The organism is Paractinoplanes bogorensis (genome assembly GCF_018829635.1).
GTDB lineage: Bacteria > Actinomycetota > Actinomycetes > Mycobacteriales > Micromonosporaceae > Actinoplanes > Actinoplanes bogorensis.
Map to the genome: position 1 here is coordinate 1 of NZ_JAHKKG010000022.1, position 56,120 is coordinate 56,120.

Genomic DNA, 56,120 nt, shown 5'->3' on the forward strand with positions numbered 1-56,120 from the left:
GCCGGGAGAGAGCCACACTCCGCTATATGAGTGGGCAGCGGGGGCCTGAGTTCCCTACCGATCACCTCGACCAAGCCTGGCCGGGCCGCGGTCGTACATCAAACTCTCTACAAGTAGCGGGGACCGCGCCGTGCCCCGCTGGCCGCTGGCGCGTCCAGAACGCGGGGCGCGTCACGGCGACCTGCGTAAGTGGTTGCGCCCGAAAGACTTATCCACAGCCCTGATTCGCGCGGCCCTGAGTTTCGCTAGGGTCAGCCGCGTCCCTGGGTGGGCGGGGGAGGCGGCGGCTGCTCCAGCGATCTTGAACTTCGGCCGGGCGGTTCCGGGTGACTCCGGCGCTGGCCGCGGTGACCAGCAGCAGGGCGGCGATCTCGACGGAGCCCAGGTGCTGGTCCAGCACGATCAGGCCGGCGATCGCGGCCGCGGCCGGGTTCAGGCTGACCAGGATGCCGAAGACGCGTGTCGGGATCCGGCGTAAGGCGTTGAGCTCCAGCACGTACGGGAAAATGGTCTGCAGAAGCGCCACGCACGACGCGCCGATCAGCAGGGCGGGACGCTCGACGATCGCGCTCGCACCGCCGGCTCCGAAGGGCAGGGCGACCAGGGCGGCGACGGTGAGCGAGACCGGTAGGCCGCCGGCGCCCGGCACCAGGCCGCCGACCCGCGCGGTCAGCACGATGTAGCCGGCGCCGCACGCCCCGGCCAGCGCGGCCAGCAGCAGCCCGCCGAGCGGCAATGCCGGGCCGGGATGCCAGCAGAGCAGCGCCACCCCGGCCGCGGCCATCAGCGCCCAGGTCAGGTCGAGCAGGCGCCGGGTCTGCACCAGCGCCACGGTCAGCGGGCCCAGGAACGAGATCGTGACCACCACGCCGAGCGGCACGGTGCGCATGGCCAGGGCGGAGAACAGGTTGAGGCCCGCGACCGCGACGCCCAGCATCGTCGCCGCGCGCCACGCGGGGCGCGGCCACGCCCGCAGCCGGGGGCGGACCGCTACGGCCAGCACGAGCGCGGAGATCGCCACGCGCAGCAGGACCACGCCGGTCGCGCCGAGATCGTCGAACAGGGTGCGCCCGACCGCCGATCCGAACTGGATCGACACCACCGACGCGACCACCAGCAGGGGCGCGCGGGACATGTCGTGGACGCTATCGGGAAGATCGGGGGCGTCAACCCGGGTCCGCCGTTCGGGTGACGGCGTGCGCGGATTCCCGAGGGGCTAGCCTCGTGACTGTGGCGACTGCACTAGTCATCGAGAACGACCCGACCGACGACCTGCGCCGGCTCGGCGAGTGGCTGACCGAGGCGGGCCTCGAGCTCACCGTCCGGCGGCCGCACGCCGGTGACGAGCTACCCGAGGCCCTCGACGACTACCTCGCGCTCATCGTGCTGGGCGGCGACCAGAGCGCCTATCCCGGCCCCGGCGGCGAGCCCGGCGCGCCCTGGTTCCCGGCGCTCGAGGGGCTGCTTCGCAAGGCGGTCCGCCACCGCGTGCCGACGCTGGGCGTGTGCCTCGGCGGTCAGCTGCTCGCGAGCGCCCACGGCGGGCTGGTCGAGCGCAGCACCAGCGGTCCCGAGATCGGTCCCGGCCTGGTCGCCAAGCGCGACGCCGCCGACAACGACCCGCTGTTCAAGTGGGTTCCGCTGATGCCCGACGTCATCCAGTGGCACCGCGACGAGATCACCGAGCTGCCGCTCCAGGCCGTGCTGATGGCCGCGTCGAGCCGCTACCCGCATCAGGCCTTCCGGCTCGGCGACCGGGCCTGGGGCCTGCAGTTCCACATCGAGTGCGACGCCGCGATGATCGAGCAGTGGGCGGCGAGCGACCAGGCCGGCATCGACGAGCTCGGCTACGACACCGAGGCGGTCGTGCTCGCCACCGCCGAGCTGCTGCCCGACGTCGAAGAGGTGTGGCAGCCGTTCGCGGCCCGGTTCGCCGCGCTGGCCCTCGGCACCCTGCCCGACGCCGACATACCCAACCCCGGCACCGCCCGGACCCTCCCGCTGCTGGGGCAGTGATCGTGACCAGGCCCAGCCGGCTGGCCCGGTACGGCTTCGCCGACAACGGCACCAAGGCGGCCGACCTGCTCGGCCCGGCCGGGCTGCGGCTGTGGGACCCGGAATCGCAGGCGCCGACCGGCAGCGACGCCGCCGAACTGCTCAGCTCGCTGTCTCGCGCCGCCGACCCCAACCTGGCCCTGCGCCAGCTGCACCGGCTGGTCGACGCGGCCGGGCGGGCGGCCGCGCGCGGCAACGGCGGCCGGGTCCTCGGCCCGGGCGGCGAGATCGAGATCAACGAGGGGACCGAGGCGCTGATCGGCGCGCTGGGTCAGGATCCGGGGCTGCGCCGGCGGCTGCTGGCCGTGCTGGGTGCGTCATCGGCGCTCGGCGACCACCTGGTGGCCAACCCGGCGGACTGGCGGGTGCTGGCCACCGGCAAGACCGGCCTGCCGCCCAACGCCGAGGGCCATCTCGAGGTCGAGAGCGACGAGCCGAGCGTGCCCGCGCTGCGCCGGGCCTACCGCGTCTCGCTGCTGCGCATCGCCGCCGCCGACCTGACCGGCGGGCGGGGACTGGAACCGACCATGGCCGCGTTGTCGCGTCTGGCCGACGAGACACTTGCGGCGGCGTACGCGATCGCCGTGGCCGGTCTGCCCGCGGGCACCGCCGAGCCGAGCCTGGCCGTGGTCGCGATGGGCAAGTGCGGCGGCAACGAGCTGAACTACGTGTCCGACGTGGACGTCATCTTCGTCGCCGACTCCGACGACGACCTCAACTCCGGTACGACCGTGGCCGCCCGCCTGATCGAGATCTGCGGCATGGTCGCCTGGCCGGTCGACGCCGCGCTGCGCCCCGAGGGCAGCCGGGGCCCGCTCGTCCGCACCCTGGCCAGCCACCAGGCCTACTACCGCCGGTGGGCCCGCACGTGGGAGTTCCAGGCGTTGCTCAAGGCCCGCCCGGCCGCCGGTGACCTGGCCCTGGGCCGGCGCTGGATCGACGACCTGGCCCCGCTGGTGTGGCACGCGGCCGAGCGGCCCGAGGCGGTCGCCGACGTCCGCGACATGCGCCGCAAGATCATCGACAACGTGCCCCCGGGCCTGGTCGACCGCGAGATCAAGCGGGGGCCGGGCGGGCTGCGCGACATCGAGTTCGCCGTGCAGCTGCTGCAGCTCGTGCACGGCCGCATCGACGAGACGTTGCGCCCGCCGGGCACCATCCCGGCGCTGCGGGCCCTGGTCAGCGGCGGTTACGTGGGCCGGGACGACGGCGAGACCCTGCTGCGCGGCTACCGGTTCCTGCGAGGCGTCGAGCACCGCCTGCAACTGCAACAGCTCCGCCGTACGCACACCGTGCCCGACGACCCCGGCGGCCTGCGCTGGCTGGCCGCCGCTCTCGGCTACACGGCCCTGCCCGGCCGCGACGCCGTCGAGGCGTTCCGGTCCGACTGGGTCGGTCACGCCGCCCAGGTCCGCCGCCTGCACGTCAAGCTGCTCTATCAACCGCTGCTGGAGGCGGTGGCCCGGGTGCCGGCCGAGGCGTTGCGGATGACTCCCGAGTCGGCCGGCCGGCGACTCGAGGTGCTCGGGTTCGCCGACCAGGCCGCGGCCCTGCGCCACCTGCAGGCGCTGACCGGCGGCGTGACCCGGACGTCGGCCATCCAGCGCACGCTGCTGCCGATGCTGCTGCAGGAGTTCGCCGACGCCCCCGAACCCGACCGGGGCCTGCTCAACTACCGCCACGTGTCCGACAAGCTGGGCAGCACGCCGTGGTATCTGCGCCTGCTGCGCGACGGCGGCCCGGTCGCCCGGCGGCTGGCCCGGGTGCTCAGCCTCTCGCGCTACGCCACCGACCTGCTCACCCGCGACCCCGAGGCGCTGCGCCTGCTGGCCGAGGACGCGGAGCTGCTGCCGCGCCCCCGGGCGTCCCTGCTCGACGGTTTCCTGGCCGCGGCCGGCCGGCACGCCGACGATCCGGCCCAGGCCATCGCGGCCGTCCGGGCCCGCCGCCGCCGCGAACTGTTCCGGCTGGCCTGCGCCGACATCCTCAGCCAGGCGGGCGAACTGGCCCCGGCCGAGCCGCTCGACGTCAACGCGATCGGCATCGCCCTGTCCGACGTCACCGACGCCACCCTGAACGCCGCGCTCTCCGTGGCCCGCCGGGCCCACCCCGGCCCCGAGGGGATGCGGTTCGCGATCATCGGGATGGGCCGTCTCGGCGGCTACGAGATGAGCTACCCGTCCGACGCCGACGTGCTGTTCGTCTACGAGCCCGCGCCCGGTGCCCCCGAGAACGAGTCGAGCGCGGCCGCCCACATGATCGCCGAGGAGCTGCGGCGCCTGCTCACGGCGCCCGCCCCCGACCCGGCCCTGGGCATCGACGCCGACCTGCGACCCGAGGGCCGGCAGGGTCCGCTGGTCCGCAGCCTCAACGCCTACCAGCAGTACTACGCCCGCTGGTCCCGCGTCTGGGAGGCGCAGGCCCTGCTCCGGGCTCGTTTCGTGGCCGGCGACGCGGCACTCGGCCGGCAGTTCGAAGAGCTGGCCGACAAGATGCGCTATCCCGAGGGCGGCCTGACCCGCGAGCAGGTCGTCGAGATCCGCCGCATCAAGGCCCGGGTCGAGGTGGAACGGCTGCCCCGCAACGCCGACCCGTACACCCACACCAAGCTGGGCCGGGGCGGGCTGTCCGACGTCGAATGGGCCATCCAGCTGTTGCAACTGCGGCACGCGTACGCCGTACCGGACCTGCGCAAGACCCGCACGCTGGAGGCGCTGGACGCCGCCGCCGAAGCCAAACTCGTCGACCGGGTCGACGCGGCGGCGATGACGGCCGGATGGACCCTGGCCGCCCAGGTGCGCAACGCCCTGACCCTGGTGCGGGGCCGCCCGACCGACCAGTTGCCCCGCCACGGCGTCGAGCTGGCCGGCACGGTCCTGCTGCTGGGCGGCGGCGACCCGGGCGAGTTCGTCGACCGCTACCTGCGCCTGACCCGCCGCTCCCGGGCCGCGATGGAACGTGTGCTGGAGTCCTGAGGGCGCCGACTTGTTGACGGGCCTCCGTCACAAAAGAAGAAGTCAGCCCTGACTACGGATCTTGTCGGCCGCCGCGAGCAGCACGTCGACCGGAATCTCGACGAGGCGCTCGCCGTCGGGCACCTCGACTCCGGCGGCCTCTCCGGTGGTGGAATAGCCCTGAACGATCACCGTCTCGCGATCGGTGCTGTAGACGGTGGGACACGAGCCAGCACCACATTGGCTGGCGAGGACCGTCGGTTCTTCGGTCATGGCGACAGTTTCCTCATGGGTCGTCATGACATATACGGTACGGACGGGCACAAGGCTGTTACAACGGGTCAGGCCGCGCCGGGCAGCAGCCGGATGTAACGCTTCTGGTATTTGTCCAGGATCGGGCCGATCTCGGAGACCGCGGCCGACTCGATCGCCCGGAAGACACGCTGATACTGGCGGACGATGCGCCGGCCGCCGCGCGAGTTCATGCTGCCGTTCATCAGGTCGACGATGACGTATCGATCGTCCATGAGCTCGAAGCCGTGCAGGGGCGGGAACGGCCACAGAGCATTTTCCGGTACGAGCCGGATGGTGACATTGGGCTGCTGCGCGACCTCGCGGAGCCGGTTGATCTGCCCCAGCATGTCGGTCGGCCCGCACACCTGATGGGCCAGAACCGTCTCGCTCATGATGATGTCGAAACGGCGGTTCGGGTCGTCCAGGGCCTGGCTGCGCTGGATCCGGACGGCGACGGCCTCCGAGACGGCCAGCGCCGAGTCGGCGATCTTGTCGTCATCGAGTTCGGTGCGGAACGCGGACAGGATGGCGCGAGCGTATTCGCTGGTCTGCAGCAGGCCCACGACCACGGCCGGCTGGAAGATGCGCATCTCGCGGATGGGGGCCTCGAGACGCCGGACGAAATTCTGCTGACTCGAGAGGTTCGGCGCCATCGGCTGCCAGTCGGTGCCCACCTCGTCGGAGCGCTCGGCCAGCCCCACGAGACGATCCACCTCGTCCGGTGACAGGTCCAGGGCCTCGGCGATCAGACGCACGTCCTGCGGATCGGCCGGGGATGCTCCGGTCTCCAGGCGGGAGATCTTGGCCTGGCTCATGTTGACCAGTTCGCCGAGCGCGTGGCCGGAGAGCTTGCGTCGCTTCCGCCACCGGGCCAGGACGGCACCCACCGGCTCGTCGGCGTCCTCGTCAGGGAGGGGCAAGTCGTTCATCACTCACCCCCTCCTGTCCTCGTCATGCCTGGCCGGCCGCCCTCACCGCCTCGGCGAGAAGGTCGGCGGGAATTTCCACCAGTTGCTCGCCCGGAGGGAGGTCCAGCCCGGCGTTCTCGCCGGTCACGGTGTAGCCCTGGACGACATATGTATTGCGATCGGTGCGGTAGACGGTCGGGCAACTTCCCGATCCACAGAGCGTGGCAACGAAAGTCAGTTGCGGCGCCGCATCCTTAACGACCGTTAAAGGCTGATTTGTCACAGGCGCACAATACTACGCCGGTCAAGGCCCTATGCACGAGACTTGCATAATGCCCATGTAACCACGCGGTGGAGTGTATGGGTACCCGCGCCCAACCGTCCCGGAAAAGCGAGAGAAGAATATTCACGTCGCGGGATCACGCTTGCATCCTCGTGCATAGACGTGGATATTCAGAGTGAGGGTCACAGAGAGGTAACGCGGTCGGCTCGTTGAGTAACCGAGCCGACCCCGCTGTCTCTCCGGACGACGGGGTCAGGCCCTCTTCGAGCCTTAGTTCCGTCGGACGGGAGGCCCTCGATGACCGTCAACGTGCTCGCCGGGATCGTCGCTCTGCTGGTGCTCGTCATCGTCCTCAGCGAGGTCGTGTCGGCCGTCCTTCCCCTGATCATCGTGCTGACCTGCGTGCCCGAGCGGGACCGGGAGGCGCTCGCCCGGGTGCTCGCGGCCCTCGACTCGTCGCGACGGCTGCGGGCCTGGCCGGCTCTGCGGCTGGCCGTGGCGATGCGGCGGCAGGAACGCCGAGTCGCGCGTGCCGCCCGCGATCCGCGGCGCAACCCGTACGCCCACCTCAACGAGCATTTCGCCAACATGCCGGGGGATGCGCCGCTCAACCCCTCCTACGAGCGGGCCGAGCCGGTCAGCCCACCCGCTGAGTGATCAGGGTTCGGGCCGCCGTGCTCGGGGTGCCGCCGTCCCGGGCGGCCATGGCGAAAATCCGGCCCAGGGTGTCACCGATGCCGTCCAGGCGGGCTGCGACCTGGGCCGGGGTCTCGTGGCGGAGTTCGACGGCGGTGGCCGCGATGACGCCGCCCGCGCTGACCACGTAGTCGGGCGCCCACAGGATGCCGCGGGCGTGCAGCAGGTCGGCGGTCGACGGGGTGTCCAGCTGGTTGTTGGCCGGGCCGGCGACCGCGGAGCAGCGCAGTGCCGCCACCGAGGCCGGGGTCAGCACGCCGCCCAGCGCGGACGGAACCACGACGTCGACGGCTGCGGTCAGGGCCTCGTCGGGGGTGGCCCAGGTGGCGCCCACTTCGTCGGCGAGCGCCCGCCGAGCCGGGTCGACGTCGGCGACGACCAGTTTCGCGCCGGCCTCGGACAGGAGCCGCGCGACGCGTCCGCCGACCCGGCCCAGGCCGAGCACCGCGAACGACCGGCCGTCGAGCGCGGGTGAGCCGAACCGGGCGGCGCACACGGCCCGGAGTGCGGCGACCGTGCCGACGGCGGTGCCGGGGGAGGAGTCACCGCTGCCGCCCGCCGAGGTCGGACGGCAGAAGACATTTCCCGTACGGGAACCGATCGTCACCATGTCGTCGGGGCCGGTGCCGACGTCGGGGCCGGTCGCGTAGATCCCGCCCAGATCCTCGATGACCGTGCCCACGTCGTGGAGGGCAGCCTGCCGCATCGCGTCGTCGGGCGGTGAGCTCAGCGCGACCACGGTCTTTCCGCCCCCGTTGGGCAGTCCGGCCAGCGCGCACTTGTCGGTCATCGCGGCCGAGAGGCGCAGCGCGTCGGCCAGCCCGTCCGCCCAGTCGGGATACACGGCCAGGCGGCAGCCGCCGAGCGCCTGGCCCAGAGCCGTCGAGTGCACGGCGACGATGATCGGCAACCCGGACTCGGGACCGCGTCGAATGATGATCCGTTCATGCGAGAACATAGGCCGACGCTAAACGGATGTCCGGCTCCTGCAGGCGTACGGCGAAGGAAGTTCGGTGTTACCCCGGAAAGGCAGGACCGTGGACGACATTGATTCGGCGATCGTGCGGGAACTGCAGTCGAACGCCCGGCAGACCAACCGCGACCTGGCCCGTGCGGTCGGGATCGCGCCGTCGACGTGCCTGGAACGGGTGCGGCTGCTGCGCGACCGCGGGGTGATCACCGGCTACCACGCCGAGATCAGCCTGCCCGCGCTCAACCGGCATGTGCAGGCGTTCCTGCACCTCCAGGTACGTCCGATGAGTCGCGAGGTCATCGAGAACCTCAAGACGTACATCTCCGGGCTGCCTGAGGTGTTGTCGGTCTTCGTGGTGGCGGGCGGTGACGACCTGATGGTGCACGTAGCCGTCCCGAGCGTCGACGGGCTGCACTCGTTCCTGATGGACAAGTTCACCCAGCGGCGCGAGATCGTCGGCTTCCGCAGCTCGGTGATCTATCAGCACAACCGCAATCGGGTGCTGGGCGAGATCTCCTGAGCGGGGAGCGGGGTGGCCCGGAAGACGCCGTCCGGGTCGTAGCGACGCTTGGCCGCCAGCAGACGGTCGCGGTTCGGGCCGTACGCGTGCGCGATCTGCTCGGTCTCGTCGTCGGCCAGCAGGTTGACGTAGCCGCCGGGCAACGCTTCCGGGCGGAGCGCCTCGGACAGGTCGCGGGCCCAGCGGCGGTGGCGGCCGGCGGCCGGGTCGCCGGGCTCCCACATCGCGATGTTCTCGATCATCAGGTGCGGCTCGCGCAGGCCGAACGCGGTGGCGTCCACCGGCGTCCGGGTGGGAACGCCGTGCAGCGAATGCACCGAGATCGACGACAGCGGCGAGGTCATGGCGTCACCGGCGGCGACGATGGCGGCCACCGCGGACGGTGTGAGGCCGGGCAGATTGCGCGGGCGGATCTCGACGTGCCGGCCGAACGGGAACATGGCGTCGATGCCGGCCATCATCTGCGGCTGGGTGGCCGGTCCGACCTGGACCATGAGGGGGTCACCGGCCGCGGCGACCCCGGCCAGGGCGCGTTCGCCGGCGTCCGGGTCGCCGCACCACGTCGGGGCCGCGAACACCGCCGGGTTGCCGTCCGGCCCGGCGAAGACACCGCACTGGATCGTCAGCTCGTCCGGGGCGGCCGGCATCTGCTCGCCCAGCGCGGTCAGCACCGTCGTGGCCTGCGCCCAGGGGAACAGGATCATGCCGCCGAGCAGCGAGGGCACCCGGTGCAGGCGTACGCGCAAGGAAGTGACCACGCCGAAGTTGCCGCCCCCGCCGCGCAGAGCCCACAGCAGCTCGGGGTCGTCTTCCGTGTTGATGACCGTGCCGTCGGCCCGCACCAGTTCGGCCCCGAGCACGTTGTCGGCGGCGAGCCCGAAGCGCCCGGACAGCGGGCCGTAGCCACCGGCGAGGCTCAGGCCGGCCAGACCGACCGCGCCCGCCGTGCCGGTCGCGACGACGAAGCCGTGCCCGTGGGCCGCGCGGGCCACGTCGGCCGAGGTCGCGCCGCCGCCCACGTCGGCCACGCCGGCCTCCGCGTCGACGGTCACGTCGCGCATGCCGGAGAGATCGAGCGTGACGCCGCCGTCGGCGAGGGCCGCCCCGGTCCAGCCGTGACCACCACCGCGTACGGAAAGGGGCTGTCCGGTTTTGACGCCGGCCTGCACGTCGGCCGTCCCGGCACAGGGCACCACCGCGGCGGGCCGATGGTCGACGGCACCGTTCCAGAGCGCACAACAGGAGTCGTAGACCGGTCCGGACGTCAGCACGTTGCCTCCCGAGATCAGCTTCCGCTGGTCACCGTATATCGGCCGGGACGCGGAATCCGGACGACGATCCAGTCGCCTTGCCGACTCAGGGACGCGCCATTGTCGACGGTCAGCCAGCGGTTCCAGTGGATGCGTACGGGGACATCTCCGGCCGTCCCGGCGTCGAAGGTCAGCGCGGCGGCGTCCTGGGTGACGAGCGTGCCGGGCGCGGTGACGATCGGGCGGGGATCGGTGACCGCGTAGAGCCGCCAGTGGGCGTCGCTCCAGACCTCGGTCAGGTAGGGCAGGCCGGTCGCGACGAGTTCCGCCTCGGGGCGGCCGGACCAGGTCAGCTCGGCGTCGGGCACGGCCACGAACTGGACCGCGAGCTCGTCGAGCCAGGCCCGGTAGCTGTCGGCGGTCAGGGCGACACCGGTGCCACGAGCGCCGGGGATGTGCTCGAAGAAGAGCGGGTTGCGGTCGATGTCGGCCTGGCGCAGCCATCCGCGGGCGAGCGGCACGTCGCCCATGTGCGCGGCCTCCCAGTAGGCGCGGGTGGCCGGGATCTCGACCCGGCCGGTCAGCCGTTCCTGCGCGAGCCGATCGCGGAGCGGCCGGAAGTAGGCGGGATCGGCGGTCGGGTTCCCGATGTCGCGGACGTCGGCGGTCACCACCGCGGGTTGCCACCAGCCGGCCGCGGCCACCAGCAGGACGACGCCCCAGGTGGGCGTGCGCGTGCTCCGGGGGAAGGTGGCGTAGGCGGCCAGCAGCGGAAGCGTGAACATGACGGCCAGGCGGGTCGCGTTGAGGCCGACCGGGGTGTGGACCAGGGCTGCGGCCAGCACGCCGGCGGCCGAGAGCAGCGCTCCGATGCGGACCGGGCGGCGGGGGACCAGGGCCGCTACGAGCAGGCCGGCCACCACGGCCCGTACGGTGTCGGTCCGGCTGATGTTCATCCAGCCGCCGTCGCCGAAGAGCAGCGCGCTGAGGGCCAGGGGGATCGTCGCGGGGAGGGCGAGGAGCAGGCCCGTTCTCTTGGTGTTCAGCAGAAGTGCTGTGCCGGCCAGGCCCAGGAACAGCGCGACGACGGGGCTGGTGGCGGCGGCCAGCAGTGCGAGCAGCGGGGTGAGCCAGGTGCGTCGCGAGGTCGTGAGGGCGACCAGGGCGGCGAGACCCAGGCACACACCCAGCCCGTACGTGACCCGGCCGCTGATCAGATTGCCGGCTATGCACGCCGTGCCGATGACCGAACCCAGGACCGGGCGCGGGGCGTCGGTGCGGCGCAACAGCACGGCGAACAGGACCGCGGACGCCAGCAGGGCCAGGGCCCCGGTCACGCGGACACCGAGCAGGGCCATCACGGGCTGTGAGGTCAGGCTGTAGCCGAGCTGGTCGACACCGGCATACCAGCGGAGGTCGATCGGGGTGTAGCCGTGCGCGGCGAAGAACCCGGCCCGCGCCTCCTGAGCCGCCAGGTCGGAGCCCATCGGCGGGAGCACCAGGTAGATCACGCCGAGGACCGCCGCGAGCACGGCGGTGACCCACTCCAGCCGGTGCCGAGCCCACACGCGGACAGACCCTACCCGTACGCACGGTAGTGTGCCCCTCATGCCCCGCCCCGCCGTCGTCCGCTATGCGGGCCTGGCGGGCAGCGTGTCGCTCGCCCTGGCCGCGTGGCTGGGCGGCGCGACGAACCCGTGGCAGCCGACGATCACCCCGCGCACGATCTTCGCCGGCGAGAACGGCGTCCTGCTTCCCGTCGCCTGGCTCGCGGGCACGGCTCTGCTGATCGCCGCGTGGATCGTGGGCCTCCGGGTCGAGAAGACCGCGCGCTGGGCCTACGTGACGGCGGCGTTGTGGATGCTGCCGTTGCTGGCGTTCCTGCCGTTGGGAAGCTACGACGCTTACTCGTACGCGTGTCAGGGATGGCAGCAGAGTGCCGGGCTGGACCCGTACGGGGGAGGGGTCGATCTTCTCGGTTGTCCCTGGGCCGATGCGGTGGCGCCGACCTGGCGGGATGCGCCGGCGCCCTACGGTCCGTTGTTCCTGGTGCTGGCCGGTGTCGCGGCCAAGACGGGCACGCTGACCGGGACGCTCGCCGGGCTGCGGATCATCGCGCTGCTCGGAGTGGCGCTGATTGCTGTGTCGTTGCCGGTGCTCGCGCGGCGTGGTGGTGTTCCGGTGTCGCGCGTGGTCTGGCTGGTGCTTGCCTGTCCGCTGGTGCCGATCCATTTGATCTCGGGCGCGCACAACGACGCACTGATGGTCGGGCTGATGGTGGCGGGGCTGGCCGTGGCGGTGGTCGGGAAGCGGCGGGCTGCTCTGCTGACGGGGGTGCTGCTCGGGCTCGCGGTGGCGGTGAAGGCTACTGCTGTGGTGGTGGTGCCGTTCGCGCTGCTGCTTCTGCTCGACCGGCGGCGCCGGGCTGCGGGGCCGGCGATTGTCGGCGGTGATCGAGCCGTGGACCGGGCGGCGGCTGCTCGGCAAACGGAAAAAGCCGACGAAAGGTACTTTGGGCTGCGTGCGGGCTGGCGGCCGGCTGCGGTTCTGGTGGGTGGGATGGTTCTGGCCACCGCGGCGATCTCGCTGGTCAGTGGGCGTGGGCTGGGGTGGGTGACGGCGCTCAGCGGCAGCGGCGTCTCGGTGCAATGGACCTCGTTGCCGACGGCGATCGGCATGACCCTCGAGCTGGTGGGCGCGTCGGGGGCGGTAGCCGTCACCCGCATCGTCGGGATTGTTGTGCTGGCGGTTCTGCTCGTCCGGCTGTGGTGGAGGGCGCACGAGAGGGATGCGCTGCTCTACGCGGGCTACGCGCTGGCGGCGACTGTGTTGCTGGCTCCGGTGTTCCATCCCTGGTACGCGTTCTGGCCGCTCGCCGTCCTCGCGGCCACGATGAGAACGAAGCTGAACTGGCTGGTCGTCCCGTGTGCGGTTGCGGCTGCCCTCTGTCTGCCCGACGGGTACAACCTGGCCCTGGCCGTGAAAGCACAGGGCGCGGTCGCGATGACGGTCTTTCTAGCCTGGATGTTGGTACATGAAGCGAAAAGTTGGACTGCTGAGCGTCGCGGCGCTGGTCACGCTCCTGATCGTCTATCTCGCCGAGACACGTAACGGCTACTTCGACTCCAAGGTCTACTACGGCGCGATCCAGTACTGGTACCGGGGCGATGGCGGCATGGTCTACGACTGGCTGCGGCCCGGCACCCCGTACGGCTTCACCTATCCACCCTTCGCGGGACTGGTCATGGCGCCCATGGCGTTGCTCCCGTTCGGGGCCGTCGTGGTCATCGCGGTGGTCGCCACGGTGCTCACCACGGCACTGCTCACGTGGTGGTTCACGAAGGATCTGATTCGGCGGAAGCAGTGGACCGTCTGGTTCGCGTACGGGATCGCGGTCTGCCTGGCCCTGTCTTTCGAGCCGATCCGCGAGACCATCACGTTCGGTCAAGTCAACACGCTGTTGCTGACGCTCGTGGCGGGTGATCTGCTTTTCGGGCTGAGCCGGAACAAGAAGTGGGGCGGGGTCGGCATCGGGCTGGCCACCGCGATCAAGCTCACGCCGGGCATCTTCATCGTCTATCTGCTCGTGACCCGTCGCTGGCGGGCCGCCGCGACCGCCGCCGCCACGGCCGCGGGCGCCACACTGCTCGCCGCCGCGATCTTTCCGAACGAGTCGCGCGAGTTCTGGACGTCGGCATTGTGGGACACCAACCGGGTCGGCGTACTGTCCTATTTGTCCAACCAGTCCGAGCGGGGCTTCCTGGCCCGGCTGCCGATCCCGCAGATCGAATCGAAGGTCTGGATCGTCCTCGTGCTGGCCACTCTCGCGTTCTGGGCGTGGCGCGTGGCCAAGGCGCCCGACGACATCATGGGTGGACTCGCGCTGACCGGCATCGTGGGCTGCCTGATCAGTCCGGTGACGTGGATCCATCACTGCGTCTGGCTGCTGCCGGCGATCGTCCGGTGCGTCGAGACCAACCGCCGAGCACTGGGTATCAGCGCCTATCTGGTGATGACCAGCCGCGTCACGTGGCTGTGGGAGAAACGCCCCCGGCCCCCGCTCGAGCTCATCGGCAGCAACCTCTATGTCTGGTTCAGCCTGGCCCTGCTGATCTGGACACCCATCGGCACCCGTCGTTCAACCGAAGTCCATGAAGAGGACAAGATCCTCACGTAGTCAGAGCGCATGCGTAAACGCTCGGCAATCGCCCTGCTCGGCCTGGCCGCGACATTCGTCGCCGCACCCGCGCAGGCCCATCAGCGGGACACAGAATTCAAGCGGCTTTCCACGTTCCCGGCATATCTGAACTCGTCGATCGACGACACGGCCGCCGCCGAGATCTCCACGGTCACCGAGGACGGCCGTACGGTCGTCTACTCCGACAGCCCGGGCAAGCGCCTCGGCTTCGTCGACATCACCAACCCGGGCCAGCCGAAGCCGGCCGGCACCCTCGCGCTCGACGGCGAGCCCACCTCGGTCGCGCACCTCGGCCGTCTGCTGCTGGCCGGCGTCAACACCAGCGCCAGCAAGGTCGACCCGTCCGGCAAGCTGGTCGTGATCGACGACCGCAGCCGCAAGATCGTCCGCACGATCGACCTGGGCGGCCAGCCCGACTCGGTCGCGGTGGCGCCGAGCGGCCGCTACATCGCGGTGGCGATCGAGAACGAGCGGGACGAGGACGTCAACGACGGCGCGATCCCGCAGCTGCCCGCGGGTTACCTGTCGGTGATCGACACCAAGACCTGGAAGGCCTCCAAGGTCGAGCTCACCGGCCTGGCCGCGGTCGCCCCGACCGACCCGGAGCCCGAGTACGTCAGCGTCAACTCCCGCGACGAGGCGATCGTCTCGCTGCAGGAGAACAACCACTTCGCGATCGTGTCGCTGGCGTCGAAGAAGGTCGTCAAGAGCTTCTCGGCCGGCGAGGTCACGGTGTCCGGCGTGGACACCAAGGACGACGACAACATCACGCTCGACGGCACCATCACCGCGCGGCGCGAGCCGGACGGCGTCACCTGGATCAACGACTACATGTTCGCCTCGGCCAACGAGGGCGACTGGGTCGGCGGCACCCGCGGCTGGACCATCTTCTCGCGGGACGGCCAGGTCATCTGGGACGCGGGCAACTCGCTCGAGCACATCGCGGTCGAGCACGGCCAGTACCCGGACAAGCGCTCGGACGCCAAGGGCATCGAGGTCGAGAACGTCGCGTTCGCCAAGATCGGCCGGACGCCGTACGTGTTCGTCAACTCGGAGCGCGGCAACTTCACCGCCGTCTACGACGTGTCGAACCCCTGGAAGCCGAAGTTCGAGCAGCTGATGCCGACCGTGAACTCGCCCGAGGGCGTCGTCGCGGTGCCGTCGCGGGGTCTCGTGGTGGTCTCCAGCGAGGAGGAGAACCCGGACGCCAACATCCGCGGCGCGATCCAGATCTTCGGCGTGGGTTCCCCGAACAAGGGGAACGAGATCGTCTCGGACAACCTGATCCCGTTCGGCACGCTGTCGGCGCTGTCCGCGGTTCCGGGCACGCGCAACCAGCTCGTGTCGGTGACCGACTCGGCCTACACGCCGACCCGGATCCTGACGATCGACACCCAGTCGCGTCCGGCCAAGATCTACAAGCAGCTGACCGTCACCAAGGACGGCAAGCCGGTCGGTTACGACGCCGAGGGCATCGTCGCGCGCAAGGCCGGTGGCTACTGGCTGGCCAGCGAGGGTTCGGCCACGACGCCCAACCTTCTGGTGCGGCTGGACGACAAGGGCCGGACGCAGCAGGAGATCCCGCTGCCGGCCGACATCGCGGCGGCCGTCACCACCAACGGTTTCGAGGGCGTCTCCGAGGTCGGGAACAGCCTGTGGGTCGCCGTCCAGCGCCCGCTCAAGACCGACCCGGTTTCCCAAACCAGGATCGGCCGGTACGACCTCAAGACCGGTACGTGGTCGTGGCTGCTCTACCCGCTCGACACCGCCCCGATCGGCTGGACCGGCCTGTCCGAGATCGTCGCGGTCGACGGCAACACCTTCGCCGTGATCGAGCGGGACAACCAGCGCGGCCCGCAGGCGTCGATCAAGAAGATCTACAAGTTCGACGTCCCGGCCACCTGGACCGGCACCCCGACCGTCAAGAAGAAGCTCGTCAAGGACCTGCTGCCGCTGCTCAAGGCCGACCACGGCTGGGTGCAGGACAAGGTCGAGGGCCTGGCCATCGCCGGTGACGGCCAGACGTACGCCGTGACCGACAACGACGCGCTCGACGACGCCACCGGCGAGACCGTCTTCCTGCGCCTGGGACGGCTCTTCTAGATGAGTGACGCGGCGGTGGCCATCGTGGTCCCCGCTGCTGATCGGTAAGACGAATCGAAGCCCGCGTCGCCCAGTGCGGCGCGGGCTTCGAACGTGAGGCGCTCGACGTCCGGCACCGAGAGATCCCGCGATCCCCGTACGGCGTCCGACGCACCCAGAAGCACGGCCGCCCGCTCGAAGTCGCCCTCACGAACCGCCAGATCGGCCAGCCCAACCAGGGTCAGCGCGATGACCGGGGAATCCTTCGACTCGACGGCCGTCCGCACCGCGTCGGAGTGTTTCGCCCGGGCGGCGTCGAACTCGCCGGCCGCGGCCAGAATCAGCCCCTGGGTGTGCATCGCCATCGCGTAGAACTGCGGGACCGCGGCCGGGTGATTCATGGTGGCCAGGGCCATCTCCATGCTGCGGGCGGCCTCGTCGAGGTCACCGTCCATCCGGGCGAACATCGCTGTCCCGTACGCCACCGAGGCCAGCACCTCGGGCAACGCGACCTCGTCGGCGCCCTGCTGGGCCTGCTTGAGCGTGGCCCGGGCCTCGTCGAACTCGCCGGACAGCCACAGCTGGTGGGCGAGCTTCACGTCCATCTGCGGCAGGTCTTCGCGGATGCCGACCTCGCGGACCAGCGCGATCGCCTCGCGCTGCCAGGTCACGGCCTGCCGGAAGTCGCCCCGAGCGGCCGCCATGTCGCCCAGCGAGCTCAGCGCGAACCCGATGCCCCACCGTTCGCCGATCGCCCGGAACCCGTCCAGCGCCTCACGCATCTCGGCCTCGGCCACCTCGGCGCTCTGCCCGAAGTTGAGCCGCAGCTGGGCCACGAACAGCTTCGCGACCGAGCGCAACCACGGCTCCGGATCGTCGAACAGCGGCTCCACCATGGCGAACCCGGCCATCGGGTCGTTCTCGTCGTCGAACATCGCCGAGAGCGGGGGGATGAGCCGCAGCGCCGGATGGTTCGGGGTGATGCCGGCGGTGAGCTCCCGGGCCGTACGGAAATAGGCCTCCACCCGGCTGACCGGCAGCCCGCCTTCGAGACCGTTGATCGCCGCGTACGCGTTGGTCAGCGCGATGTCTTCGACCTCGGCGTCGCCCGGCATCTCGGCGACGGCGGCGGCCAGCGGCGCGCCCTCGGACCGGTGCCCGCTCAGCCACCAGTACCAGCCGAGCCGGGCCACCAGCGCCGACGCGGTCGCCCGGTCGCCGGCCAGGATCGCCGCGCGTACCGAGCTCTGCAGGTTGTCGTGATCGGCGGCCAGGCGGGCCAGCCAGACCAGCTGGTCACGGCCCCGCAGCTCGGGATCGGCGGCGCCGGCCCGGGCCAGCAGCCAGCCGGCCAGGGCCAGGCGCTGCGACTCGGACTCGCCCGCCTCGGCCAGCCGTTCCAGCCCGTACTCGCGGATCGTCTCGAGCATGCGGTAACGACCGTCCGGCCCGAGCACGAGCAACGACTTGTCGACCAGCCCGCCCAGTGCGTCGAGGTCGGCCCGGCACACCTGCTCGGCCGCGTCGAGGTCGGCGCCGCCCTGGAACAGCGCGAACCGCCGCCACAGCCGCCGCTCGGGTTCGGCCAGCAGATCCCAGCTCCAGTCGACCACCGCGCGCAGCGTCTGGTGGCGGGGGAGCGCGGTGCGGCTGCCCCCGGTGAGCAGGCGGAACCGGTCGGTCAGGCGGTCGGCCAGCACGGCCACCGGCAGGGTGCGCAGCCGGGCCGCGGCCAGCTCGATGGCCAGTGGCATGCCGTCCAGCGCCCGGCACACCCGTACGACGGAAGGGGTGTTCTCCTCGGTCAGCACGAAACCCGTGGCGCGATCGAGCAGGAGGCGTACGGAGGGAAAAGCGGAAGCGGCCGACGCACCCGCACCCACCGGCGGGAGAGCCAGCGGCTCGACCGGATAGAGCCGCTCGCCGGTGATGCCCAGCGGCTCGCGGCTGGTGGCCAGCAACGTCAGGCCGGGCGCGGCGCGCAGCAGATCGTCGGCGACCTCGGCCGCGGCGGCGATCAGATGCTCGCAGTTGTCCAGGATGAGCAGCATCGTGCGGCCGGCCAGCGACTCCCGCAGCCCGGAGCGGGCGCTGTGACCGGGCCGGTCGAGCACGGCGTGCCCGCGCATGCCCAGGGCGCCGAGGATGGCCTGCGGGATCTCGGCCGGATCGGTCACGGGGGCCAGCTCGACCCGCCACACCTCGCCCGGGACCGTGCCACCGGCCTCGACCGACAGGCGCGTCTTGCCGCTGCCGCCCGGCCCGAGCAACGTGACCAGGCGATTGTTCTCGAGCAGCCGCCGCACGGCGGTGACGTCACCCTCACGGCCCACGAAGCTGGACACCTCGGCCGGCAGGTTGCCGCGTTTCGGTTCGGCGCCGCGCAGCACCGAGACGTGCAGCGCGCGCAGGTCGGGGGACGGATCGGCGCCGAGCTCGTCGGCCAGGCGGGTGCGGAACGCCTCGAACACCTCGAGCGCCCGCCCCGGGTTGCCGGCCGTCTCGTGCGCCCGCATCAGCAGCGCCACCAGCGACTCGTCGAGCGGGTTGGCGGCGAGCATGCTCTCCACGTCGGGGACGACGTTGCGCCGGCCGAGGTCGGCGGCCAGGCGCTGTTTGAGCGCGATCAGGCGCAGCTGCTGCAGGCGTACGGCCTCGGCCCTCGCCACCTCGGGAAACTCCAGGTCGCCGCGCCACAGGGCGAGCGCCCCGGCCGGATCGGTGGTCGCCAGCCGGGTGAAGACGTGCGCGTCGACCTGGTCGGGCTCGACCACCAGGCGGTAGCCGTGCGGCGCGGCCTCGAGCACCAGCTCGGGCTCGGCCCGGCGCAGCCGCGACACGAGCGCCTGCAGCGCGTTGGCCGCGGCGGCGGGCGGATCGTCGCCCCACACGCCGTCGATCAGGCGGTCGGCCGAGACGACCCGGCCCGGTTCGAGGGCGAGCAGAATCAGCAGCGCACGCAGCCGCGCACCCGACACGGTGCGGCCGCGCAGCTCCAACGGCCCGAGCACCGCGATTTCCACGGGTCCGATTCTGCCCCCTCACGTCACGCCGGTGCGCGCCGTGTCGCTCTCGTCTCCAACAGCGTCGGCATCAGGAGGACCACCGCGACCGCCGTGACGACCATGCCGACGATGACCGAGACGCCGACCCAGCCCGGCGCCGAGTCGTCGAAGAACGCGCCGATCCCGAGCAGGGCCGACACCGCCCGCGAGACGACGACGGTGAGCAGACCGGCCCGGCTCCCGCGCCAGGCCGGCACCATCGCGGCCAGCGTGGCGAGGCCCAGCACCAGACCCGCGATGATCACGCCGACCGGAGGCACGGCGCCACCGATCGGAACGGCTCCGGCCAGGTCGAACAGGGCGAGCGCGATGCAGATGACCAATCCGGTGGTCTTCATGGGTGAGTCCTCCCAGTGATGTCGCTGACACCGGGGAGGGGCGGGTCACCTCAGCTGGATACCACCGGCGGTTCCGACGACCACGGGAAGTCGATCCATTTTCCCGTACGCGACCAGACGTACTCACACCCGACCAGCGAATGCGGCTTCTGGTAGATCACGGCGATCCGCGCGTCGGCCACGTGCCCGGCGCAGAAGTCGCGCACCAGTTTGAGCGTCTCGCCGGTGTCGGCCACATCGTCGACGATCAGCACCTTGGCCCCGGTCAGATCGGCCGGCCGAGGCGACGGCGGCAGCAGCACCGGGGTGTCGAGCCGCTGGTCGACCCCGGTGTAGAACTCGACGTTGATCACGTGCACGTTCTTGACGTCGAGCGCGTAGGCGACCGACCCGGCCAGGAAAAGCCCACCGCGCGCCACCGCGAGCACCAGATCGGGCCGGTAACCGTCGTCGGCGATCTGCTGGGCCAGTTCGCGACCGGCCCGCCCGAAGCCGGTCCAGGTCAGGGTCTCGCGCTCCGCCATGGAGATCACTCTAGAGAGCGCGGCCGGGCTACTGTTCGCGCATGCCCGCGGCGCTGCTCATCACTGGAACGGTGGGGGCCGGCAAGACCACGGTGGCCGAAGCCGTCGGCGATCTGCTCACCGGGCGCGAGATCCCGAACGCGGTGATCGACCTCGACTGGCTGCGCCGCGCATGGCCCGCGCCGCCGGGTGACCGGTTCAACGGCGCGCTCACCCTGCGCAACCTGGAGGCGGTGGCGGCGAATTTCGTGGCGGCCGGAGCTTCCCGGCTGGTGCTGGCGGGCGTGCTGGAGTCGCGGGCGGAGCTGCACGCGTACGGGAAAGCCTTGGAAATGCCTTTGACTGTGTGCCGCCTGAGGGTAGCCCTGCCGACGGTGCGGGAGCGGCTGCGGCGCCGGCATGCGCTGGATCCGGCCGGGCTCGCCTGGCATCTCGCGCGTTCCGGTGAGCTGGATGCCATCCTGACCGACGCTCTGGTCGAGGACTACGTGGTTGACGTCGTCGGCGAGACACCCGCGCAGGTCGCCGTGGCCGTGACCCGTGATTGGATGGCCGGGTGAAGATTTCCGACGTGCCTGACAAGGAACGCTTCGAGGCGCGCGACGATGAGGGCACCCTGCTCGGCGTGATCACCTATCAGGTCACCGGCAACGTCATCGCCTATACGCACACCAAGGTCGAGCCGGAGTTCGAAGGCCACGGGGTCGGCGGCGAACTGGCCCGCGCGGCCATGGAGGACGCGCAGGGGCGTGGGCGTACGGTCGTGCCGATCTGCCCGTTCCTGAGTAGCTGGCTCGACGAGCACCACGACTACGACAAGATCGTGGTGCGCTCCCACCGCCGGGTCAAATAGGCTCAGGAAAACGGACTTTCCGGGCGCTGCTGTGGTTCGCCGTCGACGACGACGTCGACCCGCTCGTCGAAGAAGCAGAGCAGGTCACGGATCTTCGGGATCTCGCCGATCGGCTCCGGGTAGCTCCACGCCGCGTCGGCCAGCGCCGGATGCGACCAGTAGCGGGCCACACCCTTGTACGGGCATCGGCTCACCGTCGCGCTCGCGGTCAGCAGTTCGGTGCGCACGTCGGCGAACGGCAGGTAGTAGCGCGTCGGCAGGGACGTCTCGAAGAGCAGCACCGGCCGTACGCTGTTGGCCACCTCCTGCCCGTCGATGAAAACCTGGACGCGGCGCGAACTGTGCAGCGTGTCGACCCGGTGGCGCGGCGAGCGGGCGTGCACGAAGACCTGCTCGTCCTCCTCGTACCAGTCGAACGCCGTCCACGAGAACGTGACGTGCCCCTTCAACTCGTCGAACCGATCGTCGGTCTTGGCCGCGGCCCGGCTGTCGAGCACGTCGTCGACCGGGATGAAGTAGGTCGGGAAGCCGTGCTCGCCGATCTCGTCGAGCAGCAGGGCACGGGTGCTGTCGGCCACGACCTTGCTGCCCCGGCGCACCCGGATGCGGCGGGGCGTGGGCTCGATGACCGCCGGCGGCGGCCGGAATTCCACCATGATTACGGCTTACACCCGACACGGCTTAAGTTCCACTGGTGGCCTACGACGCGCTGGCGGAAAGCGTGCGGTTGATCTCGCTCGGTCCGCCGCTGACCTTCGCCGCCCTGAGCCGCCGGCACCGCTTCGCCCCACTGGCCGTCGACGTCGACGGCGACATTGCCGCGACCCGCTTCCTCCGCCGCGGGGTGGCCTGCTGGTGGGACGACATTCACCTTCTTTCCCGTACGGGCGATGGCCGCTGGACCCTCCACGGCGGCGGGGGAGGCTCACACTCACCAGACGACTTCACGGCCCGCGACAACTTGGCGCCCGACGCCTTGGCGATCGAGGGCGGCGCATCCGTGGCGGCCGCTCAGTGGCTGCATTCCGCAACGCTGCTGGCGGGTCCCGCATTGACCACAATCCGAGTCGGCGGTCGCCGCGACCTGACCGTCCCGTCGCACGGCCGCTTGGTCGTCGTCTGGGCCGGAGATGTTGGACCTTCTCTGTCCGCCCACGGCCCCGACGGGCGGGCGCTCGCGACCGCCACTCTTTGAGGAACTGCTCAGGTGTGACGGGCGCCGGCCGACATGACGGCTTGTCTTTCGCCTGTGCCGCCGAGGAGTTCCGTGTCAACGAGGAGAAGTCGGTCCACGATTGTGCTGATCGGGATTGCCGCGGTGCTTTCGCTGCAGTCGAGTCTTGCGTGGGTCAGTCAGGGCTACGACGGTGACGTCTATGCCGGGGGTGTCTACGACGGTGGCGGGTCCTATCACCCGTGGGCTTTCGTGGTCGGCGGCGTGCTCGGGACGGCGTTCGTCGCGGGAGTCGTGGCCCTGGTCGCCTATCTGCGCCGGTCGCGGGTCGTGGCTCGGCGCAGCCTGGTCGTCGCCTGCTTCGCGGCCCTTCCGGCGGTGGTGCCCGCCCTGATCGGTGCCTTCGCCTACCGCCGGCTGCGGAACGAAAGATCAGCGTAGGGGCGGGATCAGCGCGGCGATCGCGGCCTGACCCGCCGCGTTCGGGTGGTCGCCGTCGGGGGCCAGCAGGCCGGTCGGGTCGTCGGTGCCGTCGTCGCCGTGGAAGGCCTCCGCCGTCGACACGTAGGTGCCGCCGGACGCGGCCGCGGCCTGCTGCAACGCCTGGTTGATCAGGGTGGTGGCGCGGGTGGCGTCGGCGACGCCGTCGGGGCCGTAGTTCGCGGCGCCGACCTGGCCGTCCTGCACCACGTTCCAGTAGCCGAGCACGATCACCGGGATCTTCCGGGCGTCCCTGATCTGCGTGACCGAAGCGGCCACGTTCTGTTCGACCTCGGAGGCCACGTCGGCGTACCGGGACGGGTCGTCGAAGACGTCGGCGATGTCGTTGGCCCCGATCATGATGACCACCTCGGCCGCGGACGAGAGCACGGCCCGCTCGGTGGGCAGCGCGGCCCGCACGTCGGCCGAGGTGGTGCCGGGGACAGCCCGGTTGACGTCCGTGGCGTGCTGGGTGGTCGCATAGAGCGCGGGAAACGGCGTACATCCGCAATTGCTGCCGGCCGGGACCGAATCGCCCACGGTGACCACCGACGGGGTGGCGGGGGCGGCGCAGGCGGCCAGGACGAGAACGGCGGCGGCCGGCACGGCCGAACGGAATCTCACGACAGCGGCCCCGCGAGGTGGGCCGACAACCAGTCGAACGCGGGCGCCTCCATCTGCCGCCACACCGCGCTGCTGTGCCCGCCGTGCGCCACCATCGCCGTGGTCAGGGCGAGCGGGGCGTGGACGGCGGCGGCCAGGTGGCGGGAACCGGCGGCCGAACCGCGGTCGTCGGCGGCCCAGCCGACCCACAACGCGGCCGCGGGCTGCGGCAGATGGCGGAGGCGCCAGACGTCGTTGTTGGTGGTGAGCTGCGAGCCGTCGCCGACGTCGATGCCGGGCGTGGCGTACCCGGCCAGGCTGGCCGCCGCCGCGTACCGGCCGGGGTGGCGCAGCAGCAGGTTGGCCGCGCAGTAGCCGCCCGCCGAATAGCCGGCCAGTCCCCACGCGGCCGGGTCGGTGCGGATGCGGTAGTGGGCGCGGGCGTAGGCCGGCACGTCGACGGTCAGGAACGTCTCGGACTGGGCGCCACCGCGCAGGTCGGTGCATTCGGTGTCGAGCATCGGCTGCGGGGTCTGGGTCGGGAACAGCACGACCGTCGGCGCCATCCGGCCCGCGTTGATCTCGCCGTCGAGTGTGGCCTGTACGCGGAGTTTGCCCAGCCAGGTCTTCGGCGTGCCGGGATAACCGTGCAGCGCCTCGATGACCGGGAACCGCTCGGCCGGGTTGTTGCGGTAGGCGGCGGGCAGGTAGACGTACATGGGCACCGACATGCCATGACCGCTCACCGGGACCTCGACGATCTCACTGCCGTAGGCCGAGATGCCGGACTTGTCGAGCGCCGGGAACGCGCCGCTGATCCGGTTGACCTGCACGCCGACCGTGGCCGCGACGCTGAGGACGGCCCCGGCCACCAGGGCGACACGCCCGATCACGCGAACCCTGTCCCACCCCAGCGCGAGCGCGACGGCCGTGATGAGCACGGCGGCGATCGTCAGAACGGTCGTCATGTGAGCACTCCCGCGGACGGCAGGGTCATCGGCGCGGCCAGCGCGGGCGGCACGTCGGCGGCCGATCGTCCGGCCGTGCCCAGTCCGGCGCTCACCACCGAGGAGCCGAGCGGTCCGGCCGGCACGACCCAACCGCTGCCGGTCACGCGCAGGTCGCGGCGGAGTTCGAGGGCGAGGGCGAGCAGGTCGGCCGGTGTGGTGGCCGAGGTGGGCGACATGGTCACGGTTACGGCTTCCCCCGTACGGGCGTAGTCCGTCCCGAGACACAGCACCACCGGAAACGCGACAGCGGGTCGATCCCGGTAGTCCGCCGGCAACGTGACGCGCGGCGGCCCGGCCAGGTGCCAGGCCGGGTACCCGCTCGGCCGCCAGGTGAACGACTTCGCCGCCAGGTGCGCGTCGAGCAGCCCGGCCCGGACCCGTCCGGTGTGCGTGGCCGTCCCGGTGTCGCCGCCGAGGGCCTGCCACGACGGATAGAACTCCTCGTGCCGGTTGACCGCCAGCCCCACGGTCAGCACGGCCAGCGTCTCGACCAGCAGCACGCCCACGACCCGGGTGAGCCGGCCGCGCGACCACCACCGTACGAGCGCCGCCCCGGCCACCACGGTGACGACCGCCGCCAGCAGGATCAGCGGTATCCCGGTGAGCTTCATTTCGGCTCCAGCGCCCGGACGCGCGCCCGGCCGAGCCGCTCGGGCAGGAACGCCTCGGCGGTCAGCGCCGCGACGGCGATCCGGGGCAGGTCGCGCGCGGTCGGGAAGCACAGGTAACGCGGCGTCCACGTCGGCAGATAGCGGGCGTTGGACCGGTAGAGCGACTCGATCTGCCAGAGCCGGGACGCCGCCCGCAACACCCTGTCCCACAGCCGCAGCACCGGACCCGCACCGAGCTCGTCGGCCCGCGCGAACACCGAGCGCAGCACCGCGAAGTTCAGCGACACACGGCGTACGCCCAAACCTGGTCCTTGCTCCAGGACGGCCGTCACCATGAACTCGGTCAAACCGTTCTCCGCGCTGCGGTCGCCGCGCATCAGGTCGAGCGACAGCCCGTCGGCACCCCACGGCACGAACTGCAGCAGCCCCCGCAGCCTGCCGTCGGCGTCGTGGCACAGCACCAGCAGGCAGTCGCCGTCGCGCGGGTCGCCGAGCCGGGACAACGCCATCGAGAAGCCACGCTCCTGCGGGCCGTCGCGAAAAGCCTCCGCCGCCCGTACGGCGTCACGCAGCTCCGATTCCCCGAGGTCGCGCTGCCGGACCAGACGGCACGTGTAACCGGCCCGCCGCACCCGGTTGACCGCCTGCCGCACGCCGCGCATCGGCCGCCCCGCCAGCGAGAACGCCGCCGTGTCGACGATCGCCTCGTCCCCGAGTTCCACCACGTCGAGACCCGCTTTCCGGTACGCCTTCCCGGCCGAGTTCCCGCATCCCAGCACGGCCGGCGTCCACCCGTGACAGGCGGCGTCACCGAGCCACGTGCCGATCGCGCCCGGCCACGCCGACTCCGGCCCGATCGGGTCGCCGGAGGCCAGGGTCACCCCGTTCACCACCCGGTAGGCGATCACCGCGGCCCGGTCCGGTGACCACATCAGCGACTTGTCGGCGCGGGCGGCGAAGTAACCGAGGGAGTCCTGACCGCCGTACCGGGAAAGCAGCTCGCGCAGACGCTCCTCGCTCTCGCCGTCGCGGTGCGGACGGCGCGAGCCCGGCCGCAGCAGAAGCACCAGCGTGACCGCCACGGCGAGCAGCCCGCACGCCCCGGTCGTGTAGGCGACCAGCTCGGCCCCGAACCGATGCCGGAACTCGAGCGGCCCGTCCAGACCGACCAGCCCGAGGGCCGCCTGCTCGGTCCAGGCGACGACCCCCGGGGTGCCGACGAGATGGTTGGCGCGGGTGGCGATCTCGAGAAAGCCGAGCACGAACCCGGCCGCCCCGAACCCGGCCAGCGCGCGCAGCGCAAGCCACCGGTTGGCCGGATCGGCGATCGCGGTGAACCGGTCGTGCGTCACCAGCAACATGATCAGCAGAACCGCGGCCACCCCCGCGGCGTCGTAGTCGAGCGCCTTGACCAGATGCAGCGCGATCGACGCCGCGGCCAGGACCACCGCGACCTGCCAGGCACGGCGCTTGCCCCGGCGCAGACCGGCGCCCAGATAGATCAGCAGCAGCCCCACGACGACCGTGCCGGCCCGCGCGGTGAGCACGCCCGCGGCCGGCACGAACTCGGCCACCCACGCCATCCGCCCGTGCCGCGGCGGTGCGATCCCGGTGACGACATCGAACAGCCCGGCCACCTGCACGAGCCGCGCGATGGCCCGCCTGGACAGCGGCGCCGGTTCCAGCTTTCCCTGCACCATGGCGCCATCTTCTGTGCGCCCGCTGTGGAATTCGCTGAAAGCCACCTGTGTCTCCGCTGCACGCCCTTACCAGGGCGGTGGTAGGCCCTCCCCGAAGATCCGGCTGTTCATGTACGAATCACCGCCGACACGTACTTGACGGATCATCTCCGCCGCCAGGTCACGCAGGTGCTCGGCCACTTTGTCGCGCGCGGGCAGGATGGCCACGATCGCGCGGCGCGCCCGGAGATCGTCGGTGGCCAGAAACGCACGAAGGCACGCCTCGTCCCACGGCTCCCACAGATCGTCGACCTGGTCGAAGCCCGCGGGCCGGCGGTCTTCCGGAATACCGTCCGTGAGATAGGACATCGGCACGTACGACTGGTACCACGCATAGGCGGCGCCGGCCCGATCCGCCTCGGGACCGCTGCGCATGACGTCGATCAGGGCCAACCGCACCCGGCGCCGGCCGAAGTCGCCGACCAGCGGAAAGACGAAGCGGGCGTTGAAGCTCGGGTCGGGGTGGTGGATGGCGGCATTCATCACCGGCGCGAACAGGTCCTCCGCCAACGGGCGACGCTCCTTGATCGCTTCGAGGACGAGCCGTTCGACCGCCCAGCTGCTCTCCCGGTCGGGTTGAGCATCGGCCGGAACAGGCACGTCGAGGGCGGTGGCCAGGTCGGTCAGGCTGCGCATGAACGGCGCCCACGGATTGCGTCGCGGGCGCGGTTTCTCCGGCTCCAGGGTCACGCGCAAGAGAATACGAACACCTCTCCCACTGGGGTGTGCTTGGGAACGGCCGTCCATGTCATCCGGCGGTCACATGAAGACGGCTTGCGGGGCGCTTGTGGTCGTTGAGCAGGACGGCACCTCTTCAGTCGTGCAGAAGGCCGAGGCAACGGCGGCGGCTTTCCCCGGTTGGCAACCTGCAGTTCGGCGATGATGCGGGAGACGTGGACGCTCGTCGTTTAGGTGAGACGAGACGCGGACGCTCGCCGTCTTGGGTGGGATGTAGAGGCCGGCTTGTCGCTGTGGCCTTCGGCGATCAGGCGTAGCGCTTCGCGTTCCCGTGCTGTCAGCAAAGGCGGATCGCTGGTGGTGTCCGTCAGTCGTTCAGGAGGCCCAGGCGGCGGGCGACGGCGGCGGCCTCGCCCCGGTTGGCGACCTGCAGTTTGGCGATGATGCGGGAGACGTGGACGCTCGCCGTCTTGGGTGAGATGTAGAGGCTGGCGGCGATGCGGCTGTTGCTGTGGCCCTCGGCGACCAGGCGTAGCACCTCGCGTTCCCGGGCCGTCAGCAACTCGTCGCGCTCGGCGGAAGCCGCGGCCGGCCGGACACCCACCCGGCGCCCCAGCGTGTCGGCGGCGGCCAGCAGCGGCGCGGCACCCAGCGCGGAGGCAATGGCCACCGACTCGGCAATCGTGTCGGCCGCCTCGGCCCGGTGACCGGCGGCGGCCTGGGCCTCGGCCAGGCTGAGCAGGGCGCAGGCCAGCTCGTGCCGGTGCCCGTCGGCCCGCCAAGCCGCGACGGCCGTCAACCACAGCGGCTCGCCACCCTCGAGCACAGCCCGGGTCTCCGCCGCGAAGGCAGCCTCAGCCGGATAGCGCGCCGCCAGAGGCCCGCGAGCGCTCGCGGCCGCCCCAACACCGGACGCGGCGTCGGCTCCGACACCGGACGCAGCGCCGGCTCCGACACCGGACGCGGCGTCGGCTCCGACACCGGACGCGGCGACGACGTAAGGACCGGGCGCGGCGCCGTCTTCAACGCCGGACCCAGCGCCGACTTCGACACCGAACGCGGCGCCGCCTTCAATACCGAACGCGGCGCCGACTCCGACACCGGACCCAGCGCCCATTCCGACGCCGGACGCGGCACTGGCTCCGACACCGGACCCAGCGCCCACTCCGACGCCGGACGCGGCACTGGCTCCGACGCCGGACCCAGCGCCGCCTCCGACGCCGGACCCGGCGCCGACTTCAGTACCGGGCGCGGCGCCGCCTTCAACGCCGGACGCAGCGGCAGCGCCAGGCTCAGCAGCAGCGCCAGGCGCAGCGGCGGCGGGCCTGGCAGCGGCAGGCGCAGCGGCGGCGACCGGCCCGGCAGTCGCAGGTGCGGCGGCGAGTAAGGCGCCCACCTGCCCCGCCAACGCGGCGTCGGACGCTCGCACCGCGGCCCGCGCCGCATGAGCCACGATCGACCAGCCGTAACGGGGCAGGGCCGTCAACCCGGGATCGGCCAGGGCCACCCGGGCGGCGTCGGCGGCCACCCGGGGGTCGGTGTCGTCGAAGGCGGCCAGCAAACTGAGGTCGAGCGTGGCGAGGCGCCCCTCGATGCTCAGGTAGGGGCGGCGCAGGAAGGCCATCGACCGGCTGACCAGCGTCTGTGTGCCCTCGCGGCCGCGGGCCAGGCGGATCCGGGCGCGCAGGCGCAGCCAGGGGAGCGCCATCGTCTCGGGCGGGTCGAGGCGGGCGGCCTCGGCCAGGCGGGCGTCGGCCTCGTCCCAGCGGCCCAGGGCGATCAGCGCCTCGGCGTAGTTGGCCAGCAGGTAGACGCCGGTCGTGCGGCCGACGCCGATGCGGCCCGCGTCGGGCCGGCCCTCGGCCGCGGCGGACGCCGAGTCTTCGTAGCGGCCCAGCTCGAACAGCGAGTCGGAGACGCTGACCAGCCCGCGCGTGAAGCTCGGGAAGTCGCCGGCGGCGCGGGCCCGGTCGGCCGCCTCGCGCATCACCGGCAGCGCCTCGGCGGCGGGCACCCGGCCCGAGCAGGACGACCCGTAGGCCACCTCGGCCGAGACCATCGCGATCAGGTCGCCGGACTCGGCCGCGTCGGCCATGGCGAGGCGGGCCACCTCGGTGCCCTGCTCGGGGTCGACGGCGGTGATCAGGTGGGCCAGTTCGGCCAGCAGGCGCACCCGATCGGGACTGCGGGGCGCCCGGGTGAGCAGGCGCAACGCCTCGTCGCACTCGGCCGTGGCGTCGGACTTGCCCGCCGTACGCAGCAGTTTGGCCCGCCGCACCAGCAGGCGCCCGGCCCGCAGCGGCTCGGCATCGGCGTCGAGGTCGCCCAGGGCGGCCCGGGTCAGGGTGAGGGCGCGCATGTTCTCGCCCGAGTCGATCGCGGCCAGCGCCGACTCCTCGAGCAGGTCGAGGTGGCCGAGGCCGAGCCGGGACTCGGCGTCGGGCACGTCCTCCCAGAGCTGGAGCACGCGGTCGAGCAGGCGGGCCTGCTCGGAATAGGCGAACCGGGCCTTCGCCTCGTCGGCGGCGATCTTGGCGGTGACCAGGGCGCGCGGGTGGTCGTGGGCGGCGTGCCAGTGGTGGGCGATCTCGGCCGCCGCCCGGCCCGCGGCGACCAGGTGGGGCTCGGCCTCGACGGCCTGGGCGTAGCGGGCGTGGAGCCGGGCGTGCTCGCCGGGCAGCAGGTCGTCGTGCACCGCCTCGCGCACCAGGGCGTGGCGGAACTCGTAACCCCCGTCGGCGTCGACGACCACCACGAGCTGGGCCGCCACCACGGCGCGCAGGGCCGACTCGAGCGCGGCCTCGTCCATGCCGGCGACCCGGGCCAACAGTTCGTGGCCGAACCGGGTGCCACCCACGGCGGCGACCCGCAGCACCCGCTGGGCCGCCTCGGGCAGCTGGTCGACCCGGGCCAGCAGCAGGTCGCGCAGGGTGGCCGGGATGTCGCCGCAGGCCGGGTCGGCCGTGGCGGCGAACTGCTCGATGAAGAACGGGTTGCCCTGGGCGCGTTCGTTGACCGTGTCGACCGTACGGGGATCGGGCTCGGCGCCGAGCAGGTGGCCGAGCATCTGGGCGGTGCCCTCGCGGTCGAGACGGTCGAGCTCGAGGCGCAGCACACCCCGGACGCGGTCGAGCTCGCCCAGGAACGGCCGTAACGGGTGCCCCCGGTGCAACTCGTCGGTGCGGTAGGTCGCCACGATCAGCAACTGGGGCAGGTGGGCTGCGCGTACGAGGAAACCGATCAGGTCGCGGGTCGAGCGGTCGGCCCAGTGCAGGTCTTCGATCACCAGGACCAGCGGCTGCTCGCGACTGAGCCGATCGAACAGCGCGGCGACGGCCTCGAACAGCAGCCCCCGGCGCCCCTCGGCCTCGGGCGGCGGGCCCAGCTCGGGCAGCAGCCGGGCGAACTCGCGCTCGTGCCCGTCGAGGACCGCGGGACCCTCAGCCCGTACGAGCTCACGCAGCGCCCCGGCGAACGGCGCGAAGGGCAGACCCTCCTCACCCAGCTCGAGGCACTGACCGGAGAGCACCCGGGGCAGACCGCGGCAGAACTCCTCGACCAGCCGGGTCTTGCCCACCCCGGCCTCGCCGCCGACCAGCACGGTCGACGGCTCGGCGTGGCGGGCCCGTTTCAGCGCGTCGCGCAGCACGGCCAGGTCAGCCTCGCGGCCGACGAGCACCTCGCTGTGCGCATGCACCGTCATGAGTTCGAGGATGCCATGCGGGTACGACAGATTTACCGGCCCGAGACCCCCGTACGCGGCCGTCGTCACGCGGCGACCGCGGCCCGGGCCGGAGACTTCGACCGGCGCGGCCAGCGACCGTACCGGCGTACGGGGGAAGGGTCTCGCCGCACCTGACGGGCGAGCTCCTCGACGTGCTGCTTGTGCAGGTCGAGCATGGTGTAGGGGTCGTTGTAGGGAAACATCCCGGTCTCCTTCGAAGAGTCGTTCTCGCTGACTTCGACTCTTCGCCGGAAGGCCCCGGCCCGGCATGGGGCGACTTCCTCATCTTGCGCGTCCCGGCCTCCTTACCCGGGCGCCCCGGCCGGAGTAAGGAGCCTGAGGCCTCCCGGCCCGCGTGGGAGTGGCTCGTCCCACTACACTTTCGGGTATGGCAAAACCCCAGGAGAAGGTGTCGTTCGGCGAGCGCCTGAAGCAGATCGGCCAGGTGTTCTCGTTCACGGCGAAGCAGGACAAGTGGTTCGTACCGCTGCTGCTGGCAGCCGTGCTCATCCCGCTTGCCCTCACCGTCGTCCTGGTGATCATCCTGGGCTGGATCTACCTGCCGATCGGCATCATGGTCACCCTGCTGGCCGCGGTGATCGTGCTCAACCTGCGCTCCAACGCGGCGATGATGAACGCGGCCGAGGGCCAGCCCGGCGCAGCCGCCTCACTGATGGAAAACATGCGCGGCGACTGGCGCGTACGTCCCGCCGCCGCGTCGACCACGCAGTTCGACATGGTGCACGTGGTGATCGGCCGCCCCGGCGTGATCCTGCTGGCCGAGGGCAACCCGCAGCGCGTCCGCGGCCTGCTCGGTCAGGAGAAGCGCCGCCTGGCCAAGGTGATCGGCAACGCCCCCCTCTACGACTACGTGATCGGCAGCGAGGAGGGCCAGCTCCCGGTCCGCAAGCTGCGCACCACGATGATGCGCCTGCCGCGAAACCTCACCGGCAAGGACGTCAACTCGCTCGACAAGCGCCTCGGCGCGCTGATGGCCCGCCCCCAGATGCCGAAGGGCGCCATCCCCAAGAACATGCGCCCGAGCAAGGGCGCGTTCCGCCAGCAGCGCCCTCGCTGACAGCGCCAAAAGACAAAACCGCTTTTCCCGTACGCGTCCAAGCGCGCTCGCTAGCACAAACTCGCGGGCGTGACGGTGTTGTCCACAGACGCGGCCCGATCCACAGCGCAGTCCACGCGCGCGCGTGAAGATCGCTCCAAAACGCGACAATGGTGCGGGGGCCGCCCCCTTGGGAGGGCGGGCTCTGTGATCTTGCGTTTGGAGAGGTCTGCCGGCGCTTGGGCCGCGACGCCGACTCTCGTGACCGCGTGACCGGCGCTTGGGCCGCGACGCCGATGCCCGTGACTGCGACGCCGATGCCCGGGAGCGCGACGCCGATGCCGGGACGAAGTGACCGACGAGTGCGAACGGCTGGCCGGCCTGCGCGAACGTTCGGCGGACGCTCGCGACACGGTGATCGGCGGGCGCGAGATCGCCGCTGAGATGGTCCGGTGGGGGGATTCGTCGGCGCGTGGAGGCGTACGGGGAAACGGGGTTGATCTTCAGGCTCGCTGGACCATGACTGACTTGGCGGCTCGGTCGTGCAGGCCTCGGCCGTCGCCGTCGTTGATCATGGCGGGGATTGCCAGGGCCAGCAGCAGGGCTCGCAGGATGGCTCTGGGCAGGCCGATCGCGCCACCGTCCGTTATGGAGATGCAGCGGATGCGGGCCAGCGCCATGCCTAGCGTCTGTCCGAACAGGCCGACGAAGAACGCGTGCGCCAGCACGAAGACGCCCAGCTGGGGCCACGGGTTGGCGCGCAGGTCGTCGACCATCAGCGCGGCGATCACGGTGGCGACGGCCCAGTCGATCGCCAGGGCGCCGAGCCGGCGGCCGAACGACGCCGTCGTGGTGTCACCGAGGTCGAGTCCGCTCACCGTGCCAGCCATGCGACCAGCGTATCCGGGGCGGTTTCGGTGACCCGGCACGCGGGCCCGGTCGAAGCGATAGCCTCGCCTTGGCCGTGCTGTTCGTCACCGACGCCGTAACACGACGGAAACAATAGGGATACGCCTGGGCAACTCCCGCCCCATAGCGTCGCGACCAGCCTAGCCATGCGGCGGAACCACGCCGCCCCGGTATTGAAATCCTGTGCCAGGAGGACGTGTTGTTCGCCAATCCCGAGGAACTCCTGCGATACCTCAAGGACGAGGACGTCAGGTTCGTAGACGTACGGTTCTGTGACCTGCCCGGCGTGATGCAGCACTTCAACATGCCGGTCGAGTCGTTCGACGACAGTGTCGTCACGGACGGTCTCGCCTTCGACGGGTCCTCGATCCGCGGGTTCCAGGCCATCCACGAGTCCGACATGATGCTTCTGCCGGACGTCACCACGGCCTTCATCGACCCGTTCCGGATCCAGAAGACGCTGGCGCTGAACTTCTTCATCCACGACCCGTTCACCCGCGAGGCCTACTCGCGTGACCCGCGGAACGTGGCCAAGAAGGCCGAGACCTACCTGGCGTCGAGCGGCATCGCCGACACCGCGTACTTCGGTGCCGAGGCCGAGTTCTACATCTTCGACTCGATCCGCCACTCCACGTCGGCCAACGAGGCGTTCTACCACATCGACTCGATCGAGGGCGCCTGGAACTCCGGCAAGGAGGAGGAGGGCGGCAACCGCGGTTACAAGACCGCGTACAAGGGCGGTTACTTCCCCGTCGCGCCGCTCGACCACTACAGCGACCTGCGTGACGCGATGGTGCAGCGCCTGCTCGGCGTCGGTTTCACCGTCGAGCGCTCGCACCACGAGGTCGGCACCGCCGGTCAGGCCGAGATCAACTACAAGTTCTCGACCCTGCTGCACGCCGGCGACCAGATGCAGATGTTCAAGTACATCATCAAGAACACTGCCTGGGAGCACGGCAAGACCGCCACGTTCATGCCGAAGCCGCTCTTCGGCGACAACGGCTCGGGTATGCACACCCACCAGAGCCTGTGGCTGAACGGCGAGCCGCTGTTCTACGACGAGACCGGCTACGCGGGTCTGTCCGACACGGCCCGCTGGTACATCGGCGGCCTGCTGCACCACGCGCCCAGCCTGCTGGCGTTCACCAACCCGACCGTCAACTCGTACCGGCGCCTGGTGCCCGGCTACGAGGCCCCGGTCAACCTGGTCTACTCGCAGCGCAACCGCTCGGCCTGCACCCGCATCCCGGTGACGGGCAGCAACCCGAAGGCCAAGCGCGTCGAGTTCCGCGTGCCCGACCCGTCGTCGAACCCGTACCTGGCGTTCTCGGCCCAGATGATGGCCGGCCTGGACGGCATCAAGAACAAGATCGAGCCGCCGGCGCCGATCGACAAGGACCTGTACGACCTGCCGCCGGAGGAGTGGGGCAGCGTCAAGCAGGTGCCGGGTTCGCTCGACGCGGTGCTGAACAGCCTCGAGGCCGACCACGAGTTCCTGACCGCCGGTGGCGTCTTCACCGACGACCTGATCTCGACGTGGATCGACTGGAAGCGGACCAACGAGATCGACCCGGTCCGCCTGCGCCCGACCCCGCACGAGTTCGAGATGTACTACAACGTCTGACCTGTTCCACGGGCGGCGGTCACTCCGGCTTCGGCCGGGGTGGCCGCCGTTCCTCGTTCGGGTGGGTCTTTGGGGGTTCTTTGGCGGGGCTCTTCACTCTGTCTGCACAGGTCAGACAAGGAGAAGACAGAAGATGCTCAGCGCTCGACGAACCGCCTCGACCCTGATGGCCGCGTTGGTGTTCGCCGGCCTCGCCGCCTGTAGCAACACCGCGGAAGCGGAAGGACCCGGCCCGATCTATGACACCGGCCCGCCCGGAAGCGAGATCTCCGACGAGGTGTACAACGCCCTCGGCCCGCTGCTGGTCATGAAGTTCGACATCACCGGGGCGGCCACCGTGAAGGGCACGACCACCGCGACCGCGCCCTCGGGTGGGCGGGGGCCGCTGGCGACCTGCTCGGAGTATGCGGGCGGTACGGCCGACAACGAGTACATCATGGCCGGCGAGCTCGACGAGTCGGTCGGTGACGTCGGGGTCAGCATGGAGTTGCGGATCGCGAACTACGCGGGGCCCGGCACCTACCCGAAGAGCCAGCTCGTCGCGGCGGAGGGTCGTCGCCCGAGCATCTGGATCGAAGATGACAACTACGACATCTCGCGCGACAGCACCACGGGACAGGTGACCACCGACGGCAAGGGTGGCGGCAAGTGGACCTTCACGAACCTGGCCAGTACCCGCGGCGGCGACACCATCACCGGGACGGTCTCGTGGACCTGCGAGAAGCGTAAGCCCCGCAAAACAAGTTGACCGTGATCGTTACGCTGAGGCCATGTTGGACTGGTTCCGGCGCTGGCGGAAGCCGCGCGAGCTGACCAAAGAGGAGCGTCTCCGGCGGGCCCGGCGGCTCAGCACGCAGGTCTCGCGGGAGAGCCGGAGCCGGCTGGGCAAGCGCAAGAGCCTCGACCGCAGTGGTGGCGAGGACTATCACGCCACCGACGCGGCGTCTCAGAACGACTGACGCTCAGACGGGCTCGCGGATCGCCTTGATCACGCGGGTCAGCAGGATGGCGCCGCCGCCGATCAGGACCAGGCCGAAGGCGATCGCGATGATGCTGCCCATGCTCATGCCCTTCTTGGTGGTGGCGGGCGCGGGCGCTGCCGTAGTGGTGGGGGCCGCGTAGACCAGGCCGGGCGCGTCCGTCGTCGCCGCCGCCGTCGCGGGCACTGACGCGAGGCCGGGGACGGAAGGCGGCAGTGGTGCCGCCAGCTGGGTGGTCGGGACCGCGGAAGCTGGGGGAGTGGTGACGGTGGTGCAGCCGATGGCGGGCGGGCGCCAGGTTCCCACGTACGACGTGAACGCGCTGTCGCGGATCGTCAGGGAACCGCCCTTCACGCCGTCGACCGTGGTCGAACGGCCGGGGGCCAGGCGCAGCAGTCGTCCGGCGACCAGGAACGCGGCGCTGACGTTGGCGTTCGCGGCGTTCGAGAGGGTGGCCGTGTACGAGCCGTCGCAAGCGCTCGTGAAGGCGACCTTGGGGGCGGGCGTGCAGTCGGACGAGCCGCCCCGGTAGTGGGCGGGCGGGCCGGCCGAGCGGCTGCCGGCGGCGCCCAGGGTGCGGGAGCCGTACGGGTTGTCGGAGCTGGTCGCCTCGTCGACCAGCTCACTGCCGAACACGGCGTCGACCTGGGCGTAGCACGGTGGCACCACGACGTCGAGGGTCACGCTGCGGGTGGTCGAGGTGATCGTCGCCCGGTCGGTCGAGTAGACGAACTGGCCCGCGTTCGCCGTGCCCGCCGTGTAGGCGATGAGCGCGAAAGACTGCTTTTGTCCGTCGCACAACGGGCGTACGGGGGAAATGGTGGTTTGACCGGAATTGCCGTCGAAGGTGTGGCGGTAGGTCGCGGAGTCGGCGGCGCTGCAGGGCGCGGCGGCGAAGGCAGGGGCGGCGGGCGCGATGATCAGGCCGGCGGTCGCAATGGCGAGCAGGAGCAAGGATGGGCGCACCTGTGGACCTCCCGCCGTCGGTTCGACTCCCTAATTCCCCAATCGGCGCAAATATCCGACTTGCTTAGCGCGGAGCTGGCGGACGGAGGCAGCGAGCGAAAGCGGCGGGCGGGCCCGAGCGAAGGCAACGAGCGAAGGCAGCGGGCGGAAAGACAAACAGCCCCGGTCCGCAACGGGACCGGGGCTGAAGGAGGACGACGTCAGTTACGCGCCTCGAGCGCCTGCTTGTAGAGGCGACCCGCCCGGTAGGACGACCGCACCAGCGGCCCGCTCATCACGCCGGCGAAACCGATCTGCTCGGCCTCTTCGCGCAGCTCGACGAACTCTTCGGGCTTGACCCAGCGCTCGACCGGGTGGTGCCGCGGGGTCGGGCGCAGGTACTGCGTGATGGTGATCAGCTCGCAGCCCGCGTTGTGCAGGTCGCGCAGCGCCTGGGAGATCTCGGCGCGCTCCTCGCCCATGCCCAGGATCAGGTTGCTCTTGGTCACCAGGTCGGCCGCGCGGGCCTGGGTGATCACGTCGAGCGAGCGCTCGTAACGGAAGCCGGGCCGGATGCGCTTGAAGATGCGCGGCACGGTCTCGACGTTGTGCGCCAGCACCTCGGGGGTCGCCCCGAACACCTCGGCCAGCTGGTCGGGGTCGGCGTTGAAGTCGGGGATCAGCAGCTCGACGCCGCAGTCGGGCTGCAGCTTGTGGATCTGGCGGACGGTCTCGGCGTAGAGCCAGGCGCCGCCGTCGGGCAGATCGTCGCGGGCGACGCCGGTGACGGTCGCGTATTTCAGGCCCATCGTGGCGACGGACTCGGCCACGCGGCGGGGCTCGTCGGCGTCGAACTCGGCCGGCTTGCCGGTGTCGATCTGGCAGAAGTCACAGCGCCGGGTGCACTGGTCGCCGCCGATCAGGAAGGTGGCCTCGCGGTCTTCCCAGCACTCGTAGATGTTGGGACACCCGGCCTCCTGGCAGACCGTGTGCAGGCCTTCCTTCTGCACCAGCCCGCGCATCTGGGTGTATTCCGGGCCCATCTTGGCTTTGACCTTGATCCACGGAGGTTTCCGCTCGATCGGAGTTTCGGCGTTGCGCGCTTCGATGCGCAGCATGCGGCGGCCCTCGGGAGCAATAGTCACAGGGTCGAGGTTACGCCTGAATAGGTCTCTGCCTAGACAGGGGCGACGAGGCTCACGTGGCGGTCTGTGTGACCGCCGCCACATGAAACGTGTTAAATCGCTTTCGCCCGTTCGTTGCCCGTTGTTAATCTCGCCGGACGGTAATGAGGGAACCGAGTAGCGCCCTGGGGGAGCCGGTCGAGAGAGCCACCGAGAGCTGTGAAGGTGGCCCGTGCGCCGGGGCGTGAAGACACTCCTGAACCGCAGCACGACAAGAGGCGCCCGCCGACAAAACGGGCGCGAAGGTGTGGTGGTACCGCGAGGATCCCGCTCGCCCACGCCTCCCTGGGGCCGCGTTGCTGCTCACCAAGGAGGTTCACGCCATGCAACGCATCCTCTCTTCCCAGCTCACGGCGCACGTCCACGAGACTGTGACGATCGCCGGCTGGATCCACCGCCGACGCCTGCTCAAGTCGGTGGCCTTCCTCATCGTCCGCGACGCCGAGGGACTCAGTCAGGTCGTCGTCGCCGTGCCCGAGACCCGCGCACAGCTCGAGGAGCCCACGTTCGTCGAGGAGAGCGTCGTCGAGGTGACGGCCACGGTGACCCCGAACGAGCAGGCGCCGGGCGGCGTCGAGCTCACCGCGCCCAAGATCCGGGTGCTCGCCACGGCCGCGGCTCTGCCTTTCGAACTGCACCGGCCGGCGATCGGGGCCACGCTGCCGACCCAGCTCGACCACGCCGCCCTGGCCCTGCGGCACCCGGCCCGGCGAGAGGCCCTGCGGATCTCGGCGGCGGTCGTGGCCGGCTTCCGGGCCGGGCTGACCGAGCAGCGGTTCGTCGAGATCCAGACGCCCAAGATCGTCGCATCGGCCACCGAGTCCGGCGCGAACGTGTTCACACTGGACTACTTCGGTCGGCCGGCCTATCTCGCGCAGTCGCCGCAGTTCTACAAGCAGCTCATGGTCGGCGTCTTCGAACGGGTCTTCGAGGTCGGACCGGTGTTCCGCGCCGAGCCCAGCGACACCGCGCGGCACCTGGCCCAGTACACGTCGCTCGACGCCGAGATGGGATTCGTCTCCGACCACCGCGACGTGATGGCCGCGCTGACCCGCACCCTCGCCGCGATGACGGCCTTCCTCGACCGGCCGATCGTGCCGTCGGAGATCCCCGCCGTCCACTTCACCGAGGCGCTGCGGATCGCCGGCGCTCCGGCCGACGAGCCCGACCTGGCCCCGGCTCACGAGCGTGCGCTGGGCGAATGGGCGCGGCGCGAGCACGGTTCGGACTTCGTCTACGTGACGGGTTATCCGATGCGCAAACGGCCCTTCTACACCCATCCCGACCCGGCCCGTCCCGAGTATTCCAACGGTTTCGACCTGCTCTTCCGCGGCCTCGAAATCGTGACGGGCGGGCAGCGCCTCCACCGGTACGAGGACTATGTGGAGGCTCTGGCCCGGGCCGGGGAGCCGCTGGAACCGTACGCGGGATATCTGGACGGTTTCCGCTACGGCATGCCCCCGCACGGCGGTTGGGCGATCGGCCTGGAACGCTTCGTGGCCCGCCTGACCGAGACCGCCAACGTGCGCGAGGTGACCGCCTTTCCGCGCGACCTCCACCGAGTGATCCCGTAATCGGCCCCGGGCCGGGCGTAAAGTCCCGTCCGTGCTGATCGACCTCGACGTCGCGCCGCCGAGCCGGGAACCGGTCCGGGCGGTCAGGTCGGCCGGATACGCCGTGGTCGCCCTCCTGGTGCTGGCTCTGCTGGTGCTGGGCGGGTCGGCCGCGCCGGCCCGCGGGTCGGGGCTCGTGCAGGTGCTCAAGGCCGACGGCCAGGGGCTGTCGGCGAGCCTGCTCACCACCGAGTCGGTCTATGTCGCCCGGTCGGACGGGCTGGTCGAGGCCACGCCCCTGTGCCCGGGGTGCCCGGCGTGGAGCACGCAGACCACCGCCGGGCAGCGGCTCCAGCCCGGCGGCGACGGCACGCTCGTCCTCGACGCCAACGAGACCGGGGTGGCCACCTTTCTCGACGCGCGCACCGGGGCCGTGCTGTGGAGTCAGAACGGTTTCCCGGTGGTGCACCTCATCGGCGGACGGGTGGCCGACTGGCATCCGGACGACGGCGCGCTGCGGTTGCGCGATCCGCGGACCGGGCGGCTGTTCTGGAAGCGGCCGGCCGAGGCGTTCGTCGGCGACGAGAACCGCATCGTGCTCATCAACGACGCGAGAGCGGCCGTCTACGCCGCCGGCGACGGGCGTGAGATCACCGGGCCACGCGGTCTCGACGTACCGGGGAATCCGGATTTCGCGGCCCCGGGCTGGTCGGCACTGATGGTGGGGGAGAGGCTGATCGTGTTCGGCGGCGGCCATGTCGCGGCCTTCCGCGCCGATGGGCTGGTGCGGGAGTGGCTGATTTCCCTTTCCCCGTACGCGGTGGCGGGGTGCGGCATCGGCCTGCTGTGCACGGTCGGCGTGCAGGGAGTGACCGTGCTCGACCTGGCCACCGGGCGGACGCGCTGGACCGGGCCGCAATGGCAGGTGGTGACCGAGGACGGAATGCTCACCGACGAGGCCGGCCGGTCCGCGCGCGTCGACCTCGCCACCGGCCGCATCGAGCACGACTTCGGACGTGGCCGGCCGGCCGACGGGCTGGTCCTCTATCCCGAAGGCGACCGGACGACGCTGGTCGGGGCCGCGGACGGCCGGGTGCGCGGCGTCATCCCGCGGGTTACGCCGGACGCCTGCTCAAGGGCCGGCGACCTGTTCGCCTGCCTGCGCTACGACTCGACCGTGACGGTGTGGCGGCTGGGCCGCCCCGGATAGCTACGACAGAACAGCGATGGTCATGCCGATGACGATCACGGCCGGGATGATCGTGGTGGTGACCAGGATGACCCAGGCGATCGGATGGCCGAAGTTGAGCGCCACCCCACCGCCCCGCTTGGGCACGAAGACCCGCTTGTCCTGCGGATCGCGATAGAGCGCCATCAGAGCAGGGTAGTGAGGTGCTTCTCGACCACCGGCAGCACCTCGGCCACGGTCACGTCACGGCCCAGTTCGGCGCTCAGCGACGTCACGCCGGCGTCGCGGATGCCGCACGGGGTGAAGCGGTCGAAGTTGGCCAGGTCGCAGTTCGCGTTGATGGCGAAGCCGTGCTGGGTCACGCCGCGGGCGACCCGGATGCCGATCGCGGCGATCTTGCGGTCGGGGCCGCGCTCGTCGGCCAGGACCCAGGCGCCGCTGCGACCCTTGATGTCGGAGCGGGCCGCAGTGACCCCGAACTCGGCGCACACTTCGATCAACATTTCTTCCGTACGGCGTACGTAAGCCACCACGTCGATCGGGTCGGGCAGCCGGAGGATCGGGTAGCCGACCAGCTGGCCCGGGCCGTGCCAGGTGATCTTGCCGCCGCGGTCGACGTCGACCACCGGGGTGCCGTCGAGCGGCAGGTCGGCCGGCTCGGTGCGCTTGCCCGCGGTGAGCACGCTCGGGTGCTCGAGCAGCAGGACCGTGTCGGGCCGGGTGCCGTCCACCACGGCGTCGTGCAGGCGCCGCTGCTCGTCCCAGGCCTCGCGATAGTCGACCAGGCCGGGCCGCAGGACAGTGAGCGTGGAAGTTGTCACGCGCTCCACGGTAGCCCCATTCCTACTGGTCGACCGGATCCACTCCGGGACGGATGCGCCACACCAGCACGTCGTCGACGCGCTCGGGTTCGCCCAGCAGTTCGGTCGCGGTGATCTCGACGGCCGAACGGAAGAGCGGACCCTCGGGACCGGTGATCTCGTCGGTCAGGAAGAGCGCGTTGATGCCCCAGCGCTGGAAGTCGGCGCGGGCGGTGGCGCGGTCGGCGTTGCTCAGGTCGGCCAGATAGCCGTAGAGGGCGGCGCGCAGGAAGAGCCAGTCGGTGGCCCGCGGGACGGCGCCGATCCGGCCCTTGCCCTCGGCGCCGTCGATGTCGGGGCCGAGGAAGTAGCCGTCGGGGATCCGGAACATCTTGCCGCCGCGGGCCATCGTGTACGCCTGCCAGCGCTGACCGTCGGCGGCCACGTTGATCGCGAACGGCAGCGCGCTGATCGTCCCGCCGTCGGGCACGTACTTCTCCCAGGTGCCGTCGGCGATGAACCGCGGCTCCGGCGTGCGGTGCCGGTATTCGAGCGGGATCGGGAAGATCGGCAGGAGTGCGACCACGAGCCCCATCGTGAACAGCGGGCGCGGGCGGGTGTCACCGAACGCCTGCTCGCACGCCATCGCCAGGACCACTCCGAACACACCGACCAGCACCAGGGCGAAACGGGCGGGCAGGGCGGCGTCGAACAACGGCAGGTGCTGCAACGGGGCGTACAGCAAGGGAATGTCGCTCTCCCAGCCGCCGACCCGCAACCTGGGGCCGAGCGAGATGAGGAAGAACAGCCCGCCCACGATGATCAGGGCCCGCAGGGTCGCGCGGCGCTCGTCGTCCGCGCGCTGGAAGAGCATCCGCAGCGCGACGACGATCAGCACCAGGAAGGGCAGGCCGAAGAAGCTCTGCTCCTCGGTGCGGTTGGCCGCCAGGTGGTTGCTGAGCCCGGCCCAGCTGGCCAGCGAGCGGTCGGCGAACGCGAAGAACGAGAGCAGGTCTTCGGCGTAGTGGCGCTGGTTGAAGCCGGTGCCCTTGAACGTCTGCGGGCCCGCGAAGTGCATGTAGAGCGGGTAGGCGAGCAGGGCGCCGGCCACCACGGCGGTCACGCCCAGCCCGGCCAGGAACTTCGGCAGCGCGGCCCGCGCCTCGGCCCGGTTGACCGGAGCCGCCGCCCAGGCGATGACGAACACGCCGCCGGCCAGCGCCGCGAAGAACAGTCCCTCGGCCGCGATCGAGAAGCCGAGAGCCAGGGTGAGACCCAGCAGGAGGCCGTTGCGCAGCCATCGGCTCGAGTCGCGCATCTTGAGCAGACGCCACAGCACGAGCGGGGCGATCCAGCCCGACGTCCAGTTGAGGTGACCGTTGGCGTGGGCGACGAAGCCGGGCGCGAAGCCGCAGAACAGACCGGCCAGCGCGGCCGCGGCCCGGTTGGCGGTGATCCAGCGGCCGAGGAAGAGGTACCAGGCGAAGGCGGAGCCGGCCAGGTTGAGCGTGAGGACCGTCAGGAACGTCACCTGCGGGCCGGCCAGCCAGGTCAGCGGCGCGAACAGGATCGCGTACACCGTGATCGAGGTGTTGGCGGCCAGGTTGACGCCGTCCGGCACGTTGAGCAGGTCGGTGAAGAACGGGTCGCCGCCGTGCTGGATCAGGTGGACGCCGTACGACAGCACCCACTCGAAGAACGCCTGGTCGCCCACGTTCTCGGCGACGGCGTGCTGAAACGGGTCCGACCAGAGCCGGCTGATCACATAGGTGGCCAGCACGAGCGCGGCGAGCGCGACGAACAGATGCGACCGCCACCGCCGGGTCGCCACAGGGGCGTCGGGCGGGGCCGGCTCATCGGCGGCGGACGTGGTGGTGGGAACGGCGACGGACATCAGCCGCAGGTTAGCAAGCCGACGCCGTCGCTCAGCGGGATGCCGCCGGTTGTTGTCCGACCGCCGCTTGCAGCGCGGACTCGATGGTCGGGTGGGTCCACCGGAAGCCGCTGCGTTCGAGCACCCCCGGAACGACCCGCGTGCTGCGCAGGGACTCGCCGGCCAGCTCGCCCAGCACCAGGTGCAGGGCCGGGCTCGGGACGCTGAGCAGGGCGGGGCGGTGCACCGCGTCGGCGAACGCCTTGGTGAACTCGTTGTTGGTGGCGGGCTGGGCCCCGACGATGTTGACCGGGCCCGAGATGTCTTCGCGCTCGAGCAGGAACTCGGCCGCGCCGAGCCAGTCGGGCGCGGTCGACCACGGCATCCACTGCTTGCCACCGCCGAGCTTGGCCCCGCCGCCCAGCTTGAACACCAGCAGCAGCCGCTCGACCAGGGTCTCGACGGCGATGCCGGTGCGGAGCAGTACGACCCGGACGCCGGCGTCCTCGGCGGGGCGGGCGGCGGCCTCCCAGACGCGGCACAGGTCGGCCAGGAACGTGCTGCCGGCGGGCGCCTCTTCGGTGACCGGGTTGTCGCCGGTGTCGCCGTACCAGCCGACGGCCGACGCCTGCAGCAGCGTGCGCGGGCGGTCGGCCTCGGGGAGCTTGCTGATGGCCCGGGCGATCGTGCCGGTGGTGTCGACCCGGCTCGACCGCAGCTCGCTCTTGTAGCCGGCGGTCCAGCGCTTGGCGCCGACGTTCGCGCCGGACAGGTTGATCACGACGTCGGCCGCCGCGACCAGGTGGGGGTCGAGCTGACCCTGGGCGGGCTGCCAGGACGCCTCATCGGGCTTCTGAGCGGGCCGGCGCACCAGCCGGGTCACGTCGTGGCCGCTGCCCCGCAGGCGCTCGACGAGGGGAGCGCCGAGAAACCCGGAACCACCAGAGATCAGGATCCGCATGGTTCCCATCATGCCCCGAAGTGAACCCGTTCAAAACGAAGAGGGCGCCCCGAACGGGACGCCCTCTCCGACTTGCTTTTGTTACGCGATACCGAGGTCACCCTCGAAGTGCCCGGCCTCCAGGCGCTCCTTCATGGTGACCAGGAAGCGGGCGGCGTCGGCGCCGTCCACGATCCGGTGGTCGTAGCTGAGCGCCAGGTAGACCATCGAGCGCGGGACGATGATCTCGCCCAGCTCGGGGTCGGTGATGACCACGGCCCGCTTGACCACGGCGCCGGTGCCCAGGATGCCGACCTGCGGCTGGTTGATGATCGGGGTGTCGAAGAGCGCGCCCCGGCTGCCCGTGTTGGTCAGCGTGAACGTGCCGCCCGAGATCTCGTCCGGCCCGATCTTGTTGTTGCGGGTGCGGTCGGCCACGTCGGCGATCCGCTTGGCCAGGCCGGCCAGGTTGAGGTCGCCCGCGTCCTTGATCACCGGGACGATCAGGCCCTTGGGCGTGTCGACCGCCATGCCGAGGTGCTCGGCGTCGTGGTAGGTGACCGTGCCCGCTTCCTGGTCGATCGACGAGTTCACGACCGGGTGCTGGCGCAGCGCCTCGACCGCGGCCAGCGCGAAGAACGGCAGGTAGCTGAGCTTGACGCCGTTCTTCTGCAGGAAGTCGGCCTTGGCCTTGTTGCGCAGCTGGGCGATCTTGGTCACGTCGACCTCGACCACCGTGGTGAGCTGGGCCGAGATCTGCAGCGACTCGACCATGCGGCGGGCGATCACCGCGCGGGTGCGGGTCAGCTTCTCGGTCCGGCCGCGCAGCGGGCTCGCCTCCGGCTTGGGCGCCGGGGCCTTCGCGGCGGCGGGGGCAGCAGCGGCGGGGGCCGGAGCCGCCTTGGCCGCGGCGGCCTTGTCGGCGGCGTCGGTGACGTCCTGCTTGCGGATGCGCCCGCCGACACCGGTGCCGGTCAGGGTCGACAGGTCGACGCCCTTGTCGGCGGCCAGCTTGCGGACCAGCGGGGTGACGTAACCGGCGTCGCCGGCACCGTTCGGGCTGGCCTGCTCGACCCGCGGCTGGGACGGCGCGGGCGGCTCGGCCTTGGCCTCGGCGGCCACCGGGTCCTTCGCGGTCTCGGCCTCGGGGGCCGGGTCGGCGTAGGACTCGCCGGACGGCGCGAAGTCGGGGGCCGGAGCCGACTCGATCTTCGGCGCGGCCTGCTGCTGGGGCGCGGGAGCCGGCGCGGGCTTCTCCTCGGCGGGAGCGGAGGCCGGGGCGGCCCCGGCAGCGCCGATGATCGCCAGGTCGGCGCCGACGTCGGCGGTCTCGTCCTCCTGCACCTTGATCTCGAGCACGGTGCCCGCGACCGGCGAGGGGATCTCGGTGTCGACCTTGTCGGTGGAGACCTCGAGCAGCGGCTCGTCGACCTCGATCGTGTCGCCGACCTGCTTGAGCCAGCGGGTGACGGTGCCCTCGGTGACGCTCTCGCCGAGCGCGGGCATCTTGACCGCGGTGCCCTCGCCGCCGCCGGTGGGAGCGGCGGTCTGCGGGGCCGGGGCCTCCTCCTCGACCGGCTTCTCGGTCGAGGGGGTGTCCAGCGCGGCGGGCTCCGGCTCGGGCTCGGGCTCGGCCTGCTTCTCCGGCGCGGGGGCGGCCGCCTCTTCGCCGTCGCCCGAGATGACCGCGAGCTCGCTGCCGACGTCGGCCGTCTCGTCCTCGCCGACGACGATCCGCGTCAGCACACCCGCGGCCGGCGACGGGATCTCGGTGTCGACCTTGTCGGTCGAGACCTCGAGCAGCGGCTCGTCGGCCTCCACCCGCTCGCCCTCCTGCTTGAGCCAGCGAGTGACGGTGCCCTCGGTGACGCTCTCACCCAGCCGCGGCATGGTGACCGATGTCGGCATGTCTCAGAACTCCTTAACCGCTTCGTTACGACAGATCAGCTGTGGGCGTGCAGGGGCTTGCCGGCCAGCGCCAGGAACGCCTCGCCGAGCGCCTCGTTCTGCGTCGGGTGGGCGTGGATCAGCTGGGCGACCTCTTCCGGGAACGCCTCCCAGTTGTAGATCAGCTGGGCCTCGCCGACCAGTTCGCTCATGCGGGCGCCGACCATGTGGACGCCCAGGACCGGGCCGTCGTTGAGGCGGACCAGCTTGATGAAGCCGGCGGTCTTGAGGATCTGGCTCTTGCCGTTGCCGCCGAGGTTGTAGTTGTACGTCGAGATCTTGTCCGCGCCGTACTGCTCCTTGGCCTTGGCCTCGGTCAGGCCCATCGAGGCGACCTCGGGGTCGGAGTAGGTGACCCGGGGGATGCCCGCCTCGTCGATCGGCGCCGGGCGCAGGCCCGCGATCTCCTCGGCCACGAAGATGCCCTGCTGGAAACCGCGGTGGGCGAGCTGCAGGCCGGGCACGATGTCGCCGACGGCGTAGATGTTGCCGACGCCGGTGTGCAGGCGCTCGTTGGTGATCACGAAGCCGCGGTCGAGCGTGATGCCCTGCTGCTCGTAGCCCAGGTCGGCCGTCGTCGGGCCGCGGCCGACCGCGACCAGCAGCACCTCGGCCTCGACGGTCTCGCCACCGGCGATCGTCGCGCGCACGCCGTTGGCGGTGTGCTCGACCTTCTCGAACGGCTTGCCGACCTTGAAGTTGATCTTCCGCTTGCGGAACGCCCGCTCGACCGCCTTGGAGATCTCCTCGTCCTCGGCCGCGACCAGGCGGGGGAGGGCCTCGAGGATGGTGACGTCGGCGCCGAAGGCCTTCCACACGCTGGCGAACTCGACGCCGATGACGCCGCCGCCGAGCACGATCGCGGACGACGGCACGCGGTCCAGCTTCAGCGCGTGCTCGCTGGTGATGACCCGCTTGCCGTCGACCTCGAGGCCGGGCAGCGAGCGCGAGTAGGAGCCGGTCGCCAGGATCACGTTGCGCCCGGTGTACCGCTTGCCGTCGACCTCGACCGTGTCCTGGGCGACGAGCTTGCCCGCACCCGGCACGATCGTGATCTTGTCCTGCTTGAGCAGGCCCTGCAGGCCCTTGTAGAGGCGCGCGACCACGCCGTCCTTGTAGGCGTTGACGCCGGCCATGTCGATGCCGACGAGCTCGGCCTTGACGCCGAACTGCTCGCTCTCGCGGGTCTGCTCGGCGACCTCGGCCGCGTGCAGCAGGGCCTTGGTCGGGATGCAGCCGCGGTGCAGGCAGGTGCCGCCCAGCTCGGCCTTGTCGATCAGCGCGACGGAGAGGTTGAGCTCGGCCGCGCGCAGGGCGGCCGCATAACCACCGCTGCCGGCACCGAGGATGACGATGTCGAAAGTTCCGCCGTTCGGCTGGCTCACGTTGACTCCAGTGTTCGCGTCGTTGCCATGCGGGTCACACAGGGAAACGGGTCACAGTACGTCCTGGCCATCTTGTCACTTGACGATCCCGCGGACGCAGTCAGGCTCCCCGCCACGGGCGTGCTCGAAGTACTCTTGCCGAAATTGAGCAGAAGGAGCGAGCGGTGGCCTGGTTTCGGCGTCGCCAGGAGCCGCGTGCTGCGGCCGGACGAGCGGTGGACCGTGCCGATCTCGAATATCTCGCGGAGTTCGTCCGCTCCCGGCGCGGAGTCGAGGCGTTCATCGAGCCGCGGACGACGGTGACCGAGACCACGGTGTTGCTCGTGGCACACGACGGCGAGTGGACGCGCCGGCGCACCGAGACTCCCGAGATCGCCCGGCGGTGGGCTCATCAACTGAGCGTTCCCATCTACGACGTGCGGCTCATGGGCTATCCGCAGCGGATGCGTGACTACAACGAGCGCCAGAAGCGGCGCCCCGCCCAGGAAAACTGACACGGTTCCGGGCGCCGCGCGCCCGGAACCGGAAATAATCAGCCCAACTGGTCGATAACCGACAGCAGGGTACGAATCGGGACGCCCGTGCCGCCCTTGGTCCAGTAGCCCGACGGCTCGCCCGTGTGGTAGCTCGGGCCCGCGATGTCGATGTGCGCCCACTCGACGCCCTCGGCCACGAACTCGCGCAGGAAGACACCGCCCTGCAGCATGTGCCCGGCCCGGTCGAGGCTCGTGTTGGTCTGCGAGATGTCGGCGATGTCGGACTCCATGCCCTTGCGCACCTCGTCCGGCAGCGGCATCGGCCAGGCCGGCTCGCCGACCTCGTCGCCCGCCCGGCGCACCCGCTCGACCGCGTCGTCCGAGCCCATCAGGCCCGAGATGCGCTTGCCCAGCGAGATCACCTGGCCGCCGGTCAGCGTCGACGTCTCGAACACGTAGTCGGTGCCGTCGGCGCAGGCCCGGGCGATCGCGTCGGCCAGCACCATCCGGCCCTCGGCGTCGGTGTTGTACACCTCGGCCCGCTTGCCGTTGAACATGGTGATGACATCGCCCGGCCGGTACGCCGTACCGGAAGGCATGTTCTCGGCCATGGCCAGATAGGCACTCACCGCGACCCGGGGCTTGAGCGCGGCGACGGCCAGCATGGTGGCGCCCACCGCGGCCGCGCCGGCCATGTCGGACTTCATCTCCCACATGCCGGCCGACGGCTTGATGCTGATGCCACCGGTGTCGAACGTGATGCCCTTGCCGACCAGCGCCACCCGCTTCGGCGACTCGACCCCCTCGGGCGTGTAGGTCAGCTTGACCAGGCGTGGCGGGGCCTCGGAGCCCTGGCCCACGGCCACGATGCCGCCGTAGCCGCCCGCCTTGAGCTCGTCGAAGTCGAGCACCTCGACCTCCAGCCCGGTGCCCTTGGCCGCGGCCACCACGGCGTCGGCGAACTGCGGCGGGCGCAGCATGTTGGGCGGGGTGTTGACCCAGTCACGGGTCAGGCGCACCGCGCGGCTCACGGTCTCGGCCCGGGTCACCTCGGCCGCGGCGGCCGCGTCGCTCGCGTCCGGCACGTGCACCTGCAGGGCCGACACCGGGTCACGCCGGTTGGGCTGCGGCTTGGTCTTGTAGCCGGCGAACTTGTACGACCCCAGCAGCGCGCCCTCGAGGATCGCGCGCAGCACCGACGGCGCGTCCTCGTCGTCGGGCAGCGGCAGGGCGAGCGCGACGGTGGCGCTGCCGGCCAGCGAGCGCACCGCGGCACCGGTGCCCCGGCGCAGCGTCTCCAGGTTGGGCGCCGACCCGGACGGCTCGTCGCCCAGCCCGACCGCCACCACCAGCGGCGCGGAGATCGTGCCGAGGGTGGCCAGCTTGGTCACCTCACCGGGCGCGCCGCTCGCGCCGAGCAGCGCCAGCGTCGACGTCAGCTTGCCGTCGAACGCGGCGGCGATGCTCTCGGCACCGGCGGCCGGCAGCAGGGCGCCGCCCTCGTCGGGCTGGCTGTGCAGGCCGATGACGATGGCGTCGACGGCCAATTCGGCCGGGTCGGTGTCGACCAGGCTGAGGCTGGGCTGGCTCACTGAAGGCTCTCCGCGGACTTTCGGGGCCGGGCCGCCTCATGGGCCGCGCCGACTGGTCGTGGGGTGTCCCCGCGACTCTAACCACATGCAAGGTCACGGGTAAGTTGACTCTCATGTCTGCCGACGCCCTTTCTCGTTCCCCGTTGCACGAGCGTCATGTCGCCCTCGGTGCGAAGTTCGCCGCTTTCGGGGGCTGGGAGATGCCGCTGGAATACGCGGGCGGCGGCGTCATCAAGGAGCACACGGCCGTACGGGAAGCCTCGGGTGTGTTCGATGTTTCCCACCTGGGCAAGGCGCGCGTACGCGGTGCGGGTGCCGCCGCCTACGTCAACGCGTGCCTGACCAACGACCTCGGCCGCATCGCCCCCGGCCAGGCGCAATACACGCTGTGCTGCGCGTCCGACGGTGGCGTGGTCGACGACCTCATCGCCTACCTGATCTCGGACGACGAGGTCTTCCTCATCCCCAATGCGGCGAACACCGCTTCCGTCGTACGCCTCCTCGCCGCCGACGCCCCGGCCGGGCTCACGGTCACCGACGAACACCGGTCGTACGCGGTCCTCGCCGTCCAGGGCCCGCAGTCGCCCGCGGTACTGGCCAAGATCGGTTTCCCCACCCCCGACGACTACATGGCGTTCGTCCCGTCGGGCGACCTGATCGTCTGCCGAACGGGTTACACCGGCGAGCACGGCTACGAACTGGTCGTCCCGTGGGACTCCGCGCCCGAGGTGTGGGACTCACTGATCGACGCCGGGGTGCGCCCGTGCGGCCTGGGCGCCCGCGACACGCTGCGCACCGAGATGGGCTACCCCCTGCACGGCCAGGAGCTGACGCTCGACATCACGCCGGTGCAGGCCCGCTCGGGCTGGGCGGTCGGCTGGAACAAGCCGGCGTTCTGGGGGCGCGAGGCGCTCACCGCCGAGAAGGCGGCGGGTCCGCGGCGCACGCTGCGCGGCCTCGAGCTGACCGGCCGCGGAATTCCGCGCGGACACATGCACGTGTACGCCGGCGAGTCGCTGGTGGGCGAGACAACCAGCGGAACGTTCTCACCGACCAAGAAGATCGGGATCGCGCTGGCCCTGATCGACACGGCAGCCGGCGTGAACGACGGCGACCTGCTCGAGATCGACATCCGGGGCCGCCGCACCGAGGCCCGCGTGGTGAAGCCCCCGTTCGTGCAGCCGTCGGTCCGCTGAGGCCGGTCTGAATACGGCCGTTCATGGCTGCAGCACCATTCTGTGCCCGAAATAGGGCACCTCGACGCCGGCATGGCGAGCCACGTTGCCACCGCGAGGCCTGGACTGTGGAAGGTCTGTGCGACGCTGCTAGGGCAGAAGCTGTCGTGGGCGTCAAAGTCCGAGGAGCGCTCGGATGCAGGCGCGCTGCGAAGCGCTGAACATATCGGCGACGGTGCCGGCTCCTTCCTGCGGCGGTAGCAGGTCGGCCGGGGTGAGACTCACGTTGGCCAGCTGGTCGACCGGGGTTTCGCGCATGGTGCTGTTGAGCAGTTCACACATCGGCGGTAGGAGCCGATCCAGCAAGACTCCGGGGTCGGCATGGAACTCGTTGGCGCGTACCGCCTCGATGCCCCAGTCCGCGGGGTCGCCCAACGCGGTGACTGCCGTCATGAGTTCGGCCTGCTTGGCCCGGGGCAGACCCATGAGCGCTCGCCGTGGCTTGCCGCCTCCGTCGTGGACGCCGAGGCCTTGCAGGGCGATGCCGTGGATGGAGTTGCGCAGATGCTGCGCCACCGTCAGGGCGTGACGAAGCGGCGTACCGGGCGCCACGAGAGCGGCGAGGTTTGCCGGGAGCTTCGTGACCCAGCCTGGGTTCTGCCAGCCGGCGTGCCGATCCGATCCGCTGATTCCCAGGACGCGGTGAGCGACCACGGCGGTGAGGTCGAGGGTGGCCACGAGCATCATCAGTGCGTTTTCGAAGGCGTGGATGGCCTCGCTGCCGGCCCGGCCGCGAAGTTGGAGCTGGTTGAGCTCGCGATGGACGTCGTCGCGGCACTTTAGAACCTGGGCCAGACGCTCAGGTGCGGACAGCGCGAGGTAGAGCAGGCTGTCGTCCTGAGCGCTTCGCACGTGCTGGGAGCATGCTGTGACCCAGCGCCAGGCCTCAGGGAGAAGTTCGCGGGCGCCTACCCAGAAGAACATCTCGCGGTCCAGGTTGACGGTGTACCAGCCGTCGGGGTCCGACCAGATCCGGTGGTCGTTCTGGCTGCGCAGGTACAGCCCGATCATCGCGAGCCCACCGCGCAGGTCGCACATGGTGAGTCCGCGGGCGGCGAAGGCGCGGTCGAGCAGGTGGGCGCGGTCGGTGATGAACAGGTCTGGCTTGATCGTGCGTGCGGTCGCCATCGCGGCGGCGTCGCTTCGGCGTCGTCGTTGTGTGTCATCACCGGTGAGGTCCGCGTATGCGGGCGTGATGGTGGTGCTGACCCAGTCCGTCAGGCTTGATTCGTATCCGGTGAAGACCAGGTGGTCGCCGTCGGAGTACCAGAAGTTGGTGCCGTCATTCGCCGGCGCCGTGGCCGGGGTGACCCACCCGATCGCCTTCGGTGTGCCATGGGGCACTTCCTGGGTCGCGACGTCGGGCGGTGGCCCGTCGTCGCTGTAGCGGACTACCTGGAGGTAGGGATGGCTGAGCAGTCCTTGCAGGAGCCTCTCCCGCGACCACTGGTCCGTGTTGCCGCCGTCGAGTACCCGAGCGTCCACCACGACCCTCAGGCGCCGCAGCGGCGGCCGCGGCTTGAACGGCGAGCGGGGAACCCGGTCGGGGTCGGCGGGCCAGCCTCCCCGCAGGTTCGAGGTGACGCTGATGAAGTCGAGTCGGGGGATCACGGGCACCTGGTCTCCGAGAACGGCGGTCATCGGGCGATCCATGATGGCAGCGGACGGGCGGTCGCAGCCCTCCATTTTCATGGCGAGCTAGCAGGCGTTCCCGTGTTCCCGGCTGGGTTCCACAGTTGCCGAGCAGATCGGGGACGGGATTCAAGGCTTGCTCACTGGGATCAGGTCGGCCAGCGGCGCCTCGTTACGGGTTTGATCTCGTGGTCGGCGGCAAGGTGGCGTCGCTAGCTAGCGCAGCGTCAAGCCGATCAGCGTGAGTGTGGTGGCGATCTCCACGGCGGCGCCCAGCACGTCGCCAGTGATGCCGCCGAAACGGCGTACGGCGTGGCGCACCAGCGCGACCACCGCCAGCAGAGCGACGGCGACGGTGACAGGTCCCTGCCACGTCTGTGCGGGGAGAGCGGCGGCCGCTGCGATCACGACGGCCGCTGCGACGGTCGCCATCGGCAGCGGGACTGTGCCGGCCACCAGCGCGCCCAGGCCCTCGGGACGGGCCGCCGGCACGCCCCGGCAGCAGGCGAGCGTGATCGCGGTGCGTCCCGCCGCGTACGCGACGACCACTGCCGCGAGCGTGGACTCGGACAGGATCGCCCGCTCGTACAGCGCCGACATCGCCGCCGTCTGGATCAGCAGCGTCAGCGCGATGGCCGCCACGCCGAACGGCCCGATGTCAGACTTTTTCATGATTTCTAGGGCGGCCTCGCCCCGGCGATAGGAACCGAGGGCGTCGATCGTGTCGGCCAGGCCGTCCAAGTGCATGCCCCGGGTCAGCAGGGCGGCCGCGGCCACCGTCACGGCGGCGGCCACCAGCGACGGGGCGTGCGCCTCGCGTAGCAGCCACAACAGGGCGGCCAGGATCAGGCCGAGCACCGCGCCCACCAAGGGGGCCACACTCATCGCCACGGCCGCCACCGACCGATCGATCCGGCCGGGGCGAACCGGCAGGACCGTCAGCGTGGTCACCGACAGCCTGATCCCGGCGCCGAGGCTCACTCCGGCTTCGAACCGGCGCCCGGCTCGTACGGCTCCGGCGTCGTGCTGGCCGGGCCCGGTCCGGCCGGTTCCGGTTCGGCGAAGTCGACGTCCTCGTCGTCGTTGGGCACGATCTCGTCGGTCAGGCCCGCGTCACCGTGCTCGGCCAGCATCGCCGGGTGCACGCCGACCGCCGAGGCCAGACCCACCGCCGTACGCAGGAGGGGGAGCGCGGCCAGCGCATTCGCCCCCTCGCCGAGGCCCAGACCCAGGTCGAGCACCGGGGTCAGCCCGAGCACGTCGCCGCCGTGGCGCACCAGTTCGAGGTTGCCCGCGTCGACCAGCATCGACCAGTGCCGGGTCTGACCGGCCAGGTCGCGGGCGACGAGACCGGCCGCGATGCCCAGCGGCCCGTCGAGCACCACCGGCAGGCGCCGGGCGGCCGCGCCGAGCAGGGCGCCCACGGCCACCGCCACGTCCGTGCCGCCGAGCTCGCGCAGCAGGTCCTTGGCGCCGCGCGGCTCCCGCCGGATCCGGTGCAGTGCGTCGCGCACGGCGGCGCAGCGGACCATCCACGCCTCGTCGTCGAAGACCCCGCCCGGCAGCAGCACCCGGGGCAGCACGGCGACCGCCTCGGAACCGGTCGAGGCCACGCTGATCGCCGCCGCGACGGCGTCGGTGCCGGTGCCGATCGAGGCGATCACGAGCAGGTCCTTGCCCGCCTCGCCGGCCGCGTCGGCCAGGTGCCAGCCCTGCAGCAGCGCGCGCTCCACGTCGGCGTCGGTGGTGGCCGGGCCGTCCTCGATCGGGGCCGCCTCGGCCGTCCGCAGCACGGCGATGTCGGCCCCGGCCGAACCGGCCAGGCGGCTCAGCACGCCCTCGCCGTTCTCGACCTGGGCGACGCGGCGTTCCACGTCGGCGACGTCGTCCCCGGCCGCGGCGCCGCCGGTGTGCCGGCCCGAGAGCAGCAGCACGCGCGGGGCTGACCAGGGCTGCGGTGTGACCGTGCCCTGGGTGGCGGCCGCGAACTCGACCGCCTCGACCAGGCGGCCCAGACCGGCGCCGGCGAAGTCGACGTTCGTCAGGCGGTCACGGGCGTCGGGGCCGGTCTCGCTGTCCGGCAGGGGCAGTTCCATGCCCTGTTCGATAACTGTGCGGGAGGCCACGAGCGGGAGGATCTGGGTGGGCTCGTCCAGCACTCCCGGCGTACGGGAAACTGGTTTTTCTTCTTCAACGACGGCAGGGCTGACGACGTGGGCCTCAACCTCGACCGCCGGAGGCTCGACGACCGAGGGTGCGATCGAGGGCGCGACCGCCGCCGCGCCCAAGTCGGACAAGTCGGAAAGGTCGGAGGCGGGCTTCAGCCAGACAGCACGACCGGCGACGACCAGCACGACCCGGTCACAGGCGTCGGCCAGGGCCTGGTTGGTCGTGCCGAGCGCATCGGCGAACGCACGCCCCACCGGCGTGGTCGGCACGAGCGACAGCCCGACCTCGGGACTCACCAGCACCACCCGGGCCGGGCAGTCCCGCACCGCCGCCGCCAGCGCCGCCACATCGGCCTCGTCGTCGTTGGGCTGGCGGGCCGGATCGAGCAGCGCCACCACCCAGCCCCCGAGGTCGTCGACCAGCAGCGTGTCGTCGGGCTTGGCCTCGGTCAGCAGCTCGGTCAGCCGGGCCGGGTCGGCGCCGCTCTCCTCGGTCGACCACGACTGCGGCCGCCGCCGCTGATGGGCCTCGATGCGGGCCAGCCACTCGGGGTCGTCCTCGCCACCCGCCGCGGTCGCCACATAGCGGACCGCGGGGGCCCCGGCCACCAGCGATTCGGCGAACGCGGACTTGCCGGAACGGATCCCACCGAGCACCAGGACCGTCTGCCACCGATCATCGGACATGCCCCGTACCTTAGAGCCGGGCCGCACAGCCGGACGCCGTAGGGTGGAGGCGCACCGATCTGAGACGTGAGGGGGCGGCGCATGCCGTGGAGTTGGCGGTACGAGAACGTCGAGGGCAACCCGGTGGCCGGGCCGCAAGAGACGTTCAGCAGCCAGGCCGACGCCGAGTCGTGGATCGGCCAGGAGTGGCGGCAGCTCGCCGAGCAGGGAGTGGCCGGGGTCGTGCTGCTCGAGGACGACCGCGTCGACTACCGGATGAGCCTGCTCCCGGCGGAATGACGTGACTTACGAACCGGTCTACACCCGGACGCCGCGCCACGCCTTCGTGCCCAGCCCGGTCTTCGTGGGCATCGTCGCCGTCTTCGCGGTCAGCGGCTGGATGACCTGGACGGGCTTCGGCAACGTCCGGGTCGACGTGTTCCTGTTCGTCGTCTCGGGCTGGCTGGTCTCGCTGTGCCTGCACGAGTACGCGCACGCGCTGATCGGCTACTTCTCCGGCGACCACTCGGTGGCCGAGCGCGGCTATCTCAAGCTCAACCCGCTGAAATACACCAGCCCGCTGCTGTCCATCGTGCTGCCCGTGGTCGTGGTGATCCTGGGCGGCATCGGCCTGCCCGGCGGCGCGGTCTGGATCGACCATCGGCACATCCGCAGCAAGGTCAAGGAGTCGCTGATCAGTGCGGCCGGCCCGCTGACCAACGTGGTGCTGGCGCTGTTGTGCGCGTTCCCGTTCCTGATCGGCGTGGCGGGCGAGCCGTTCGTCGCGACCGCGAGCGGCTACGTCTTCAACACCGGCCCGGGCGCGCACGCCGAGTTCTGGTCGGCCCTCGCGGCGCTGGCATTCCTGCAGGTCACGGCGACGATCCTCAACCTGCTGCCGATCCCCGGTCTGGACGGCGGCAGCATCCTCACGCCGTGGATGAGCCCGGCCT

Annotated in this window: 52 protein-coding genes (1 of these 52 running past the window's edge); 21 read left to right on the forward strand and 31 right to left on the reverse strand. The window is 71.1% G+C overall.

Annotated features, from left to right (window positions below; translation table 11 throughout):
• Positions 1 to 208: 208 nt before the first annotated feature.
• Positions 209 to 1,135, reverse strand: coding sequence for an EamA family transporter (locus KOI35_RS44775; protein WP_215795875.1), 927 nt, complete (start codon positions 1,133 to 1,135; stop codon positions 209 to 211).
• A 95-nt stretch (positions 1,136 to 1,230) separates the two neighbouring features.
• Between KOI35_RS44775 and KOI35_RS44780 the strand changes: the two genes are divergently transcribed.
• On the forward strand, positions 1,231 to 2,016 hold the full coding sequence (locus KOI35_RS44780) for a type 1 glutamine amidotransferase (RefSeq protein ID WP_215795876.1): 786 nt from the start codon (positions 1,231 to 1,233) through the stop codon (positions 2,014 to 2,016).
• 2 nt (positions 2,017 to 2,018) lie between these two features.
• Positions 2,019 to 5,030: a bifunctional [glutamine synthetase] adenylyltransferase/[glutamine synthetase]-adenylyl-L-tyrosine phosphorylase gene (locus KOI35_RS44785; RefSeq protein ID WP_215795877.1), complete on the forward strand. Its 3,012-nt coding sequence runs from the start codon at positions 2,019 to 2,021 to the stop codon at positions 5,028 to 5,030.
• 42 nt (positions 5,031 to 5,072) lie between these two features.
• On the opposite strand, the gene KOI35_RS44790 is transcribed toward KOI35_RS44785, so the two are convergent.
• The 3 genes from KOI35_RS44790 to KOI35_RS44800 are packed head-to-tail and all read right to left on the reverse strand — an operon-like array spanning position 5,073 to position 6,494.
• Positions 5,073 to 5,309, reverse strand: coding sequence for a hypothetical protein (locus tag KOI35_RS44790; RefSeq protein WP_246614834.1), 237 nt, complete (start codon positions 5,307 to 5,309; stop codon positions 5,073 to 5,075).
• A gap of 41 nt (positions 5,310 to 5,350) precedes the next feature.
• Complete coding sequence (locus KOI35_RS44795) at positions 5,351 to 6,232, reverse strand: helix-turn-helix domain-containing protein (RefSeq protein ID WP_215795878.1); 882 nt, start codon at positions 6,230 to 6,232, stop codon at positions 5,351 to 5,353.
• A gap of 22 nt (positions 6,233 to 6,254) precedes the next feature.
• Positions 6,255 to 6,494, reverse strand: a complete 240-nt coding sequence (locus tag KOI35_RS44800) for a hypothetical protein (protein WP_308121444.1) — start codon at positions 6,492 to 6,494, stop codon at positions 6,255 to 6,257.
• 297 nt (positions 6,495 to 6,791) lie between these two features.
• Here KOI35_RS44800 and KOI35_RS44805 point away from each other — a divergent pair, with 297 nt between their 5' ends.
• The gene (locus KOI35_RS44805; RefSeq protein WP_215795879.1) at positions 6,792 to 7,151 is read left to right on the forward strand and encodes a hypothetical protein; all 360 of its coding nucleotides are present in this window, start codon (positions 6,792 to 6,794) and stop codon (positions 7,149 to 7,151) included.
• Here the strand turns inward: KOI35_RS44805 and KOI35_RS44810 are convergent.
• Positions 7,132 to 8,148, reverse strand: coding sequence for a Glu/Leu/Phe/Val dehydrogenase family protein (locus tag KOI35_RS44810; RefSeq protein WP_215795880.1), 1,017 nt, complete (start codon positions 8,146 to 8,148; stop codon positions 7,132 to 7,134). The genes KOI35_RS44805 and KOI35_RS44810 overlap by 20 nt on opposite strands.
• A gap of 79 nt (positions 8,149 to 8,227) precedes the next feature.
• Here KOI35_RS44810 and KOI35_RS44815 point away from each other — a divergent pair, with 79 nt between their 5' ends.
• A complete protein-coding gene (locus tag KOI35_RS44815) occupies positions 8,228 to 8,683 on the forward strand; it encodes an Lrp/AsnC family transcriptional regulator (protein WP_215795881.1) in 456 nt (151 codons plus the stop codon).
• Here the strand turns inward: KOI35_RS44815 and KOI35_RS44820 are convergent.
• Positions 8,644 to 9,954 (reverse strand): FAD-binding oxidoreductase, encoded by a 1,311-nt coding sequence (locus tag KOI35_RS44820; protein ID WP_215795882.1) that lies wholly within the window; start codon positions 9,952 to 9,954, stop codon positions 8,644 to 8,646. The genes KOI35_RS44815 and KOI35_RS44820 overlap by 40 nt on opposite strands.
• 14 nt (positions 9,955 to 9,968) lie before the next feature.
• Complete coding sequence (locus KOI35_RS44825; RefSeq protein ID WP_438870666.1) at positions 9,969 to 11,543, reverse strand: hypothetical protein; 1,575 nt, start codon at positions 11,541 to 11,543, stop codon at positions 9,969 to 9,971.
• On the opposite strand from KOI35_RS44825, the gene mptB reads away from it, so the two are divergent.
• From mptB to KOI35_RS44840, 3 genes are read left to right on the forward strand one after another with little or no spacing between them, the layout of a single operon-like run.
• On the forward strand, positions 11,542 to 13,044 hold the full coding sequence (gene mptB, locus KOI35_RS44830; protein ID WP_215795884.1) for a polyprenol phosphomannose-dependent alpha 1,6 mannosyltransferase MptB: 1,503 nt from the start codon (positions 11,542 to 11,544) through the stop codon (positions 13,042 to 13,044). The two genes, KOI35_RS44825 and mptB, sit on opposite strands and share 2 nt — an antisense overlap.
• A complete protein-coding gene (locus KOI35_RS44835; RefSeq protein ID WP_215795885.1) occupies positions 12,968 to 14,110 on the forward strand; it encodes a glycosyltransferase 87 family protein in 1,143 nt (380 codons plus the stop codon). The genes mptB and KOI35_RS44835 overlap by 77 nt, the downstream gene beginning before the upstream one ends.
• 9 nt (positions 14,111 to 14,119) lie before the next feature.
• Positions 14,120 to 16,234, forward strand: coding sequence for an esterase-like activity of phytase family protein (locus tag KOI35_RS44840; protein WP_215795886.1), 2,115 nt, complete (start codon positions 14,120 to 14,122; stop codon positions 16,232 to 16,234).
• Here the strand turns inward: KOI35_RS44840 and KOI35_RS44845 are convergent.
• From KOI35_RS44845 to KOI35_RS44855, 3 genes are read right to left on the reverse strand one after another with little or no spacing between them, the layout of a single operon-like run.
• On the reverse strand, positions 16,231 to 19,236 hold the full coding sequence (locus KOI35_RS44845; protein ID WP_215795887.1) for an AfsR/SARP family transcriptional regulator: 3,006 nt from the start codon (positions 19,234 to 19,236) through the stop codon (positions 16,231 to 16,233). The genes KOI35_RS44840 and KOI35_RS44845 overlap by 4 nt on opposite strands.
• A gap of 23 nt (positions 19,237 to 19,259) precedes the next feature.
• Positions 19,260 to 19,616, reverse strand: a complete 357-nt coding sequence (locus tag KOI35_RS44850; protein WP_215795888.1) for a hypothetical protein — start codon at positions 19,614 to 19,616, stop codon at positions 19,260 to 19,262.
• A 50-nt stretch (positions 19,617 to 19,666) separates the two neighbouring features.
• Positions 19,667 to 20,140 (reverse strand): phosphoribosyltransferase, encoded by a 474-nt coding sequence (locus KOI35_RS44855; protein ID WP_215795889.1) that lies wholly within the window; start codon positions 20,138 to 20,140, stop codon positions 19,667 to 19,669.
• A gap of 41 nt (positions 20,141 to 20,181) precedes the next feature.
• On the opposite strand from KOI35_RS44855, the gene KOI35_RS44860 reads away from it, so the two are divergent.
• Positions 20,182 to 20,700 carry a zeta toxin family protein gene (locus tag KOI35_RS44860; RefSeq protein WP_215795890.1) on the forward strand — a complete coding sequence of 173 codons (519 nt, stop codon included), beginning with the start codon at positions 20,182 to 20,184 and terminating at the stop codon, positions 20,698 to 20,700.
• Positions 20,701 to 20,711: 11 nt separating this feature from the next.
• Positions 20,712 to 20,993, forward strand: a complete 282-nt coding sequence (locus KOI35_RS44865; RefSeq protein WP_308121445.1) for a GNAT family N-acetyltransferase — start codon at positions 20,712 to 20,714, stop codon at positions 20,991 to 20,993.
• 2 nt (positions 20,994 to 20,995) lie between these two features.
• On the opposite strand, the gene KOI35_RS44870 is transcribed toward KOI35_RS44865, so the two are convergent.
• A complete protein-coding gene (locus KOI35_RS44870) occupies positions 20,996 to 21,649 on the reverse strand; it encodes a DUF427 domain-containing protein (protein WP_215795892.1) in 654 nt (217 codons plus the stop codon).
• 38 nt (positions 21,650 to 21,687) lie between these two features.
• Here KOI35_RS44870 and KOI35_RS44875 point away from each other — a divergent pair, with 38 nt between their 5' ends.
• Together KOI35_RS44875 and KOI35_RS44880 are read left to right on the forward strand one after the other, a co-directional pair.
• Positions 21,688 to 22,188 carry a hypothetical protein gene (locus KOI35_RS44875; RefSeq protein ID WP_215795893.1) on the forward strand — a complete coding sequence of 167 codons (501 nt, stop codon included), beginning with the start codon at positions 21,688 to 21,690 and terminating at the stop codon, positions 22,186 to 22,188.
• Positions 22,189 to 22,311: 123 nt separating this feature from the next.
• Complete coding sequence (locus tag KOI35_RS44880; RefSeq protein WP_215795894.1) at positions 22,312 to 22,608, forward strand: hypothetical protein; 297 nt, start codon at positions 22,312 to 22,314, stop codon at positions 22,606 to 22,608.
• Here KOI35_RS44880 and KOI35_RS44885 read toward each other — a convergent pair.
• The 7 genes from KOI35_RS44885 to KOI35_RS44920 form a co-directional block, all read right to left on the reverse strand.
• Positions 22,600 to 23,271: an SGNH/GDSL hydrolase family protein gene (locus KOI35_RS44885; protein ID WP_308121446.1), complete on the reverse strand. Its 672-nt coding sequence runs from the start codon at positions 23,269 to 23,271 to the stop codon at positions 22,600 to 22,602. The genes KOI35_RS44880 and KOI35_RS44885 overlap by 9 nt on opposite strands.
• Complete coding sequence (locus KOI35_RS44890) at positions 23,268 to 24,218, reverse strand: alpha/beta hydrolase (RefSeq protein ID WP_215795895.1); 951 nt, start codon at positions 24,216 to 24,218, stop codon at positions 23,268 to 23,270. Before KOI35_RS44890 ends, KOI35_RS44885 begins: the two co-directional genes overlap by 4 nt.
• Positions 24,215 to 24,871, reverse strand: coding sequence for a hypothetical protein (locus tag KOI35_RS44895; protein ID WP_215795896.1), 657 nt, complete (start codon positions 24,869 to 24,871; stop codon positions 24,215 to 24,217). The genes KOI35_RS44890 and KOI35_RS44895 overlap by 4 nt, the downstream gene beginning before the upstream one ends.
• Positions 24,868 to 26,571: a phosphatidylglycerol lysyltransferase domain-containing protein gene (locus KOI35_RS44900; protein WP_215795897.1), complete on the reverse strand. Its 1,704-nt coding sequence runs from the start codon at positions 26,569 to 26,571 to the stop codon at positions 24,868 to 24,870. Before KOI35_RS44900 ends, KOI35_RS44895 begins: the two co-directional genes overlap by 4 nt.
• A 66-nt stretch (positions 26,572 to 26,637) precedes the next feature.
• On the reverse strand, positions 26,638 to 27,357 hold the full coding sequence (locus tag KOI35_RS44905) for a hypothetical protein (protein ID WP_215795898.1): 720 nt from the start codon (positions 27,355 to 27,357) through the stop codon (positions 26,638 to 26,640).
• Positions 27,358 to 27,655: 298 nt separating this feature from the next.
• The gene (locus KOI35_RS44915; protein WP_246614835.1) at positions 27,656 to 30,991 is read right to left on the reverse strand and encodes a helix-turn-helix transcriptional regulator; all 3,336 of its coding nucleotides are present in this window, start codon (positions 30,989 to 30,991) and stop codon (positions 27,656 to 27,658) included.
• A 65-nt stretch (positions 30,992 to 31,056) separates the two neighbouring features.
• Positions 31,057 to 31,215: a hypothetical protein gene (locus KOI35_RS44920; RefSeq protein ID WP_215795899.1), complete on the reverse strand. Its 159-nt coding sequence runs from the start codon at positions 31,213 to 31,215 to the stop codon at positions 31,057 to 31,059.
• A 185-nt stretch (positions 31,216 to 31,400) separates the two neighbouring features.
• Here KOI35_RS44920 and KOI35_RS44925 point away from each other — a divergent pair, with 185 nt between their 5' ends.
• The gene (locus KOI35_RS44925) at positions 31,401 to 32,090 is read left to right on the forward strand and encodes a DUF4191 domain-containing protein (protein ID WP_215795900.1); all 690 of its coding nucleotides are present in this window, start codon (positions 31,401 to 31,403) and stop codon (positions 32,088 to 32,090) included.
• 482 nt (positions 32,091 to 32,572) lie between these two features.
• Here KOI35_RS44925 and KOI35_RS44930 read toward each other — a convergent pair whose 3' ends face one another.
• On the reverse strand, positions 32,573 to 32,959 hold the full coding sequence (locus KOI35_RS44930; RefSeq protein ID WP_215795901.1) for an RDD family protein: 387 nt from the start codon (positions 32,957 to 32,959) through the stop codon (positions 32,573 to 32,575).
• A gap of 218 nt (positions 32,960 to 33,177) precedes the next feature.
• Here KOI35_RS44930 and glnA point away from each other — a divergent pair, with 218 nt between their 5' ends.
• The 3 genes from glnA to KOI35_RS44945 all read left to right on the forward strand — a co-directional run bounded on the left by glnA (position 33,178) and on the right by KOI35_RS44945 (position 35,561).
• Positions 33,178 to 34,602, forward strand: coding sequence for a type I glutamate--ammonia ligase (gene glnA, locus KOI35_RS44935; protein ID WP_215795902.1), 1,425 nt, complete (start codon positions 33,178 to 33,180; stop codon positions 34,600 to 34,602).
• A 133-nt stretch (positions 34,603 to 34,735) separates the two neighbouring features.
• Entirely contained in the window at positions 34,736 to 35,350 is a 615-nt protein-coding gene (locus tag KOI35_RS44940; RefSeq protein ID WP_215795903.1) for a hypothetical protein, read from the forward strand.
• 22 nt (positions 35,351 to 35,372) lie between these two features.
• Positions 35,373 to 35,561, forward strand: a complete 189-nt coding sequence (locus tag KOI35_RS44945) for a hypothetical protein (RefSeq protein WP_215795904.1) — start codon at positions 35,373 to 35,375, stop codon at positions 35,559 to 35,561.
• A gap of 3 nt (positions 35,562 to 35,564) precedes the next feature.
• Here the strand turns inward: KOI35_RS44945 and KOI35_RS44950 are convergent, their stop codons facing one another.
• Positions 35,565 to 36,548, reverse strand: a complete 984-nt coding sequence (locus KOI35_RS44950; RefSeq protein ID WP_215795905.1) for a hypothetical protein — start codon at positions 36,546 to 36,548, stop codon at positions 35,565 to 35,567.
• A gap of 200 nt (positions 36,549 to 36,748) precedes the next feature.
• On the reverse strand, positions 36,749 to 37,645 hold the full coding sequence (lipA, locus tag KOI35_RS44955) for a lipoyl synthase (protein ID WP_215795970.1): 897 nt from the start codon (positions 37,643 to 37,645) through the stop codon (positions 36,749 to 36,751).
• A 389-nt stretch (positions 37,646 to 38,034) separates the two neighbouring features.
• On the opposite strand from lipA, the gene aspS reads away from it, so the two are divergent.
• Together aspS and KOI35_RS44965 are read left to right on the forward strand one after the other, a co-directional pair.
• Positions 38,035 to 39,285 (forward strand): aspartate--tRNA(Asn) ligase, encoded by a 1,251-nt coding sequence (gene aspS, locus KOI35_RS44960; protein WP_215795906.1) that lies wholly within the window; start codon positions 38,035 to 38,037, stop codon positions 39,283 to 39,285.
• Positions 39,286 to 39,316: 31 nt separating this feature from the next.
• On the forward strand, positions 39,317 to 40,474 hold the full coding sequence (locus KOI35_RS44965; RefSeq protein WP_215795907.1) for an outer membrane protein assembly factor BamB family protein: 1,158 nt from the start codon (positions 39,317 to 39,319) through the stop codon (positions 40,472 to 40,474).
• Here KOI35_RS44965 and KOI35_RS44970 read toward each other — a convergent pair whose 3' ends face one another.
• From KOI35_RS44970 to lpdA, 6 genes are all read right to left on the reverse strand, one after another.
• Positions 40,475 to 40,639 carry a DUF5808 domain-containing protein gene (locus KOI35_RS44970; protein ID WP_215795908.1) on the reverse strand — a complete coding sequence of 55 codons (165 nt, stop codon included), beginning with the start codon at positions 40,637 to 40,639 and terminating at the stop codon, positions 40,475 to 40,477. It lies immediately after the preceding gene.
• Positions 40,639 to 41,274, reverse strand: coding sequence for a lipoyl(octanoyl) transferase LipB (gene lipB / locus KOI35_RS44975; protein ID WP_215795909.1), 636 nt, complete (start codon positions 41,272 to 41,274; stop codon positions 40,639 to 40,641). Before lipB ends, KOI35_RS44970 begins: the two co-directional genes overlap by 1 nt.
• A 22-nt stretch (positions 41,275 to 41,296) precedes the next feature.
• A complete protein-coding gene (locus tag KOI35_RS44980; RefSeq protein WP_215795910.1) occupies positions 41,297 to 43,147 on the reverse strand; it encodes a DUF6311 domain-containing protein in 1,851 nt (616 codons plus the stop codon).
• Between the two features lie 31 nt (positions 43,148 to 43,178).
• Positions 43,179 to 44,087, reverse strand: coding sequence for a TIGR01777 family oxidoreductase (locus KOI35_RS44985; RefSeq protein ID WP_215795911.1), 909 nt, complete (start codon positions 44,085 to 44,087; stop codon positions 43,179 to 43,181).
• 81 nt (positions 44,088 to 44,168) lie between these two features.
• A complete protein-coding gene (gene sucB / locus KOI35_RS44990; RefSeq protein WP_215795912.1) occupies positions 44,169 to 45,974 on the reverse strand; it encodes a 2-oxoglutarate dehydrogenase, E2 component, dihydrolipoamide succinyltransferase in 1,806 nt (601 codons plus the stop codon).
• 35 nt (positions 45,975 to 46,009) lie between these two features.
• Positions 46,010 to 47,398 (reverse strand): dihydrolipoyl dehydrogenase, encoded by a 1,389-nt coding sequence (gene lpdA / locus KOI35_RS44995; protein WP_215795913.1) that lies wholly within the window; start codon positions 47,396 to 47,398, stop codon positions 46,010 to 46,012.
• A 164-nt stretch (positions 47,399 to 47,562) separates the two neighbouring features.
• Between lpdA and KOI35_RS45000 the strand changes: the two genes are divergently transcribed.
• Positions 47,563 to 47,892: a hypothetical protein gene (locus KOI35_RS45000; RefSeq protein WP_215795914.1), complete on the forward strand. Its 330-nt coding sequence runs from the start codon at positions 47,563 to 47,565 to the stop codon at positions 47,890 to 47,892.
• A 38-nt stretch (positions 47,893 to 47,930) separates the two neighbouring features.
• Here the strand turns inward: KOI35_RS45000 and KOI35_RS45005 are convergent, their stop codons facing one another.
• A complete protein-coding gene (locus KOI35_RS45005) occupies positions 47,931 to 49,466 on the reverse strand; it encodes a leucyl aminopeptidase (RefSeq protein WP_215795915.1) in 1,536 nt (511 codons plus the stop codon).
• 113 nt (positions 49,467 to 49,579) lie between these two features.
• On the opposite strand from KOI35_RS45005, the gene gcvT reads away from it, so the two are divergent.
• On the forward strand, positions 49,580 to 50,662 hold the full coding sequence (gene gcvT, locus KOI35_RS45010) for a glycine cleavage system aminomethyltransferase GcvT (RefSeq protein ID WP_215795916.1): 1,083 nt from the start codon (positions 49,580 to 49,582) through the stop codon (positions 50,660 to 50,662).
• Between the two features lie 153 nt (positions 50,663 to 50,815).
• Here gcvT and KOI35_RS45015 read toward each other — a convergent pair whose 3' ends face one another.
• The 3 genes from KOI35_RS45015 to KOI35_RS45025 form a co-directional block, all read right to left on the reverse strand.
• The gene (locus KOI35_RS45015) at positions 50,816 to 52,342 is read right to left on the reverse strand and encodes a hypothetical protein (RefSeq protein ID WP_215795917.1); all 1,527 of its coding nucleotides are present in this window, start codon (positions 52,340 to 52,342) and stop codon (positions 50,816 to 50,818) included.
• Positions 52,343 to 52,549: 207 nt separating this feature from the next.
• Positions 52,550 to 53,314, reverse strand: a complete 765-nt coding sequence (gene cobS, locus KOI35_RS45020) for an adenosylcobinamide-GDP ribazoletransferase (protein WP_215795918.1) — start codon at positions 53,312 to 53,314, stop codon at positions 52,550 to 52,552.
• The gene (locus KOI35_RS45025) at positions 53,311 to 55,188 is read right to left on the reverse strand and encodes a bifunctional adenosylcobinamide kinase/adenosylcobinamide-phosphate guanylyltransferase (protein WP_215795919.1); all 1,878 of its coding nucleotides are present in this window, start codon (positions 55,186 to 55,188) and stop codon (positions 53,311 to 53,313) included. The genes cobS and KOI35_RS45025 overlap by 4 nt, the downstream gene beginning before the upstream one ends.
• Before the next feature lie 81 nt (positions 55,189 to 55,269).
• Here KOI35_RS45025 and KOI35_RS45030 point away from each other — a divergent pair, with 81 nt between their 5' ends.
• Entirely contained in the window at positions 55,270 to 55,467 is a 198-nt protein-coding gene (locus KOI35_RS45030) for a hypothetical protein (RefSeq protein ID WP_215795920.1), read from the forward strand.
• A gap of 1 nt (position 55,468) precedes the next feature.
• Positions 55,469 to 56,120: the 5' portion of a site-2 protease family protein gene (locus KOI35_RS45035; protein ID WP_308121447.1), read on the forward strand. Its footprint extends 182 nt past the window's final position; only the first 652 of its 834 coding nucleotides appear in the window; its start codon is at positions 55,469 to 55,471; its stop codon lies beyond the right edge, outside the window.

What these genes read in the sequence shown, in the direction of transcription:
- KOI35_RS44900 (WP_215795897.1), bottom strand. Translation starts at nt 26,571, where the DNA reads ATGGTGCAGGGAAAGCTGGAACCGGCGCCGCTGTCCAGGCGGGCCATC.
- KOI35_RS44915 (WP_246614835.1), bottom strand. Translation starts at nt 30,991, where the DNA reads ATGACGGTGCATGCGCACAGCGAGGTGCTCGTCGGCCGCGAGGCTGAC.
- KOI35_RS44870 (WP_215795892.1), bottom strand. Translation starts at nt 21,649, where the DNA reads ATGGTGGAATTCCGGCCGCCGCCGGCGGTCATCGAGCCCACGCCCCGC.
- KOI35_RS45025 (WP_215795919.1), bottom strand. Translation starts at nt 55,188, where the DNA reads ATGTCCGATGATCGGTGGCAGACGGTCCTGGTGCTCGGTGGGATCCGT.
- KOI35_RS44970 (WP_215795908.1), bottom strand. Translation starts at nt 40,639, where the DNA reads ATGGCGCTCTATCGCGATCCGCAGGACAAGCGGGTCTTCGTGCCCAAG.
- KOI35_RS44795 (WP_215795878.1), bottom strand. Translation starts at nt 6,232, where the DNA reads ATGAACGACTTGCCCCTCCCTGACGAGGACGCCGACGAGCCGGTGGGT.
- KOI35_RS45030 (WP_215795920.1), top strand. Translation starts at nt 55,270, where the DNA reads ATGCCGTGGAGTTGGCGGTACGAGAACGTCGAGGGCAACCCGGTGGCC.
- aspS (WP_215795906.1), top strand. Translation starts at nt 38,035, where the DNA reads ATGCAACGCATCCTCTCTTCCCAGCTCACGGCGCACGTCCACGAGACT.
- KOI35_RS44855 (WP_215795889.1), bottom strand. Translation starts at nt 20,140, where the DNA reads ATGGCGGAGCGCGAGACCCTGACCTGGACCGGCTTCGGGCGGGCCGGT.
- KOI35_RS44840 (WP_215795886.1), top strand. Translation starts at nt 14,120, where the DNA reads ATGCGTAAACGCTCGGCAATCGCCCTGCTCGGCCTGGCCGCGACATTC.
- KOI35_RS44850 (WP_215795888.1), bottom strand. Translation starts at nt 19,616, where the DNA reads ATGAAGACCACCGGATTGGTCATCTGCATCGCGCTCGCCCTGTTCGAC.
- KOI35_RS44775 (WP_215795875.1), bottom strand. Translation starts at nt 1,135, where the DNA reads ATGTCCCGCGCGCCCCTGCTGGTGGTCGCGTCGGTGGTGTCGATCCAG.
- mptB (WP_215795884.1), top strand. Translation starts at nt 11,542, where the DNA reads ATGCCCCGCCCCGCCGTCGTCCGCTATGCGGGCCTGGCGGGCAGCGTG.
- KOI35_RS44905 (WP_215795898.1), bottom strand. Translation starts at nt 27,357, where the DNA reads ATGGACGGCCGTTCCCAAGCACACCCCAGTGGGAGAGGTGTTCGTATT.
- KOI35_RS44860 (WP_215795890.1), top strand. Translation starts at nt 20,182, where the DNA reads ATGCCCGCGGCGCTGCTCATCACTGGAACGGTGGGGGCCGGCAAGACC.
- KOI35_RS44805 (WP_215795879.1), top strand. Translation starts at nt 6,792, where the DNA reads ATGACCGTCAACGTGCTCGCCGGGATCGTCGCTCTGCTGGTGCTCGTC.
- KOI35_RS44980 (WP_215795910.1), bottom strand. Translation starts at nt 43,147, where the DNA reads ATGTCCGTCGCCGTTCCCACCACCACGTCCGCCGCCGATGAGCCGGCC.
- KOI35_RS45015 (WP_215795917.1), bottom strand. Translation starts at nt 52,342, where the DNA reads ATGACCGCCGTTCTCGGAGACCAGGTGCCCGTGATCCCCCGACTCGAC.
- KOI35_RS44920 (WP_215795899.1), bottom strand. Translation starts at nt 31,215, where the DNA reads ATGTTTCCCTACAACGACCCCTACACCATGCTCGACCTGCACAAGCAG.
- gcvT (WP_215795916.1), top strand. Translation starts at nt 49,580, where the DNA reads ATGTCTGCCGACGCCCTTTCTCGTTCCCCGTTGCACGAGCGTCATGTC.
- KOI35_RS44985 (WP_215795911.1), bottom strand. Translation starts at nt 44,087, where the DNA reads ATGCGGATCCTGATCTCTGGTGGTTCCGGGTTTCTCGGCGCTCCCCTC.
- KOI35_RS44940 (WP_215795903.1), top strand. Translation starts at nt 34,736, where the DNA reads ATGCTCAGCGCTCGACGAACCGCCTCGACCCTGATGGCCGCGTTGGTG.
- KOI35_RS44790 (WP_246614834.1), bottom strand. Translation starts at nt 5,309, where the DNA reads ATGACGACCCATGAGGAAACTGTCGCCATGACCGAAGAACCGACGGTC.
- lipA (WP_215795970.1), bottom strand. Translation starts at nt 37,645, where the DNA reads ATGCTGCGCATCGAAGCGCGCAACGCCGAAACTCCGATCGAGCGGAAA.
- KOI35_RS44925 (WP_215795900.1), top strand. Translation starts at nt 31,401, where the DNA reads ATGGCAAAACCCCAGGAGAAGGTGTCGTTCGGCGAGCGCCTGAAGCAG.
- KOI35_RS44895 (WP_215795896.1), bottom strand. Translation starts at nt 24,871, where the DNA reads ATGAAGCTCACCGGGATACCGCTGATCCTGCTGGCGGCGGTCGTCACC.
- KOI35_RS44825 (WP_438870666.1), bottom strand. Translation starts at nt 11,543, where the DNA reads ATGAGGGGCACACTACCGTGCGTACGGGTAGGGTCTGTCCGCGTGTGG.
- KOI35_RS44810 (WP_215795880.1), bottom strand. Translation starts at nt 8,148, where the DNA reads ATGTTCTCGCATGAACGGATCATCATTCGACGCGGTCCCGAGTCCGGG.
- sucB (WP_215795912.1), bottom strand. Translation starts at nt 45,974, where the DNA reads ATGCCGACATCGGTCACCATGCCGCGGCTGGGTGAGAGCGTCACCGAG.
- KOI35_RS44945 (WP_215795904.1), top strand. Translation starts at nt 35,373, where the DNA reads ATGTTGGACTGGTTCCGGCGCTGGCGGAAGCCGCGCGAGCTGACCAAA.
- KOI35_RS44930 (WP_215795901.1), bottom strand. Translation starts at nt 32,959, where the DNA reads ATGGCTGGCACGGTGAGCGGACTCGACCTCGGTGACACCACGACGGCG.
- KOI35_RS44890 (WP_215795895.1), bottom strand. Translation starts at nt 24,218, where the DNA reads ATGACGACCGTTCTGACGATCGCCGCCGTGCTCATCACGGCCGTCGCG.
- KOI35_RS44835 (WP_215795885.1), top strand. Translation starts at nt 12,968, where the DNA reads ATGAAGCGAAAAGTTGGACTGCTGAGCGTCGCGGCGCTGGTCACGCTC.